Consider the following 57,367-nt stretch of genomic DNA (forward strand, 5'->3'; position numbering starts at 1 on the left):
TTGTCGACTGCCTTGAAGCCCGTCATTTGGGCGGCGATTTTCGCGACCTTCGAACCGACCGCCGGGTCGAGATGGCGCTTCAGCGAAAAGATGACGTCCTCTGCCGTCAGCGGCTTGCCGTCGTGGAAAGTAACGCCGCTCTTGAGCTTGACGGTCCAGGTTTTTGCATCCTTGGATTCGATTGCTTCCGCAAGCTCCATTTGTGGGACGCCGGCCTGGTCGAGGAAGGTGAGACGATTGTAAAAGGAGCAGCAACGGACATAGTCCGTCGAAAGCGATGCCTTGGCCGGGTCGAGCGTATCGGCGGTCGACGACGACCATCCCGCCGCCTTCAGCGCGCCGCCGGAAACCGGCGTGGCGGCGACCGCCCGCGAGGCGCGACCGAGGATGAGGCCGCCCGCCGACATCGCCACACCGCCGGCCAGCATCATGTGAAGCAATTCTCGACGCGTCGCGCCACGGCGGATGGCATTTTCGACCATCGTGTCGTCGGATGTGGTCCAGTTTGTGATCTTGTCGTTCATGGCATTCCCCTTTTCGTGGTTTGATTGGCAGGTCTTTTTCTTGGTGCGGAGTTCAGTCTCGCGTTCAAGATTCTCATTCACCCCGCGCAGCGGCCACTGCATTGGCGAGGCCGGCCATGGAGGTGAAGTGGTAGTCGGGCTCGGTGAATTTTGCCGGCTCAATGGTGCCGCCATATCCTTTCTGTCCGTGGCGTCTTTCGATCCAACAATTACTGATCCCTAGCTCCCGCGAAATCCCGATATCGTGGTACTGGCTTTGGGCAACATGCAGGATTTCGTGCTTTGAACTTCCTTCAGAGGCTACGAAGTCGAAAACCTTCTCGAAGAAGGCGGGGTCGGGCTTTTCAGTGCCAGTGTCATCGGCGGTAAAGGCGGCGTAAAACGGGCTTCCCAGTTCCTTGGCGAAGAAATCGAAGGCCCAACGACGTGCATTGGTCATGGCCACCAGGCGGTAGTCCTTGCCGAGCTGTGCCAGTGCTTCGGCGCTGTCGCTAAAGGCTTTCCAGCGTTTTGCGGAATCGCGCAGCCGCTCGCCGTATTTCCGCTCGACCGGCAGGCCGAGCTTTGGCGCGATCGCCAGATAGACGCGAACGAGATCATCCGGGAAGAGGTCGGCATCCCTGGAGTAGCGCGCTGCTCGGTAAAGGCTCAGCGCCTCTTCACCGTCGATGGCGACGCCCGCGTCAGCGGCGATGCCGGCGAGACACTCCGTAAGACCGCCCTCGAAATCAATCAGCGTGCCGACGACATCGAAGGTCAGATACTTGAAGTCTGGAAGGCTCTTGCGCATTTGCAAATCCCCAGTTCTCGGCCTTCCAAGGGAGGGCCGGCTACGTGAAGAAGGATATTCTGTTCCCTGGCGGGATGATGTTCCCGCTCTTGGTGAAAAAGGCACATGCTCCTGGGATCCGGCCTTTTTCTGGAATTGAGTTTGGCAGCTGTCCCGAACCAGAGTCTCCGAAATTACGCCGCTGCGCGGCACAAAATACCGAAGATGACGGTTCGGCGACATTTTACGGTCGGCATTCTCAGCCCATAAGGGCACGCCGGACGTCGGTGTCCGCGAGCGTCTCGTCGAGCGTCTGCCGTGTGCGTTCGACGATTGCGTCGATTTCCGCTTCCGTGCAGCAGAGCGGGGGGGCGTAGCCGAGCACGCCATGGGTGAAGGCGCGGATGACGAGACCGTTGTTCCAGGCACGGTCAAAGATGCGGCGTGCCGGCTCGGCGTCAGCCGGCAGGGGTGTCTTGCGCTCTTTGTCGACGACGAGCTCGACGGCAGCCAGCATCCCGCGGCCGCGGACATCGCCGACGAGGGGATGATCCTTCAGGCTCTCAAGCCCGGCCATCAGGCGCGCTCCTGCCTTCCGGCCGTTTTCGAGCAGGCCGCCCTCGTAGAGCCGCAGAACCTCAAGGCCGACGGCGGCGCTGACGGGATGGGCCGAATAGGTATAGCCATGCCCGACAGCAGACGTGCCGGCGCCGTCGGCGATCGTCTGGTAGACATGCTCGGACATGAAGAGGGCACCCATCGGCACGTATCCGGAGGTGAGGCCTTTGGCGACCGTCAGGAAGTCCGGCACGATCTCGTCCTCTGAGCAGGCAAACAGCGGGCCGGTACGGCCGAAGGCGGTGATGACTTCATCGGCGACAAAGAGGATATCGAGATCGCGGCAGAGGTCACGCATCGCCTTCATCCAGCCTCTGGGCGGCACGAGCACGCCGCCCGAGCCCTGGATCGGTTCGGCATAAAATGCCGCAACGCGATCGGCGCCGCCCAACTCTTCGATCTTCTGTTTCAATGCGGCAACAGAGGCAGCAATGATGGCCTCAGGGTTAGGGCCGGCGGGGTTTCGATAAGCATAGTGGGAGGGAATCTTGTGCTGCCAGTCGAAGGGCAGGCCGAAACCGGCATGAAAGGCTGGCAGGGCCGTCAGACCGGCTCCAACTGTCGAGGAGCCGTGATAGCCCTGTTCGACTGAGATGAACTGGTCTTTCCCGGGCCGTCCGCGCGCATTCCAATAGTAGCGGATGAAACGGATCGTGCTGTCGACGGCATCCGAACCGCCGAGCGTGAAATAGACATGGTTGAGGTCGCCTGGCGCACGCTCGGCGAGTTCGGCAGCGAGCCGGATTGCCGGCTCGGAGCCGAGGCCGAAATAGGCGGTCGCGTAAGGAAGCTCCCGCATCTGCCTTGCCGCGGCCTCGACGATGCTGTCATGGCCATAGCCCGCATTGACGCACCACAGGCCGGCAAAGCCGTCGATCAATTGCTTGCCGCTCGCATCGGTGATGGTTGCGCCGGAGGCGGATGCGAGAACCCGCACGCCCAGATTTTCGTGGCTGCGATAGGAGGCGACCGGATGAACGAGGTGCGCGCGGTCGAGTTCGATCAGGGAATTGCTAAACATGACGGTCTCCAGGTCAGCCTAGGGCTTGGTTGGCGAGGGCAAAAGTGGCGGCAGCACGATCTGCGAGGTGGTGGATCTGCGGCTTGGCCATGGCGATGCCGCCGCCGACGTGGGCGAGGCCTAGTTCCACGAGCCAGGGCGAAAGGTTGCTGTCATCCGTAGTGTCGACCCTGAGGAAGCGTCCCGGTCGCTTCGCAATGAAATGTCTGACGAGTGCTTTGGCATCGGTGAGACTGGCGGCGACGACGGGGCCAATCACTTCTCCGCGGCCGAAGGTGCGAAGTGCTGCGTAACCGGAAACGCGGCCGTCTCGACGGATGACGGCGAACTCGCCAACCCCGGCGACATAGCTGATGAGCCGTTCACGATCAGCGCCGAAAGCGACACGGTCCAGTTCGGCGATCGCAGGAAGGTCGGTGGCGGCCGCGTCCTGGGTTTCCGTTGGCACGGCGATCTCTCCGACAATGCCTTGGTGCTGCATGACGATGCCGATCTCACAAAAGCCAAGCTTTTTGTAGAGAGGCAGGCCTTCGGCCGTCGCCACGAGCCTCAGCGGCCTGTCTGCCGCGATCTGGAACGCAGCGTCCATGAGCCTGCGGCCAAGACCGCGGCCGCGCATCGCCTCGTTGACGATAACCATGTTGATTGTGGCACACTCCGCCCGATATGGCGTCATGAGCACGGTGCCGACGACCTGTCCGTTCTCGACCGCTACGAGCCCTTCGCTGAGCGCCAGTGCCATCTGCCAGTCTTCCGGCCGGTGCGGCCAGCCTGCCTGCCGAGAGAGGTTGACGGCAGCCCCAAGGTGTTCCGGGCCGAACGTCACAAGGTCGATCTGACTTGCTTGCATTGGAATGTCCTTCGTTTCTGCTCGCAAGTGTGAGGCAGTGCCGGCCGGAAGATCGTCTGAAGGACACGGCCCGGACGGTATCTTATGGCTTTGCAGCCGCATGCCGCCGCATCTTATGCTGGCTGGGACGCGCGCGAGAGATGCGTTGTCCCAGAAGAGAGCGCAAACCGCACCCAAGGCGCACAACCTTCTGCCAAAGCCGGCTTTGGATACGAAAGAATCTGCTTTGATCGTTCGGATTTCAGTCGAGCTGCAGGATCAAGCTGGGCCTATGATGGCTACAGATGAAACCGCCACAGTTTAGGATCAGGTCATGACTCACTTCCGCCCGAAATACATCACCTTCGACTGCTACGGCACGCTGACCAACTTCCAGATGGCGGAAGCGGCGCGCGATCTTTACGGCGAAGAGCTCGACGAGCCGCACATGGCTGAGTTCATCAAGAACTTTGCCGCCTACCGTCTCGACGAGATCCTCGGCGATTGGAAACCGTACAACGAGGTGGTTCACAATTCGCTTGAGCGGACCTGCAAGCGCAACGGCATAAAATTCCACGAGACAGCCGCGCAGATGGTCTACGAGCGCGTGCCGACCTGGGGGGCGCATCCGGATGTACCGGAAGGTCTTGCCAGGGTTGCCAAGGAAATTCCGCTGGTCATCCTTTCCAACGCGATGAATTCACAGATCATGTCGAATGTCGAAAAGCTCGGCGCACCATTTCATGCCGTCTATACCGCCGAGCAGGCGCAATCCTACAAGCCACGCTTCAAGGGCTTCGAATACATGCTTGATATGCTGGGCTGCGGGCCTGAGGACATTCTTCACTGCTCGTCCTCATTCCGCTACGACCTGATGTCGGCGCACGATCTCGGTATCAGGAACAAGGTTTGGGTCAATCGCGGCCACGAGCCGGCCAACCCCTATTACGGCTATGTCGAAATCCCGGATATCTCGGGCCTGCCTGGCGTCGTCGGGCTCTGACGGGGACATGGCGATGAAGTTCAAATCCTACTGGCACGACACGGCGCCCACCTTTCAAGGCGCCGTGCAAGGCCCTGTCGAGGGACATTATGACGTCGCCGTCATCGGCGCCGGCTTCACCGGGCTTGCCGCGGCGCGCCACCTTGCGAAAGCGGGCGCCAAGGTCGTGGTGCTGGAGGCGGAACGGATTGGCTGGGGGGCATCGGGACGCAATGGCGGACACCTCAACAACGGCCTTGCTCACAGTTTCCTGTCCGCCAAGGCTGCACTCGGCGTGGAGCGGGCCGTCGCCCTCTATAAGGCGTTCGACGATTCCATCGACACGATCGAGGCGATTGTCGCCGAGGAGGGGATCGACTGCAATTTCCGTCGCGCGGGAAAACTGAAGCTCGCGTCCAAGCCGCAGCATTTCGATGCCATTGCCCGCAATTTCGAGGCTGTCCACGCCGAGGTTGATCCGGACACGGCACTTCTGACTGCGGCTGATCTCAAGGGTGAAATCGGCTCGCCTTTTCATGGCGCCATGCTGTCGAAAAAGAGCGCGATGATGCATATGGGGCGCTATGTCGTGGGGCTTGCCGATGCCGCCGCTCGCCATGGCGCGATCACCTTCGAAAAGGCAGCGGTGACCGATCATCGGCAGGGTAACGGACGGCACAGCCTGACGACGGCTCGGGGGGCAGTGACGGCCGATCACGTTCTCGTGGCGACAGGTGCTTACTCGCCTCCGATCTTTGGCTACTTCCGCCGCAGGATCGTTTCGGTCGGCAGCTTCATTATCGCCACGCGCCCGCTGACCGATGCCGAAATTGCAGCGACGATGCCTGGAAACCGGACCTGCGTGACGTCGATGAATATCGGCAACTATTTCCGGCTGGCGCCCGATAAACGGCTGATCTTCGGCGGCCGCGCGCGGTTTTCGGCGACATCCGACCAGAGTTCGGATGCAAAGAGCGGAGAAATCCTCCGGGCGAACCTGCTTCAGATTTTTCCGCAACTTTCGGGCGTTGAGATCGACTATTGCTGGGGCGGGCTCGTCGATATGACCAAGGACCGTTATCCGCGTGCCGGTTACGTCGATGGTGTCTGGTACGCCATGGGCTATTCCGGCCACGGGGCACAGCTGTCCACGCATCTCGGCATGATCATGGCCGACGCCATCCTCGGCAAGGCTGATCGCAACCCGGTCAAGGGCCTCGACTGGCCGGCCGTACCTGGCCACTTCGGCAAACCCTGGTTCCTGCCGTTGGTCGGCCTGTACTACAAGACGCTGGACCGGTTTCAATAGCAAAGGTCAGCGAGAAACGAAAAGGTGCAATCTAAGTTAGCTGCGGATTCATAGCAATCCACGCAGTTTTCGTAGCATCCGCCGACCTTCTGTCGCTAGGACTTACTCGACGCGCAGCACCAGGCCGGTCGCATCGGTGACGAAGGTGCCTTTGGTTTGGTCAAGCATCACCAGGGCATTGCCAAACGGATCACGAACGACGGCGCAACGGCCGATCGGGATGTCGAACGGCTTCTTGATGATCGTGCCGCCCGCTTCGACGAAGCGCTCCAGCGCGGCGTCGACACTGTCCACAAGTAGGTCCACCTCGGGACCCAGATCGGTATGCAGGACAAGCTCCGTGTCCGTTCCTGGCATTCCCAACCCAGCTGCCTCTGGCGATCTCCAGAGAAGCGGATGCCCAAGGGCTTCGGAGTAGAACCCCAGAGCGGCGTCCAGGTCCGCCACCTTGAGCATCACGCAATCGATCTTGTGGAACAGTGGTCCGCTCATAGCACTTCCGGCGTATGTGGTGGGTTCGGCAGATAGGTATGGATGAGCGTGTCGAACAGCTCGCAGCCGAGGACTTCACCATCCTCGGTGAATCTGCTGCGGCATCGACAGCGCTGGCGGCCGTTCCCGTCGCGGCCGTGCTTCACGACATCGGTATGGCCGCAAAAGGAACACCTGCGGTTCTCGAGCACCATCTGGGTCCGGCGTTCGATGGAAATGTCACCGAGTCGAGCACGAGCCAAGCGCCGCAGCAGTTCGGAAAGGTCGAGGCTTTGCGCCGGATCAAGTTGCTCCGCCACGCTCGCCTTCAGCCTCTCGACCTCCAGATCGTCCATTTTGCCGCTCCAAAAGCGGCCGCAACACTACGCTCCAGCCCGTTCCGGAGCAACCGAATCGGCTGAATCCACAGCTACCCAAATTGCGTCAATGAGACAGGGCGCCAGGCTGAGTTCACCGGCGCCCGTCTCCATTCGCTCTCACCGGTTGGTCAGGCGAGCCCGCCGATGTGAAAGCTTTTCATTTCGAGATATTCCTCGATGCCGCATTGCGCGCCCTCCCGGCCAAGGCCGGACTGTTTGACGCCGCCGAAGGGAGCGACCTCGGTCGAAATGGCCCCTGTATTCAGGCCGATCATGCCGAATTCGAGTGCTTCGCCGACACGCCAGGAGCGTTTCAGGCTCTCTGTGTAGAAATAGGCCGCAAGGCCGAAAGGCGTGGCGTTGGCAATGACGATTGCCTCTTCCTCGCTGTCGAAACGGAAAAGCGGGGCAACAGGTCCGAAGGTCTCTTCGCTGGCAAGCTGCATGTCTGTCGTCGCACCGCCAAGCACCATAGGTGCGGCATATTGATCGCCTGCCGGCATGGAGCCCGCGGTGGTGAGGATCTTTGCTCCCTTTTTTACCGCATCGTCCACGTGACGATTGATCTTCTCGATCGCCGCCTTGTTGATCATCGGCCCGATATCCGTGCCGGCATCCGTGCCGGCCCCAACCTTCATGGCCGATACGCGCGCGCAAAGTTTGGCGGCAAAGGCCTCGTAGACACCCGACTGGACGAGAAGGCGGTTGGCGCAGACGCAGGTCTGCCCGCCATTGCGGAATTTCGATGCGATTGCGCCTTCCACGGCAAGATCGAGATCGGCATCGTCAAAGATGATGAAGGGCGCATTGCCGCCGAGTTCGAGGCTGAGCCGCTTGACGCTGTCGGCTGCGCCGCGCATCAGCAGCGAGCCGACGCGGGTCGAGCCGGTGAAAGAGATCTTGCGGACGGTCTGGTTCGCCATCAGTTCGTCGCCGATGGCGGCCGGCATGCCTGTGACGATATTGATCACGCCCTTGGGGATGCCGGCGCGCTCAGCCAGGACCCCAAGGGCTAGTGCCGAATAGGGGGTCAGGTCCGATGGCTTGACGACGACCGTGCAGCCTGCGGCGAGCGCCGGCCCCACCTTGCGGGTGATCATCGCATTGGGAAAATTCCACGGCGTGATGATCGCCGACACGCCGACAGGCTCCTTCAGAACGACGATCCGTCGGTCGGCCGTCGGGGAGGGAATGGTCGTTCCGCCGATGCGGCGCGCCTCCTCGGAGAACCATTTGATGAACGAGGCGCCGTAGCGGATTTCGCCGCGCGCCTCCGCGAGCGGCTTGCCCTGCTCCCGGGTGAGGATCAGCGCCAGATCCTCGATATTTTCGAGCATCAGATCGTGCCAGGCCTCCAGCAACGCGGCACGCTCGGCATTGGTCTTTGCGCGCCAGGGACCAAAGGCCTTTTCCGCCGCGGTGATTGCCGCCCTCGTATCGGCTCCGTCCATGTCGGGCACCGTGCCCAGCACATGCTGCGTCGCCGGGTCGATCACCTCGATCGTGCACCCGGCTGCCGCCCCGCGCCATTCACCGTCGATCAGCCCTTTTTGGCGAAGCAGGCTGCTATCTCTCAATCCGTTCATTCCATCCTCTTTCATCAGAGCATTCCGTTTCTACAATTCCGATCGCAAGGCCGCTGTGTACTTTTGCTGGAATTGCTCTAGTCGAGTGCCGAAAGCACCGATGCCGTGATCGCGTCCGTCTTGTCCTTGCCAGGAACTGCGCCGATGCCGCGTGCCGTCGTCGTCCCGATTGCGGCCATCACCTTTCCGGCGGCAGCCGTTTCTCCGAGATGCTCCAGCATCATCGCGCCTGACCAGATGGCGGCGATCGGATTGGCGATGCCGAGATGGGCAATGTCTGGCGCCGAGCCATGGACGGGTTCGAACATGGAGGGCGCCGAGCGGTCCGGATTGATATTGGCGGAGGCTGCAAAGCCGAGTCCGCCCTGGATGGCGGCGCCAAGGTCGGTGAGGATATCGCCGAACAGGTTGGAGGCGACTACGACGTCGAGGCTTTCCGGCGCCATGACCATGCGGGCGGCCATGGCGTCGATATGATAGCTGGTCACCTCGACATCGGGATATTCGGCGGAAAGCCTCTGGGTGATCTCGTCCCAGAACACCATTGAATATTTCTGCGCATTGGACTTGGTGACAGAAGCGAGCTTGCCGCGACGTGCGCGCGCCTGTTCGAAGCCGAAGCGAAGGATGCGCTCTACGCCCTTGCGGGTGAAGATCGAGGTCTCGACCGCCACTTCATTGTCAGCGCCCTGATGGACGCGGCCACCGGCGCCGGAATACTCACCCTCGGTGTTTTCGCGGATGCAGAGAATGTCGAAGGCGTCCGCCTTCAGCGGACCTTGAACGCCCGGCAGCAGCCGGTGCGGGCGGATGTTGGCATATTGGACGAAGGCCTTGCGGATGGGCAGGAGAAGCCCGTGTAGCGAGACCGAATCCGGCACTTTCGCCGGCCAGCCGACCGCGCCGAGCAGGATGGCATCGAAGGATCTGAGCGTTTCGATGCCGTCGGCGGGCATCATGCTGCCGTTCTCCAGATAGAAGTCGCAGGACCAGGGATAGCTGGTTGCATCAAGAGAAAATCCGTTCGGGCGCGCCGTCTTTTCGAGCACGGCCCAGGCTGCTTCCGTCACGTCGCGGCCGATTCCGTCTCCGGGCAGAAGGGCGATCTTGTAGGTTTTCATCGCAGGTCCTTACAGGCTGATGAGCACGCTTTTGCTCTTGCGGTTGGCAAGATAGGCTTCGCGGCCGAGATCTTTGCCGATGCCGGACTGCTTGTAGCCGCCGGTCGGCAGTATGTGGTCGCGTGAGCGACTGAAACGGTTAACCCAGATAGTGCCCGCCTGCAGGCGGCGGGTGAGCCGGATCGCTCGGGAAAGATCGCGAGTGAAGAGTCCGGCCGCAAGTCCATAGGTTGGGTGATCGGCCAGCGTCAACGCCTCCTCCTCGTCGGCAAAGGTCTGTAGGGTGAGGACGGGTCCGAAGATTTCTTCGCTGACTGCTGGTGAGAACGCGTCGCGAACGGCGATCAATGTCGGCTGGTAAAAATAGCCCGGCGCATCCATCGGTGCGCCGCCCAACAAGCATTCGCCCCCCGCCGAAACAGCTGACTCGACAATGCTGTGGATGCGGTCCAACTGGCGCTTGGATATGATCGGCGAATATTGGCTCGTCTCGTCCCAGGTCGGCGCCGCCTTCACCATCTTCATACGCGCGACGATCGCTTCGGCGAGAGGTGCAGCAATGGATTCCTCGACGATCAGCCGGGAGCCGGCGACACAGGCCTGCCCGGCATTGGAAAGTATGCCTTGGGAAATTACCAAGGCGGCCTTGTCGAGATCGGCATCTGCGAACACCAGTTGCGGGCTCTTTCCACCGAGTTCCAGTGTCATCGGCTTGACGCCCGTGCGGGCGATATTGGCCATGATGGCAGAACCGGCTGCGGTCGAGCCGGTGAAGCTAATCTTGGCGATCTCCGGGTGGCCGGTAATGGCATTGCCCGTGACCTGGCCGTCGCCAAGGACGATGTTGATGAGACCTGCCGGCAGGCCGGCCCGGATTGCCAGTTGGGCGAGATAAATGGTCGAAAACGGCGTCATTTCGGACGGCTTTAGAACCACCGCATTGCCGGCCGCAAGTGCCGGACCAAGCTTCCAGCCAGCCATGGAAACAGGAAAATTCCAGGGCGTGATGGCACCGACGACGCCGTAAGGTTCCGCCATGATCATGCCGAGATTGCTATCGTCCGTCGGCACGAGATCGCTTCCCTCCTTATCGGCGAATTCGGCGAAGAAACGGATCTGCTCTGCGGTGACGGCAATGTCGCCGGAGACAAGCTGGCCGACGGGGCGTGTTGAGGAAAGCGCTTCGAGTTTCGCAAGCGTTTCGGCCTCGCTCTCGATGAGGTCTGCCCAACGCTGCAGCGCGACAGTACGCTCGCGCGGGCGTACGCCGCCCCAGTTGCTCACCTTCAAGGTCTGTTTGGCGGTTTGGACAGCGCGATCAACCAGGTTCTCGTCAGCGACCGGGCAGCCGCCATAGGCCTTGGCATCGGATGGGCGATGCATGTCGATGACGCCTTCGGCCGCTACCAGCCGGTCGCCGATGAAGTGTCCGACCGGCAAGGGAAGTTTGTCCGGATCAAAGCTTAGTGTCATTGCGCGTCCTCTGCGTGGCTTAAAGGCGAGGATAGGGCGATAACAGAAGCAGCATGCATCGACTGGCGATGCCGGGACGGCGGAAAATTACGTTTTGCGTGACGCCGCAGTCGAATCTTCGGCGGTGGCGCCGATGCTAGATTGCGAAGCGCCGTGAAAAGCTTGCCTGAGGCAATCGGAAAACGATGCTACGAACCGTGACTGCGGCCGGGCCTGGTTGATCGTGAGCGACACGGGCGTCGGGACCGTCGGACGAAAAGGGCGGGAGACAATCCCCTCGATTGGGCTCCATAGCGCAAGTTCATCGACAAGCGCGATGCCAAGTCCCTGACGGACCAGCGGCAGGGCGCCGACCGAGGACGCGATCTGGATCGAGACGTCGCGCCTCTGGCCTTCCGATGCGAACGCTTCATCGAGAGCCGCGCCGAATTCCGCATGCGAGCCATAAGAGATGAGCCGGCGGCCGGCGAGCATGGACGGCGTAAGCGTCGCTTCGGCAGCAAGTGGATCGGTCGCGGGCAGGACCGCCACAACCTTTGCAGAAAACAGCTTCTCCACCCGCATGGTCGGGGCCAGGATCGGTGACAGAGTGACGCCGATGTCAACGTCACCGAGCGATAACGCCTCGGCGATCTCGCGCTTCGGCAGCGTATGAAGATGGATTTTCACCTCGGGATGGTGGTTGCCGAAAGCGGCGAGTGTCACCGGCAGGACCGAATAGGCGAGCGGCAGGCTCGCACCGATGCGGATGAGCCCGATCTTGCTGGCGCCGACATCGCGGGCAAGGGATGAAAGCGCCTCCAGTTGCCGAAAGACGTGGTCGGCATCGCCATAAAGGATATGCGCCTCGGTCGTCGGCGCGAGCCGGCCGCCGATCCTTTCGAAAAGGGGATAGCCAAGCTGATCTTCGAGATAGGCGAGCAGCTTGCTGACTGCCGGCTGCGAAATGCCGAGCGAATTGGCGGCCGCAGTGATGGTGCCGTCGCGCATGATCGCCCGGAAGACTTCGAGCTGGCGGATGTTCATGGCACGGCGCCTCCGGCGGTTTCTTCCTCAGGTAAGAGCGTAGCGGATTCGCATTGTTTCAAACAGCATCCGCATTTCGTCCGCAACAGGGGGGCGATCGCCCGCGACCTTCTCGACCGCCTCGAAGATCCGATGCTTCAGGAAATAACGCCAGCCGACTGGCTGAGAGGCGAGGAAGGCGGTCAGGAGGTCGTAGCGCTCGCGGTTCCAGATCGCTTCGAAGGCGCGCCGTTCGAGGCCATGGGTGATGACCGCTGGCACTGCGGGCCTGCGGCCTGAACGGATTTCCGCGGTCGCTTCCTCGTCGATGCTGCCGGCGCGAATGACGAGCCCGTAATCCCGCTCGGCGCTTGCAACGCTGACGGCGCCGCGGCGCACGTCTTGCAGAACTGCACCCGCCGGCCGCGACAGGGGATCTCCGTAGCCACCGGCGCCGGGACCGACGATGCGGATCACGTCGCCGGGACCGCAATGGACGACATCAGTATTGCCGAGCGAGACCTCGTCGGACCGGCCCGGATTGCGAAGGAACCGGGAAATGCTGCCGGCATGTGCCCCGTTCACGCCCCAGGCCGGCATGATCGAGCGATTGCGGTTGCGGGCGGTGACGATGGTTTCCGGCGCCGAGATCTCAAACTCCATGATGGCCGACAGACCGCCGCGATGTCGCCCGGGCGCGCCCGTATCGCGCTCCAGGCCGTAGCGCAGGAAGCGGATCGGCACCTCTGCCTCGCTGATCTCGATCGGCGTATTGCGTAGAAACCCCGTGGCGCCACCTGCACCATCGCTGCCGTCACCGACAGGCGTGCCTCCGCCGCCTCCGCCGACCGGCCCGATCGAGGCCATGATCGAGCGCCCGGCCCGACTTGTCGTCTTGATGTTCATGATGGCGTTGCCGCCCGGCGAGGCGGCGGGCATCAGGTTGGGCAGCGCCTGGACGAAGGCGCCGACGGTGACAATCTGGGTCATGGCGCATGTGAGCGAGCGCATGCCGACGGCTGCTGGCCGGCTGCAGTTGACGACCGAGCCCTCGGGCAGGATCGCACGTGCAGGCCTCAGTGTGCCGGCGTTGAGGAGCAGGCTGGTGTCCAGCGTGTAAAGCACATAGGTCAACCCGACCATGACCAGCGGATGGCGGTCGCGTCCGCCGGTCGGCATGTTGAGCGAGGAGCCGAGTTGTGGGTCGGAGCCGGTATAGTCGAGCACGACCTCATCGCCGCGGATCTTGAGGGTGAGCGCGATCCTGCAGGGCTTGCCGCCGACGGAATCCTCGTCAGCATAATCGGCGAAGAAATAATCGCCGTCTGGCACGCGCGCGAGGATACTGCGCGTTTGCGCCTCGGCATAGTCGAGGATCTGCGCGACACCCTCGAGGAAGGTACGGCAACCGAAGCGGCGTATGACCTCCCGGATCTTGCGCTCGCCGACATTGACAGAAGCGATCTGCGCATGGAGATCGCCGAGATTTTGTTCGGGCAGGCGGACATTGGCGCGGATCACGTCGAGGACGAAGCGGTTCATTTCGCCCTTCGAGACAAGTTTCGTTGGCGGGATGCGCAGCCCCTCCTGCTCGACCTCGCTCAAGGACCGCGAGAGCGAGGCCGGAACGGCGCCGCCAACATCGGTGTTATGGATGTGGCCGACGACGAAGCAGGCGATCTCTCCCTCGAAGAAAACCGGTTTCCAGATGTGAATGTCGGGCGAATGGGTGGCAACGAAGCCTGAATAGGGATCGTTGGTGATGCAGATGTCACCCTCCTCATAGTCCTTGAGGGCCTCGAGCAGCGGGCCATAGTCGATGCCGCTGTACCAGGGCGCACCGAACTGGCGCGGATTGGCGAAGGCGAGCCCCTCGCGCGTGACGATCTGGCAGGAGAAATCTTCCGTCTCCTTGACGAAGGCGGAGTGGGCGGTGCGCATGAGCGTGAAGGCCATCGCGTCGGCGGCGGCCGAGCAGAAGTTTGCGAGCACCTTCAGATTGCGGCGGTCGATGGCCATGATCAGAGCTCCGTCTTGGTTATAACGAGATTGCCGAAGCAGTCGACGAGGACCTCGAAGGCAGGCGGCACGACGGTGGTCGTGTCGTCCTGGGCGACGATTGCCGGGCCGCGGAAGCGATGGCCTGCGGCTAGGTCGGCGCGGTGATAGAAGCCGGTCATCCAACTGCGGCCCGAAAACCAGCCCTCGACGTGAAAGCGCGGCTCGGCGGGAGCCTGCGCGACGGCAATGGGATTGAGCGGCGGCTTCTGCGTGGCGCCCGCAATGACGAGACGCAGGCTGACCATCTGGACGTCGGCGTTCTCGTCACGGTGGCCGTAGAGACGATCGTGCTCCTGGTGGAAGGCGGCCCTTATCGCAGCGGCATCGCCCTGGCGTAGCCAGGCAGGCTGGATCGGCGTTTCGATCTCGAAGGATTGACCAAGGTAACGCATGTCCGCGGAGAGACGAATGCTGCCGCGGCCGCTGTAGCCCTGCGTCTCGAGCCAGGCGCGCGCCTCCACTTCAAGCGCCTCGAATGTTGCACAAAGTCCGGCGAGCGCCTCGGCCGTCACCTCGCAATAGACCGTGCGGATGAAGTCATTCTTGAGATCGGCGACGAGCCCGCCATAAGCAGAAACGACACCAGCGGTCGGCGGCACCACGACGCCCCGCATGTCGAGCTCCTTGGCGAGAAAGCAGGCGAGCATCGCGCCGGCACCGCCGAAGGCAAAAAGGTGGAACTCGCGCGGGTCGATGGCAAACCGCGAGACGAGCGCGCTCACCTCCGCATACATGCCGGACACCGAGATATCGACGATATTTCCGGCAAGTTCCTCGACGCTGGTGCCGAGCCTTTCGGCAAGCGGGGCAAGAGCCGCTTGCGATGCGGCGTGATCGACATTCACGGCGCCATAGCCGAGCGGCATATGGCCGATGAGATTGGCGGCCGCCATTGCGTCAGTGATCGTCGGCCTCGTACCGCCGCGCCCGTAGCACGCGGGACCGGGAGTAGATCCGGCACTCTCGGGCCCGACATGGAGAAGCCCAAGCCGATCAATCCAGGCGACTGAACCGCCTCCCTGGCCGACGGAGCTTACCGATACTGACGGTACGTGGATCTGGAAATCGCCAATCAGTTCGCCTGTGCCGTATTGCGCCTCGCCATCGATGATGACGGCGACGTCGGCGCTGGTGCCGCCGATATCGAGGCTCATGATGCGGTCGAAGCCGCTCGCCTTGGCGAGATAGCCGGCACCGATGACGCCCGAGGCGGTGCCCGACAGGATCATCTGGACGCATTCTGAACGAGCCTGGTCGATACCCATGACGCCGCCATTGGTCTTGGTGATCAACAGCGGGCAGGTGACGCCGCGCTCGCGCAGGACCTTTTCGAAGCGGTCGAGATAATTGGCGACACGCGGCTGAACGTAGCCGCTGATCACGGCCGTGATGGTGCGTTCGTACTCGCGCATGATCGGCCAGGTGGCAGCCGAGGATATGACCGGCAGCCCCGGTGCAAGCCGCTCGATGATCGACGTGACGGCATCCTCGTTGGCAAGATTGCGGTAGGAATGCAGAAAGGCGAGCACGATCCCCTTGCAACCGGCTTCGATCGCCGCCTGGACGGCGCACGCAACGTCCGTCTCATCAGGCGTCTTCAGAACCTCGCCGGTCGCCAGGATGCGCTCATCGATACCGAAAACCCGGTCGCGGCTGACCAACGGTTCCGGCCGCACGGAATAGAGATTGTGAATCTCGGGGATCTTGAGACGCGCGACCTGCAGCACGTCTTCGAAATTTTTGGTGGTGAAAAGAGCGATTTCATGGCCGTTGCGCTCAATGACAGTATTTACGCCGACGGTCGTTCCATGCGTGAAATACGAAACCTCGCTCGGCTCAATTCCGTCGCGCTCGGAGAGGATGTCGAGAGCAGAGAGAATCTCCTCGCCAGGCGCATCCGGCCGCGAGAAGACCTTCAGTGTGGCGAGTTTTCCCGTGCCCGTGTCGAACACGGCGAAGTCCGTAAAGGACCCGCCGACGTCGACGCCAATGCGATAGGTCATAGCGCACCCCCTTGTGTGATCAATGAGAGGATGCGCGGAGGCAGCCGTTGAGACCACGAAAGACATGAAAGGAATCCATAACCTGCGGTTATGGCTCGCGCGGCTCTGTCTCGTCCGGCTTCGGAACGGTCATGTAATATTCGGGATGCGGAGCCGGACGGTAGCCGGCCTTCTCGTAGACGGCGTGCGCGTCACGGGTCGCCAGCATCCAACTGGTGACGCCGGCGAGCTCCGGATGGTTGCGGATCTCTTTGGCGAGCCAGCAGGCGAGCCCTCTGCCACGGTGGGTCGGCAGCGTGAAGACATCGCGCAGATAGGCGAAGACGGCATAGTCGGTGACGACGCGGCCGAAGGCGGCGAGGGTGCCGTCTTCGGCGTAGACGCCAATCGGCAGCGAATGTTCCAGCGCTCGCTGCAACTGGTCCAGTGTCATGCCGCGCGCCCAGTAGGAATCGGCTGCCAGGAAGCGGTGGACCGTTGCCGGATCGAGGCGGGCGCGATCCGTGCTGAGGAGGTAGCCGTACCGGGAAGACTCGAAGACGATCGGGTCGCGCGGCATCGGCGTCACATCACGGTCACATAAATCTTGCGCACGGTCTCGATCGTCTTCCAGACCCCGACAAAGCCTGGCTTCATGACGAAACTGTCGCCGGTCTTATAGATGACCGGCTCGCCGCCTTCCTGGGTGAGCTCGACGACGCCTGAAAGGATATGGCAGAATTCGAAGGTCTCGCCCTTGATCGAGCGAGTCTCGCCGGGCGTCGCTTCCCAGACACCGGTATGGACCATCTCTCCGCGGGCGACGTCCTGCGCCCAGGTCTTGAAGGAGGGATTGCCGGAGATCAGCCGTTCGGGAAGAGGGTCGGACTCGCGCGGCGCAAAGGTCGGGTTGGTTTCGATAGTCTTCAACAGGGACATGGCTTTTCTTTCCTGTGGGTTGATAATTTAGTAGCCGCGCTGGCGATCGACCAGCCCGATGGGGTCGAGGCCGGCTTGGAAGCGCTTGATGTTTTCGATCACCGCCATCGCGGCGGTTTCGGGTTGGGTGACGCTGGCGATATGCGGCGTCAGCAGGATTTTCGGATGGATCCAGAAGGGATGGTCTGCGGGGAGCGGCTCTGGATCGGTGACGTCGATCACGGCGCCTGCGAGATGCCCACTGTCGAGGGCGTCGAGCAGTGCCTGATGGTCGAGCTGCGGGCCGCGGCCGACATGGACGAGCGTGGCACCGGCCGGGAGCAGCGCAAAGAGCTCTGCGCTGAGAAAGCCGCGCGTTTCGTCCGTCAGCGGCAGCAGGCAGACAAGAATGTCGGTGGAGCGCAGCAGTGTATCGAGGCCGTCCCGGCCGCTCAGGCACCTGATTCCGTCGATTTCGCGCGGGCTGCGGCTCCAGCCGGACATCGGGAAACCGAACGGCCTCAGACGTTCGAGCACTGCGGTGCCGAGCATGCCGAGGCCAAGCACGCCGACACGGCGTTCTTGAGCCTGAACCGGAGCAATCGCCTGCCAGAATTTTCGTCTCTGTTGCTCGAAATAGGCTGGTAGGTTGCGATGCAGCGCGAGCACGGCGAGCGCCACGTATTCCTGCATCATTCGGACGATGCCGTCCTCGACCATGCGTACCACCTTCACATGCGCCGGGACGGCATCGATGCGGAATTGGTCGACGCCGGCGCCGATGGAAAAGAGTATCTCGAGATTGCGATAGCGCGCGAGATTTTCCGGCACCGTCCAGGTGATCAGGTAGCGCACCGCGTCCGGATCGACTGTCTCCGGGTCCAGTGAAAAGGGAATGTCGGGCAGTCCGTGCGCAAACGCTTCGGCGAAAATTGCGCCGCGCTTGGCGTCGGAGTTAAAGAGGAAGGTCATCGTGGTTCCTTCGTGATCGTCAGGCGCTGCAGCGGGCGCCGAGCGCCTCGATCACCGCCTGGCAGGCGAAGAGTTCGTCTGCGCAGATGAATTCGTCCGGCTTGTGGGCACGACCGATGTCGCCAGGCCCGCAAATGATCGCATCGATGCCCGCCCGCTGGAAAAGCCCGGCTTCCGTACCATAGCTGACGGCGGCGAGCGGCGCGCACCCGGTCAGGTCCGCAAATAGCGTTGCAAGCGGCGCATCGGCGGCAAGCGAAAGCGCCGGATAGGCACTGAGTTCCTGCCATTCAACCTTGAAGCCGTGTTCCGTCAGCGCTTCGGCCGCGGCACGGACGGGTGCGAGCAGCACGATGGGATCAACGCCGGAAATTGCGCGCGCCTCGAACTCGGCTTCGCACGAATCCGGAATGATGTTGACCGCCTGTCCGCCCCTCAGCGTGCCAATCTGGAGAGAGGAATAGGGTGGCTCGAAAACGTGCTCGAACGGGCCTCGTGCCAGCCGGTCGGCTTCCGTCACCGTTTGGGCGAGCACGCCGGCGATGGCGTGAATGGCATTCAACCCCTGGTCCGGCCGAGAGGAATGACCGGAACGACCGTTGACCGTCAGCCGGGCGGAAGCCTTGCCTTTGTGCGCACGGATCGCGCGCATGCCGCTCGGCTCGCCGATGACGGCGCCGAGCGGGGTTTTACAGAGCTCAGGCAGGCGCGCGATCATATGCGGTACCCCTCGGCAGCCCGCCTCTTCGTCGTAGGAGAAAGCGAAGTGGATCGGACGCCGGAGCGGCGCCTGCGCGAGGCCCGGAGCGGCAGCAAGACAGGCGGCAAGGAAACCCTTCATGTCGGTTGCGCCGCGACCATATAGGCGGCCCGCTTCGGCGCGTAGCCGGAAGGGGTCGCTCGTCCAGCCGCTCTCGGCAGCCGGGACCACGTCCATATGGCCCGAAAGGATGTAGCCCGGCACGTCCCTCGGGCCGATGGTGGCGAAGAGGTTCGATCGGTCACCCTCCGGGCCGGGAAGGATCGTGACGTCGATGCCGTGGCTTTGCAAATAGTCGCGGATCCAGGCTACGATCCCGGCATTGGGCGTGCCGACAACGGAGGGGAAGCCAACGAGCGCTTCAAGGATTTCCATTGCCTGCATTATTGTGGTCCTCAAAGCATACCCGGCTTGCCGAAATCGGTGCCGTCGATCATGCGTTCGTAACGATAGGGTGTCGGATCGACGCAGGGCGCGTCATCCCGGATGAGGTCGGCCGCGAGGCGCCCGGCCGCCGGACCGATGCCGAAGCCGTGACCGCTGAAGCCGGAGGCGATGAAAAGGCCCGGCTGCGCCTTGACCGGAGCAATAACCGGGATCGCGTCCGGGGTCGAATCTACCATGCCGCCCCAGGCCTGCGCGACCTTGAGGCCGGCAAGCTGCGGATAGATGTTGCGCAGTCTTTCGAGCCCCTTGTCGATCAGGCGCCGGTCGGGCGCCGGATCCAGCACGCGGACGCGTTCGAAGGGCGAGACACTGTCAGCCCGCCAGCGCGAAAACGCTTCCGGTCCTTCGAAAAACTGACGTCCGATCGCGAAGGTGAGCCCCTTGCGGCGCGCCTGGAAGGTCGGCCAGAAGGCCTTCGCCTGCATCAAGCCCCAGGGCGCGATCTGCAACTGACCTTGACCACTCAAGCCCACCGTGTAGCCGCCGTCGAGGCGGCGGCGCAGCGCGACGTTCTGCATTGAAATTCCGCCTTCGGTCACCGCTGCGGCGGGTTCCGTGTAGAAGCACGTCGATTTCACCGAGGCCTGCAGGAAGCGGACGCCGTGATGACGCAGCAACATGCCGCTCCAGGCGCCTCCAGCGACGAGCACGGCCGAGCAGCGGATCGGGCCCTGTTCCGTCACCACGCCGGATAGGCGGCCGGCCTCGGTCTCGAATGCGCGTACGGCGCAGTTCTGCACGATGACGGCGCCGGCGCGCTGGGCGGCGCGGGCAAGAGCGGGAACCGCAAGCTGCGGCTCGGCGCGGCCGTCCGTAGGGGAATGCACGCCGCCGACCCAGTTGCGGCTGTTTCCAGGCAAGAGGGCGGCCGTCTCGGCAGTGGTTAGCATGCGCGTATCGACATCGAAAGCACGAGCGATTTGGCTCCATTTCTCCCAACTTGCGATATCTGCTGGATTGCCGGAAGCGTAAACAAGGCCCGTGCGGCGAAAGCCAGTTTCTTCGCCGAGGTCAGCATTCAGACCAGCCCAGATACGCATCGCAAGCTGGGCGAGCGGCAGTTCGCGCGGATCACGGTTCTGCTGGCGACACCATCCCCAATTGCGGCTCGACTGCTCGCCCGAAACCAGGCCTTTCTCGACGATGGCGACAGAGGTTCCTCGGCGCGCGAGTTCATAGCCTGCAGCCACGCCAGCCATGCCGCCACCAATGACGACGACATCGATACGGGACGGGATCGTGGAGGCACTGGAAACGCGGCTAACCGGAGGCGACATCTCTAATCTCTTAACTTTCACGGCGGTGCCGCCGGTTCGAGCCAGTTTCGTTGAGTCTAGACATCAACCCAGACGTTACATGCCGAAATCGCGGAAGATTTGGTCGATTGTTGTGTTTCCAGTAGCCTCACAAGCAATTTCTGTCGGTTGCCTTGGCATACCATTAAGTCGCCCTGCCGATGCGTGATCGCGCTCGGCGTGAAGATCGGTGTTCAGGAGAAACGCACGTGGTTCCAAGGGAATCGAGAGTGGTCGACAGTTTCGATATGCGTATTGCCGATCTCAGCACCACAGATCTCGATCGGCTGCATGCGCTATCGATTTCTGTCGGATGGCCGCATCGCGCCGAAGACTGGCAGTTGCTGCGGGAAATCGGCGAGGGCATCGTTGCGATGGACGAAATCGGCCGCATAATGGGCTCTGCGATGTGGTTTCCCTATGGTGTGCATTTTGCCACGATCGGCATGGTGATTACCTCTCCCCGTCTGCAATCGAACGGTGCCGGGCAATGGCTGATGGGCCATGTGCTGGATCGGCTTGAAGGGCGTGACCTTGGGCTCAATGCCACGCGAGCCGCGCGGCGTCTGTACCAATCCCTGAATTTCACTCGAGAGGGGACTGTCTACCAGTGCAATGGCGAAGCGATCGCTCCGCCGGAACTTGATCCACCGGTCGGCAGCGTGCTGCGGGCGTTGGAGCCCGGGGATCTTGATGCCATCGCCGAGTTAGACAAGGCTGCCTTCGGTGCAGATCGCAGGATATTGCTGGCCCGACTGCTGACATGCTCCAAGGGCATCGGACTGATGCGCGGCGGCAAGATCGAGGCTTTTTCGCTTTGTCGGCCGTTCGGGCGTGGCCACGTCATCGGGCCTGTTGTGGCCGCCAGAGACGAGGATGCAATCGCGGTGGTTCATCCGCACGCCACCCGACATGCCGCCTCCTTCCTACGGCTCGACACCCGCGAAAAGGACGGGAGGTTTTCCGAGTTTCTGTCCCGCTGCGGTCTTCCGGTCTACGACACGGTGACAACCATGTCGCTCGGGCGACGTTGGCTCGCTGTACGTCGAGGTGATGCGCCACGCGAGCCCAGAACCTACGCGCTCGCCAGCCACACACTCGGCTGATCGAACTCAATCTGTCCTGCCTGGGGAGGTAAGCATCCATGGCGGCCATCCCGCTCTGCGAGCCGATCGAAAAACCCGTCGTGCGTATCGAGCACGATCTACTCGGAGACTTCGCGTTGCCTGCTGACCGCTATTACGGCGTACAGACGGCGCGTGCTTTGGAGAATTTCCGCATCACGGGCATTAAGCTGTCGGATTTCCCGCATCTCGTAGCCGCGTTGGCGATGGTGAAAAAGGCTGCGGCGCGCGCCAATCGCAAGTTTGGTATTTTGAGCGATGCGCACGAGGAGGCGATTTCCGAAGCCTGCGACGAGATCATTGCAGGAAGTCTGCATGATCAGTTCGTGGTCGACATGATCCAGGGAGGCGCCGGCACATCGACCAACATGAATGCCAACGAGGTTATTGCCAACCGTGCCCTTGAACTTCTGGGCCACGGCAAGGGTGAATACTCTGCGCTCCATCCAAACAATCACGTGAATCTGTCCCAGTCGACCAATGACGTCTACCCGACGGCAGTTCGGCTTTGCATTCTTCGTAGCTATGGTGATCTGCGCGGTCGCATGGACGAGCTCAGGCTCGCTATGCAAGCCAAGGGCGAAGAGTTCCAGCACATCGTAAAAATGGGCCGCACCCAGCTTCAAGACGCCGTGCCGATGACGCTCGGTCAGGAATTTTCGAGCTTTGCGACCACGATTGGGGAGGATATCGCCCGCCTTGATGAGGCCGCCCGCCTCTTCCGCGAGGTGAACATGGGCGCGACGGCGATCGGGACGGGCATCAACAGTCCGATCGGCTATTCCGAGACAGTGATTGAAGTGTTGTCGGAGTTGAGCGGCGAAGAGCTCGTCCCTTGCCCCGACCTCGTCGAAGCAACATCCGATACCGGCGCGTTCGTGAGCTTCTCGAGCGTCCTCAAGCGCATTGCTGTCAAGCTGTCGAAGATCTGCAACGACTTGCGTCTGCTTTCGAGTGGCCCCCGAACAGGATTGGGCGAAATCCGGCTGCTAGCGGTGCAGCCTGGCTCGTCCATCATGCCGGGCAAGGTCAATCCAGTTATTCCCGAGGTGGTCAACCAGGTGGCCTATCAGGTTATTGGGCACGATCTGACCGTGACATTTGCCGCCGAGGCCGGGCAGCTACAGCTGAACGCTTTCGAGCCGGTGATCGCTTTCGACATATTGCAGTCTATTCGGATGCTCACGCGCGCGATTGAAGCGCTCACAGAACGATGCGTTAAGGGCATCACTGCGGAGGAGCAACATTGCCACGAGCTGGTGAAAAACAGTCTGGCCATCGTCACGGCCCTCAATCCGCGCATTGGTTATGAAAACGCAACGCGCATCGCGACGCTTGCCCAGAGATCGGGGCGGCCGATCGCCGACGTGGCCTTGGCGGAAGGTTTGTTGAGTGCCGGTGAACTTGGCGAATTGCTTGATCCGCAAAGCATGATCGGGCCAACGCGCGGCGAGACCCTAAGCAAAGCGTAATGGAGTAGCGCTGCGATTGCAGCGCGAAGCCAACTCAGACAATCCGAGGAGTATTTCGTGGCATCCCATCGTTACCCTGTCCTGGAGTCCGTAAAGACACGAACGCTTATCGACAATGAGACTTATCTCGAATGGTATAAGGAAAGCGTCGAAAATCCCGATGCCTTCTGGGCCGAACATGGCAAGCGCATCGACTGGTTCAAGCCCTATACGAAGGTCAAGAACACGTCCTTTACCGGGAAGGTCTCGATCAAGTGGTTCGAAGACGGCGAAACCAATGCCTCACATAACTGCATCGATAGACACCTGAAGGACCACGGCAACCAGGTCGCGATAATCTGGGAGGGGGACGATCCCTCGCTCCACAAGAAGATCACCTACAACGAGCTCTACGAGCATGTCTGCCGCATGGCGAACGTGTTGAAGAAGCATGGCGTCAAGAAGGGTGACCGCGTCACCATCTATATGCCGATGATACCCGAAGCGGCCTATGCCATGCTCGCCTGTGCTCGCATCGGCGCCGTGCATTCTGTCGTCTTCGGCGGGTTCTCGCCGGAAGCGCTTGCCGGACGTCTCGTCGACTGTGGTTCGACGTTCATCATCACCTGCGACGAGGGCGTTCGCGGCGGCAAGCCGGTGCCGCTGAAGGACAATGCCGATACCGCGATCCACATCGCGGCCCGCCAGCATGTGACGGTCGGCAAGGTCCTCGTCGTGCGCCGGACCGGCGGCAAGACGGGCTGGGCTCCCGGCCGCGACCTTTGGTACCACCAGGAAGCGGCGACGGTGAAAGCCGAGTGCCCGCCTGTGAAGATGAAAGCGGAGGATCCCCTGTTCATCCTCTATACCTCTGGCTCCACCGGCAAGCCGAAGGGCGTCTTGCACACGACGGGCGGATATCTTGTCTATGCGTCGATGACGCATGAATACGTCTTCGACTATCACCATGGCGATATCTACTGGTGCACGGCCGATGTCGGCTGGGTGACCGGCCATTCCTACATCGTCTACGGTCCGCTTGCGAATTGCGCGACGACGCTGATGTTCGAAGGCGTGCCGAACTTTCCCGACCAGGGCCGCTTCTGGGAGATCATCGACAAGCACAAGGTCAACATCTTCTATACCGCTCCGACAGCGATCCGTTCGTTGATGGGCGCCGGCGACCATTTTGTCACCCGCTCGTCCCGCTCGTCCTTGCGCCTGCTCGGGACGGTCGGCGAGCCGATCAACCCGGAAGCATGGGAGTGGTACTACAATGTCGTCGGCGATGGCCGTTGCCCGATCGTCGATACCTGGTGGCAAACAGAGACCGGCGGCATCCTGATCACGCCGCTGCCTGGTGCGATCGACCTGAAGCCGGGTTCAGCGACCGTCCCGTTCTTCGGTGTGAAGCCGCAGCTGGTCGACAATGACGGCAAGGTGCTGGAAGGCACTGCCGACGGCAACCTGTGCATTACCGACAGCTGGCCCGGGCAGATGCGTACGGTCTATGGCGACCATGAGCGCTTCATCCAGACCTACTTTTCCACCTACAAGGGCAAGTATTTTACCGGCGACGGCTGCCGCCGCGATGAAGACGGCTACTACTGGATCACCGGTCGTGTCGACGATGTGCTGAACGTCTCCGGCCACCGCCTCGGCACGGCCGAGGTGGAGTCCGCGCTCGTCTCGCATAATCTGGTTTCGGAAGCCGCCGTCGTTGGCTACCCGCATTCGATCAAGGGACAGGGCATCTATTGCTACGTCACGCTGATGGCCGGCAACGAAGGATCCGATGAGTTGCGCCAACAGTTGGTGAAGCATGTTCGCACGGAAATCGGCCCGATCGCCTCGCCGGACAAGATCCAGTTTGCGCCCGGCTTGCCGAAGACCCGTTCCGGCAAGATCATGCGCCGTATCCTGCGCAAGATTGCCGAGGACGATTTCGGCGCGCTCGGAGATACGTCCACGCTTGCCGATCCGGCGGTCGTCGATGACCTCATCGCCAATCGAGTGTAGACATTCTCTGTGTTGAACCTCTCTCTCGCAGCCCGGCATCCGCCCTACCGCAGAGGGTTTATTGTGGCTATCGCAGGGCGACCACCAAACCCCAGCCACTTACCGATCCCCACCCCCGCAGCATTCCCCGTCGCCACGCACGCCGTCAGCAAATACCCGCCGGTCGGGGCTTCCCAGTCGAGCATTTCTCCGGCGGCGAAAAGGCCGGGAATGGCACTCAGCATGTAGCCATCGTCAAGCGCGCTCCATTCGATGCCGCCGGCGGAGGATATGGCCTCAGTGATGGGGCGGGGGCGGGTCAGAGGGATCGGCAGGGATTTGACGTGGCTTGCGAGCTTCGATGGGTCCTGAAGGTCGGTTTCCTTTGCGAGTTCGCGCAGCAGGCCGGTTTTGACGCCGTCGAGGCCGGCGCCTTTGCGGAGGCGGTTGGAGAAGCTGCCTTTCCTGTCCTGCCGGGCGAGGTCCTTTGAAAGGCGCTCAGTGCTTCGGCCGGGTGCGAGGTCGACAAGCAGGGATGCGGGCTTGCCGGTTTCGAGCGCGTCGCGCAGTGCTGCGGAATGGGCGTAGACAAGACTGCCCTCGATGCCGTGGCGGGTGATGACGAATTCGCCGGGGAAGGTGCCGGCGGGCGAGGTGGCGGTGACGGATTTGAGCGGCTCGCCCGCGAAACGGCCGCGAAAGGTCTCGCTCCAATCGACGTCGAAGCCACAATTGGCGGGGCGGAACGGCGCGATGCTCACGCCCTTTTCGTGGAGCCACGGTACCCAGGCGGCATTCGAGCCGAGGCGCGGCCAACTGGCGCCGCCAAGTGCCAGCAAGGCGGCATCAGGGTGGATGACACGATGGCCTTGCGGCGTTTCGAACGCGTAGCCGCCGTCCTCGAAGCCGGTCCAGCGGTGGCGTGTTAGGATCGAAACGCCGTGGGCTTCCAGACGCGCGATCCAGGCGCGCAACAGCGGCGAGGCCTTCATGACTTTCGGGAAGACGCGGCCGGAGGAGCCAGTGAAGGTCTCGGTGCCAAGCCCTTCCGCCCAGGCCCGGACATCGTCGGGCTTGAAGCCGTCCAAGGCGGGGCGCAGCCGGTCGGACGCTTTGCCGAAGCGGGCAACGAAGCGCGCATAATCTTCCGAATGGGTGATATTGAGGCCGGACTTTCCGGCGAGCAGGAATTTGCGCGCCACCGTGGGCATCGCTTCGTAGATGGTGACGGCGTGCCCGGCTGCTGAGAGTACCTCGGCCGCCATCAAGCCCGCCGGTCCGCCGCCGATGATCGAGATCTGTTTTTTCTTCATGGCTCGCCTGATACAGGATTCATATCCGCGCGTCTCCGGATTTGCGGAAAAGCGCGAATTGCGGGCGACCGGCAAACCCATTACTTGAGAAGTATATCAACGGAGTGTCCCGGCATGGCCGACCTCAAGGCAAGACCAAGACCCACAGGCGCCACCGCCGTTCTCGGGCGCACCGGCTTTGCGCATGTCACCTCGGCGACGAAGGGTGAGCTCGACATCGTCACCAGCCCGTCGCAGCCGGGTTTCAATCCGCTGGACCTGCTTTATTCCTCGCTGTCGGCCTGCCTGGTGTTGAGCGCGCGCATCGCCGCAAGCCAGATGGGCGTCCTCGACAGGATCACTGAATTGACTGCTGACGTGACCGGCGAGAAGGCGACGGAAGGGCCCTCGCGCGTTGAGAGGTTCAATATCGTCTTCGGCATCAAGGGCGACATCGACGAGAGGACGCGGCAGAAGATCGCGCATGCGGCGGAGGAAATCTGCACCGTAAGCAATACGATCCGCGGCAAACCGGAATTCGCTACCGAAATTTTTGGTTGAGGCCCGCCGACTGTCGAATACTTTTGCCTGCCTTTGTCGTTCCTGCGCTATCGTCGGTGGCCTTCATCTGGTAATTCGCTGCCGATCGCCGCTTTCACTGCTCGCGGCGCAGAAAGCATCGAGATCATGTCGCAGGCCGCTTCCGCAACCGTCGAAACCGTACCTTCCAATCGCCTTGCGCTCGCGGCACTGATCCTTGGCGGGGCGGCGATCGGCGGCTCGCCGATCTTCGTGCGGCTGTCGGAAGTCGGACCGATGGCGACGGCGTTCTGGCGCGTCGCGCTCGCCCTGATACCGCTCTTCATCTTTTCGCTGATTAAGGGTAAGGATGCCGGGTCAAAGCCGGAAAAGCTTTCGGACTATGCGCTTCTGGTCCTGCCAGGTGTGATCCTCGCCATGGATCTTGCTGCATGGCATCTTTCGATCACGATGACATCGGTTGCCAATGCGACGCTGCTGGCGAATCTTGCGCCCGTCTTCGTCACGGTCATCGGCTTCCTGTTCTTCCAAGCGGCGGTGACACGGCTCTTCGTTCTTGGCCTTGCACTGGCATTGGCCGGCGTCATCATCCTGAAGGGCGGGCCTTCGGCCTTTGGGAACGGGGATCTGCTGGGCGATGGCATCGCGATCGTCGCGGCGTTGTTCTATGCCGGATACATCCTTGCGATCGGCAGGCTCAGAAGCCGGTTCGATACCATCCGCATCATGCTCTGGAGTACGGCGTCTGCGGCGGTTTTCGCATTTCCGCTGGCTTTCGCCTTCGAGGATCAGATCTGGCCAGCCACGGTCTACGGCTGGGCGACGGTTTTCGGCCTCGCCTTCGTCAGCCATGCAGGCGGGCAAGTGGCGATCACTTATGCGCTCGCCTATTTGCCAGCCGCCTTCTCCTCGCTGACGCTGCTGCTCCAGCCCGTCGTCGCGGCAATTCTCGCCTGGATACTGCTCAACGAAGCGATCGGCCCGATGCAGGCGATCGGCGGGGCAGTCGTGCTCGCCGGGATCATGATCGCCCGGCGAGGCTGACGGGATCAGGCGACTGCGGCAGGCCGCACGCGGCGGGCGTCAAGGATGGCGAGTGCCTCGTCGACGGTCGCGGCAAGGGCTGCCTTTTCGGTGTTGCAGGTGCCCCAGGCCTCGATGAAGCTGCTCGTCTTGCCGTAGCTGTTGTCCAGCACGCAGTGATCGGCGCCGATCAATACGCACATGATGTGGCCGTGCATGCGGTCGGTGATGACCTGGCGCGCCGAGCCGAGCAAGGCCACGCCGCGATCGAAACGCTGCTGTGCGCGCTCGCGATAGGCAAGCTCCGTCATGCGGGCGCGTCCGCCGATCTTCCCCGACATCAGGCCCTTCAGGATCGCGGTATGCTTGGTTTGCCGCTGGAAATCGGCGGGCTCGTCCGGCCAGTCGGATTTGACGGTGCCGGGACGTCCCGTGGCAGCGGTGAGATCCTGCGGAGTTCCGACTTCCTGATCTTCGCGGAGGTTGAGCAGCAACTCGTGCTGCGGGCCCGGGCGCGCGACCGGGCCGATGCAGAAGGCCATGTCCGGGCAAAGGCGCGTTTCGCACTGGAACCAGCGGCGCGCGAATTCCAGGCTCTTCTTGTCGCGCACCAGGAGCGTGAAGTTGCCGTGCTGCTCGATGGCGCGGGCCGTGCTGTCGATATTGGCCTGCTCCTTGAAATGGATCGTTTGCGGCATCTGGACGATCGGGCGGCCCTTGAATTTTGTCAGCATGCCTTCGCGGAACTGGCGATAGCCGGCCCATATGTCGCCGAAATTGCCGCCGCCGTGCAGGAAGATGCGGCCGTTGCCAATTGTCGCGAGCATCCGCTCCTCATCGTAGGTCGGAATCTCGGTCACATAGGCCGGCCGCGTCTTGCGGCGGTCGAAATAGGCGAGCTCCCCGAGCCAGATGGCGCTGTCGCCGATATTGTAGTGGTTGGGGAAATCGAGCAGCGCGAAGCGCTCCGCCGGATCGACAAGATCGGAGAGGTTGTTTGCGATCAGACCCTGGAGGCGGTTGATGATCGTAATGTTGGTTTCCTGCATAAAAGCTCCTGTTTGCTGGCCAGGCGGCGAAGCTAGGCCTCAGCCCGTTTGCCGAACGGCAGCAGCGACTTGCCGAGTGCGATGTAGGGACGGATGGCCTTTCTGCCGAAGATCGGCAGAAAGGCCAGATAGATGACGGCACCAAGGCCGATGCTGAGGCCGAGTGACAGCCAGCGGCTTTGAAGATACCCGGCGATGTAGGGATGGGCGAACCAGACGCAGAGAGCCATGACGGCGCCGCCGCAGAAGGGAAGGGCGACCGCCTTGAATGTGCCGGCTGCATCGATCCCGGCATATCTGCTCAGCACATATTGCTGGTAAGGCATCGTCAGCCAGGCCCGCAGCACATAGCCCGCCGCCACCGCGAAGATGCCGTAGGGAACCAGCAGCCAGGTGAGGATCAGCGTCACCGCAAGCTGGAGCGCGGCGACCGAGAGGATCGATTCCGCGCGGTTAACGGCCGAGAGCGCCGAGGATGCGAAGAAGTTCGTGACGAAAGGCACGGACATCAGCACCAGCACGGTGGCGATATCGCCGGCATTGCCCCATTTGTCTCCGAAGAGCAGGGCGATCATGTCATTCGACAGCGCGCCGAAGCCGAAGAGCAACGGGATCGTGCCGAGTGCCGCGGCACCGACGATCTTGTTGTAGGCGTTGCGGAAGGCGGTGCGATCGTTCTGCAGGCGCGACAGCGTGACCAGCGAAACACTGCCGATGGGCGCCAGCACGGCCTGGCCGATCAGTTCGATCAGCCGCCAGGCGATGCGATAACGGCCGACTTCGACGGCGCCGTACCAGCGGGAAATGAAGATATCCTGCACGCGGGCAAGCAGCATCCACATGAGCTGCGTCACCACGAGGCTAACGCTGAAAAGGAAGACCGAACGGAATTTTTCGAGATTGAAGCGCAGGCGCGGCATCCACGGGTAAGACACCCAGCCGAGGACGACGGTGACGGCCGCATTGACGGCAGTCTGCGCCACCAGCGCCCAGATGCCCCAGCCGAGATAGGCGCAGATGACAGCCGTGGTGCCGGAAAGCAGGCTTGCAGTGATGCTCTGCGCTGCAAGGCTCTTGTGACCGAAGTCGCGCGCAAGCCGCGCATTGTGGATGACCGCAAGCGACGAAAGGGGCAGCAGCGGCGCGAGCCACCGCAGGATACCGGCCACCGAAGGATCGCGGACGAATTGGCCGTAAGAGGGAGCGAAGACGAAGACGAGCAACGCGACGATGGCGCTGAAGGCGACCGTTGCCCAGAAGCAGGTATCGGCAAGTTCCTCGTCGAGATCGAGCTGCCGGGTGATCGCATCACCGAGGCCGGCATAGGCAAGCACACGGCCGATCTCGACGAAAAGGCTGGCGAGCGCGAAGGTTCCGAAATCGGCGGGCCCAAGGATGCGGGCAAGGATGACGAAGATGACGAAGGTTGCGACGGTGCTCCACGCAACGCGGATCACCGACCAGAGGACGGAGAGCGCGGTCTTCTTCTTCAGGTCGGCATGCGCAACTGCATTATCTGCCATTCAGATTCCAATCGAACGTGGCACTGCCGGCGGTGAGGATCAGCGGCGGATCGCCATTGGCGTCGCGGTGCGTTTGGCGCTCCGCCAATAGGCGAGCATGCCGGTAATATTGTCGCGAAGCTGGCGGCGGTAGGTAAGCCCCATTTCCTCGCTCATTTTCCGGCCACCGATCAATTCCTTCAACGCCTGGCGGATATCCCAGCGCAGCATGCCGCGCATGTTGGAGCGCCGGTCGAACATGTATTTCGCATAGAGCGCGCCGTTGCCGAAGGCATAGCCCGCGTGCAGGTGGTGGATGTCCTCGATCTTGCGGCGGCCATGGAAATGCTTGACGACGAGATCGGGAAAATATTCGACGCGGATGCCGGCGTTGGAGGCGCGGTGAATATAATCCGTATCCTCGCCGGAGCGGAACTGCGAGCCGGCGCCGAAGAGCGGATCGAAGAGGCCGATCGTTTCGCAAAGCGCCTTCGGGAAGGCCATGTTGCAGCCGTGGATGAAGCCGCCCGCGTGAAGCTCGCTGGTCAACACGGCGGGCTCGCGTTCGGTCTTGATGGTGACGGGAAGATCGCGCGCATCGCCAAGCTCGACGCGCCCTCCGCGCATGACGATCTCGGTATCATCGGCGAAGACCGCGTCGATGGCCGTGAAGTAATCTGGGAACACTTCGCAATCGTCGTCCGTAAAGGCAAGGATACGGCCGGTGGCGGCGGCAATCCCTGTATTGCGAGCATTGGCAAGGCCGGGTAGCGTTTCGTAGATGAGATTGGTATCGATCGGCGCGGAGGCCGCCCATTTGCTGAAGATATCCGAGGTGTCGTCGCTCGACCCATTGTCCACGAAGACAAGTTCAAGGCGCAAATGGCTTGCCTGCCGCGCGGCGGTGGCGATGGCATCCAGGCAGTTCAATAGGCCATAGGCCCGATTTCTCGAAGAGATGATCAGGCTGATGTCAACAGGCCGAGGAGGCATACGTTTCCCCTTCTGTGATCAATGTCCGGGCGAAGATAGGCCGCACATCGAGGTTCGGCAAGGATTTTTTTGCAGTGCAGCAAAATAGAACAGATGCTGAAAAAATAGAAGAAATGAGGTAATTTGTTGACGAAGACCTTTTGTTTGGAGATGGATAGAAAATCCAATGAAGAAACATGTAATAATAATTTATAGTTATTGTATTTAATGACTTAATGAATAGCCATCGGCAAACTTATCTGTGTTTTGTTGTTTTTATTATGTGAATAAATTGTAATTTTATCTGAAATAAGTTCAAATAATATTTGAGTTTAAAGGGATGGAATGGTTCCGTTTTCATTGAAGCAAATGCAGAGATCAGAGAATTGAGAGATGCCGACAAGAGTTGAGCAAAAAAGCTCTACCGACAAAGATGCCAGTTGGAAACACATCTGGACTAAACTCGCTGGAGGAAGTCCGTTCGGAGAAATAATCACACTTCGGAAGTCATTCTGGAGTGCTATTGCGGGACGCTAGCTTGGCGGTCTTTCTGCAGAAGCCACTTCTGGATGATCGGCACATCGGCATCGCCGAGGTCATGGCCGCCAAAGATGACGTCCGAATCGACGGTCGCGCCGGAGGTTTTCAGCCGTGTGCGAAGCTCATTCGCATATCGGCCATAAGCGTCTGTCTTGCCGCTGATGACGAGCAGATCCGTGCCCGTAAGGTCGGCATGCGGATAGTCCGTCAGAACCGGCATGGAGCGGAGCAGCACCGCGCGGTGTATCAGGCTCGGATGCAGGTAGAGCAGCGAGTTCAGCAGATTGGCGCCGTTGGAATAGCCGACATAGACGATTTTCTTCGGGTCGAGGCCGTAGGATTTGACGGCGCTGTCGATAAAGGCGGCGAAGGCTTCCGCCTCGTTCTTGATGTCGTCCTGATCGAAGGAGAACGGCGTTATGCGCTTGTACCAGCGCGGGAAACCCTCTTCCGTCGCGCGGCCGCGCACGCCCAGCAGTGTAGCGCGCGGCGCCACTTTATGCAGCAGCGGCATCAGCGTCGTCTCGTTGCCGCCCGATCCGTGCAGCAGCACGAACACGCTGCCATCCGGATCCGGTGGCGTATAGAAACGGTGGACGAAAGGCAGATCGCGATAGTTCACGCGAGGTTCACCGGGCATGGAAAACTGCGGCAGGACGACCTTCAGGTCCTCAAGATTGGTGATCGCATCCTTTGGCGGCAGGAAGAGCTTGGAGCCGAGGGTTTCGGCCGGTTCGTCGACGGTCATGCCGGGCTTGTCCGTTGCAAGCTCGGCCAGCGTGCCACCGGGCTCGCGGGCATAGAGAGAGCGGAAATATTTGCGGTCATGCGTGCTGGTTGCCGAGGAGTTCGTCTTCTCGAGCGCTTCGTGAACCGTAGACAACTGCGCATCGTCGGTGGCGCGGAAAGCCACGTGATCGACCGTGCCTGTTCCCGGTGCACCCGACCAGAAGCCGCGGGCATTGCGGACATCGATGACGTCGCCCGACTGCGAGACGAGACGATCGATCGCGCCCTTGCTCACCTGGAAGCGATAGCCGAAGTGACTTTCGAGGAAGCTGCGGCTTTCCTCAGGCACTTCCGTCAGCATGGTCGCGCCGCGGATGCGCTGCACGGCGTGCTCCACCGGCACCGGACCGCCATGCCAGGGGGCGGCACTCTTCAGTTCCCTGTTCCCGGTAAGTTTCAGAATGATGTTGTCGGGATCCTTGAGGCGCAGCACCGTCTCGCCGAACTCGTCTCCTGGCCCCTCCATGCGCAGACCGAAACTCATTGCCCGCGTCAGCCAATAGCCGATGCTCGTAGGATCGATGGCAAGCGCGATCTCGCTGATTTGCCCGAAGCCAGCGCGTCCGGGCGAACCATCTTCCCAGGCGAGGAAGGTGACGAGCGAACCGGGCGTGCCGGTAGCGTCGCCATAGAAGAGATGTAGCTGCGTCGCGTCCTCGAATCCGGCCGTCTGCTTGACGAGCCGCAAGCCCAGGAAGCCTGCGTAGAAATCGACGTTCGCCTGCACTTTGCGGGTAATCGCCGTGACGTGATGTATTCCAGAAACCATCGATAGCAGTCCGGATTGGATAGGAGTGGCGAGCAATGCCAGAACGAGAGCTGATGCGAAAGTCATGCTAGTGCCGTGGAAGATTGCCTTGATCGTTCTACACATAAAACGAACGAATCGCCGCGCGGTTGCAATTCCAGCGTATCAACTTTCTCCAATGCCTCTTCCAGTTGCTGCAGGTTTGGCGGCTTCACCATATAAGCGAGCGCGCCAAGCTCCTTCGCTCTTTGAATATCGCCTTCGTCGCTTGACGTACTGAGGATGCAGACCGGAATCCCGCTGAGCCGCCGATCGGCTGCAAGCGCATTAAGGACCTCGAAACCGTCCATGAGCGGCATGTTGATGTCGAGCAGCATCAGGTCCATCGGCGGCTGATCCGCTATTGCGGCACGCTGCTCGAGCAGCAGCATCGCTTCACGACCGTTGTTTGCGACATGGAGATTGAAGCTGACTTTCTCGCGGCGCATGAGCTTCAGTTTCAGAAGTTGTATGTCGGCGGGGCTGTCTTCGACAAGCAGCACCTCGGCAAGCCTGCCCGCCCCCTCCGTCGCCTGATCGGAATGCCGGACGCTCTGGGCAGCAGGCATGGTTGCGGGCGCCGAGACGGCTGCCTGTGCAAGGGGTATTTCGAGGATGAAAATCGCGCCGCCGTCGCGTGCCTCGCACCAGATCGCACCGCCGTGCAATTGCGCGATGCGGCGGCAGATGGCCAGACCGAGGCCGGTTCCCTCGATGCCGCGGCCGACGAGCCGTTTGAACGGCTGGAAAATCAGCTCGCGATGGGCGGGATCGATGCCCGGGCCGTTGTCGCAGACGGAAAGCCGGCAAACGCCGCTATTTGCCGTCGCAGCGATCCTAATTTCCGGTGTGCGGTTTTCGCAATAGCGGATGGAATTCGAAACGAGGTTTTGCAGAAGCTGGATCAGCAGCGTCGCGTCGCCCATCACTTCGGGCAGGTCTGCCCGGCTGATCACCGCGTGACGGCTTTCGATCTGCCGATGGAGATTATCCTCCACCTGATCGAGCACCGAGACGAGTGAGACAGGCTTCAGCTCCAGCTCGCCAGAGGCATCGAGCTTGGTGAAGTCCGAAACCTTGACGATCAGATCCTCCATGTGATCGGCAGCGCTCAGCACATAGTCGAAAAGCTCGCGATCCTCAGGCAGCAGCGATGGCGAACCGTGCAGGATCTTGGTGAACGACTTGATTGTCCTCAGCGGTTCCTTGAGGTCATGCGCCATTGCTCGGGTGAAAATTTCAAGGGATTGGCGTTTCTGCTCCAGTTTGGTCTCCAGTGCGCCGTGCATGATGGCGTTCTGAATGCAGCGGTGCAGCCCTTCTGGTGAAAGCGCATCCTTGGTCAGGTAATCGCGTGCGCCGCTCTTCATCACCTCGACGGCAACCGCCTCGTTGCCCTGGCCTGTCAGCATGACGACATTGGCGGAGGCATCGAGTTCGAGGATTTGCGCAAGCACTCCGAGGCCGTTGCGGCCGGGCAGAGAGTAGTCGAGCAGGATGCAGTTCGGCCGTTTGCGGGCGATCATCGCGAGGCCCTGATCGCCGGTCTCGGCCTCTGCCAGCGTGTAGGTCGTACCCGCTATACGGCCCAGCATGCGACGGTAGAAGTCGCGGTCGTCCATATTGTCGTCGATGATCACTACCGAGCAGACTTCTGCCAATCGTCACTCCTCCAGGGGCAGTATGGCAATCTCGAACCAATATTCCTTCAGCCTTTGTATGGCTGCAAAAAGGCCGTCCAGATCGACGGGCTTTTGCACATAGGTATTGGCGCCGAGGGCATAGCACCCCTCGATGTCACGCTCGTCGTCGGAGGTGGTCAGGATAACGACCGGTATCTTGTGCCAGTGCGTATTGGATTTGATCGCCTCCAGCGTCTTGCGGCCGTCGAGCCCCGGCATGTTGAGATCGAGCAGGATCAGACCCGGCCGCGGACGGATGGTCGCCAGCATATCGAGAGCCTCTTGTCCCGAAGCCGCCCAGTGGATCGGGTTGCGCAGATTCGTGCGCTTGAAAGCACGCATCGTCGCTTCGAAGTCGTCCTCGCTGTCCTCAACGATGAGGATCGGTTGCGTATCACGCTGCTGCATTCTGCTCCTCGCGCTTCCTGCCCAAAGTGAAATAGAACGTCGTGCCTGCGCCAACTTCCGATTCCAGCCATATCTCGCCGTTGTGGCGAGCGATGATCTTGCGGACGAAGGTCAAGCCGGCGCCCGTTCCGTCATCCGAATCCTGCGATTTTTCCAGGCGTTTGAAAATGCGGAAAATATCCTCATGGAATTCCTTGGGTATGCCTTTGCCGTTATCTTTAACGAAGAAGACGTTGCGCGCCGTCGTGCCGTCCCTGGCGACGAAGCGTTCGAGATAGCCGATACTGACGAGCGGATGAGGCTTGTCGTTGTACTTGATCGCATTGGTAATAAGGTTCCGGAAGACTTCCGTGAGCCGCAGCGCATCACAGACCACTTCCGGCAATTGGCCATCGATGACGACCTTGGCATGGCGCTCCTCCAGAAGCAGCTCCATGGTGGCGATTACATCCTTGATGACAAGATTGATGTCGGTCCGCTTCACCGCAAGCTGCTGCCGACCGATCCGCGAAAAATAGAGCAGGTCGTTGACCAGCTTCTCCATACGCTGGCTGAGCCGCACCAGGCGATTGAGGCGCCGTACGCCATCCTCGTCGAGGAGGCCTTCGTAGTCCTCCAACAGGAAGCGCGAGTGGTTGTGGAGCCCACGCAGCGGCTCCTTCAAATCATGCGATGCAATATAGGCGAACTCGTCGAGGTCGTGATTGCTACGTTCCAGATCGGCGGTATAATCCTCAAGTTGCGCCAGCGTCGTCTTCAGCCGCTCCTCCTGGGTCACGCGCTCGCTGATATCGCGCACAATGCCGACGAAGGCCTTCGTTCCGCCGCTCTTTACCTCGCTGACGGAAACATCGAGCGGAAAGGCGACGCCATTCTTGCGCTGTCCGGAAACCTTGCGCGTGGTGCCGATGACGCGCTGCTCGCCGGTTTCGGCATAGTGGCGCAGATAGCCGTCGTGCTCTGAATGATACGGTTCGGGCATCAACATCTTGACGTTCCTGCCGATCACTTCCTGCGGCGTGTAACCGAACATCTGCTCGGCCGCCGGATTGAAACTTAAGATCGTTCCCTTTTCGTCGATCGTGAGCACCGCGTCCGGCGTGCTGCGCACCAAGGCGCTGAAGCGGATGCGTTCGGTCTCGAGGTTCAACCTGTTCCGCACGTAATAAAATACGAGCAAAGCAATCAGCCAGAGCATGACGAGGGTGATCGCCCGGTTCGTAACCTCCTGCCAGAAGCCTACGTTGTCGTGGCGCACGGCGAAGAAGCCGAGCAGGACGAGGATGGTGCACACGAGGGCGAAGAGAAGCGACGCCTTCCGGTTTCTGAACCAGAGAGCGGTCAGCACCAGTGGCACGTAAAGAATGCCGTTCGCCACACCAAGCGGCGTATAGAGGTCTGCGGTAAGCCCAGTGAAGCACACGAGTGCGGGAACCCAGAGCGGTATTCGGCCACGGCTTTCGGGCTGCCGCCACCAGGCACTTGCGAGCAATCCGCCGCCGAAGAGCACCATGCCGATCGCCGTTGGCAAAGCCATCGTTGCATAAGGCCCCCAGCGATAGCCTTGTTCCGCATTCGTGATGTAGCTGGTAAGGGCGATCATGCCGAGCGTGATGACCACATAGCTCACCAATTCCTGGACGAGCGGCGCTCGCGCGACCCGCCAATTCTGAGCGGCGATCAGCGACAGATTGCCCATCAGGAAAATCACGGCCGTATTCGGTCCCATGCCGCCGCCGATCTGAGCGGCAAAATCGGGCGATATAAGAATATCGGTCAACAGCCGGTCGATGTGATGAACGGCGCGGCCGAAGATGGTGATCTCGATCAGCCGGGCAAGCGCGATGACAACGACGATCGCCGAAAGTGCAGTTGAAGGCACGGATACCAGCCGCCGGCGTGTAACGGACGTGGCAAGGGCGCCGCCAGACAGAACAAAGCAGAGTGCCGTGTTGAACGCCATCGACGGAAAATCGGGGACGACCGCAATGATGACTTCGAGCTGCAGCAGCCAGCCGGCCAGCGCGGTGAGGCCGAGAAGGGCAAGCAGAGAGCCGATAGCGGTGACGGCGGAGCGATAGCGCTTCCGCTTTTTCTGCGGATCGTCCTCCAGTCCTGCCGCCGCTGCATTCCACACGTCGTCACACCTCCCCAGTCGCGTGCCAATTTTTTCCGAAAACCCGCAAGACACAATAGGAAAACGCATGGTTGCGCGACTGATTCATCGGTTGGCGGCCTGCCGCTGCTATCGATTGGAGGAAAATGCGGCTAGTGTTGCGAAAGCGCACAATCGAGGAGCGTTCCGAGACCGCCGGATGCGAGCACCGATGCCAGTCATATTTTATATCGATGACAGCAGGGATGATCTTTTCTACCTCGACTATATCCGCAAGAAGGAGCGGATCTCTGTTGATCTTTTCTGTTTTGCAACGGCGGAGGCGGGTCTTGCCGCCCTGGAGCACCGATCTGCCGAGCGCGCCCAGCTTCCGGACATGCTCATCGCCGATCTCTATATGCCCCTCGATAGCGGCCTTGCGCTCATTGCGCGGCTTCGAGCGGAAGCCCGGTTCAAAACGATGCGGCTTTGTGTCTGTAGCGGATCGGATGCCGAGGAAGATCGGCAGCGCGCTCTGGTTGCGGGTGCTGATTCCTATCTTCAAAAACCCCTCGACTTTGCGGCGATTCTGCGTCCCCAAAGGTCGCGCTAAAGGGAAGACGGCGCGACAAAGCTGCAGATCCGGCCTTTGACGCTGCTGGAAACTGCGATTGACAAGGTCGTTTCAGAATTTCAAAATACACAACCATGGGGAAGAGGAGTGATTGAGCACTGAGAGAGCCGACCGACCCACATTCGCCGCCACGAATTTCAGCCAACCCCTTAGCTGGGTGGATCTATCAGCTCTCTCGCGCTTACTCCGGCACTTCTTCCGCTCTTCATGGATGGTGAACAACGGAATTGCGATACCTAGGTAAGAACTACGACTATCCTGTGTATCACTTGCGGTTGAGAGAATTGATGTCGTTTCCGCTTTCAGGATATTGGGGTCCCCATCCCTTTATCCTCCATCAATTGTCTCGAGATTCTTCTAACTTCTCGCATGCACGACGTATATCCCAAGATTTCGGGATGAAGATGACTTCCGGAGGTTCGACATAAGGATTTTGCGGGAATGACCAACGCTGCGGCGGTTCCATTTCACACAGGGCCCGAGCTCAGCCGGGCGATCAATCGCACCGACTTTTTCCGCCTCTTCAAGGCGGCGGCACAGCACTATCACTTCGATAACTTTGCGCTTGCTCGGATTTCCGAGGCGAACGCGCCCTTCGGCGAGCGCGAAATCGTCATCACCAATATTGCCGAACGCAGGGTCCCGCTTTTCGTCCGGATGCTCAAGGAGGCGCTGGGCGCGCTGAAAGCAAAGACCGCGCAGTTCCTGACGACGCCGGTCTACGGCAAGAGCGGATCGATCGGGGCCGACCTCGTATTCAACGAATTCAATGGCAATACCTTTCTGCTCATTCCTCTCTTCACGCCGGAGGGGCGGCGCTACTGCCTCGTGCTCAGCGGCATACGGTCTGAGCCCGATCAGGGAGAAATTGCCGACGTTCTGCTCGATACCATGCGTATTTTCGACAAACTTTACGAGGAAATCTTGACGCAGGAGATGTCAGGGCGCCTGACGCAACGGGAGGCGGAAATCGTCAAATGGACCAGCGAGGGCAAGACTTCAGCCGAGATCGCGATCATTCTTGGATTGTCCGAGCACACCGTCAATTCTCATATTACGGCCGCCGCCAGGAAGCTTGATGCAGTGAACCGCGTTCATATGGTGGCGATTGCCCTCAGGAATGGTTTGGTTTCGTGACCGGGGAAAACAGCATGAGCGCCGAAGCGGTTCCGGGAGATGCCGTCAAGGTCCTGTTCGTGGATGACGAATTCGTCGAGTTCAGGTCGCTGAAGAAGAAGATTGGCAGCCTTTCCGAGCCTGCCGTCGACGTCGAATATTCGCAGTCCATCAGCGACGCGCTGGAGAAGGTCAAGGGCGGCCGGTTCGATCTCATTCTGCTCGACAACCGACTGCTGCCGAATGCCGATTTCCGCGAGACGGTGCCCGAGCTTCGCGGCATCGGCTACACAGGACCAATCGGCGTTGTTTCAACGGACATTTCGGATGGCTATTTCCAAGAGTTTCCGGACTATGGCGTCGATTTTCGTATCGGCAAGGATGAGATCGACGCGCGGACGCTGCAATATATCATCCGCGAATTCGTGAAGTACGACCTGCCCGACTTCTGGAAGGACGACTATACGATTTGATAGAGTTCAGGCGGGCAGCCGGATAGTGAAGCGGCTCCCCGTGTGGTCCGAATGGCTGAGCATCAGTTCGCCGCCAAGCGCGCTTAAGAGTTCGCGCGAAGCCGTCAGTCCCAGGCCGGGGCCGGTCATGGCGTCTGGCTGGGGCAGTTTCCAGAAAGGTTCGAATATCCGCTCCTGATGGACCGGCTCGATGCCCCGCCCGTTGTCGGAAATATGGATCAGCCAATCGCTGCCGCTCCTTTCTGCCGCCAGGTCGACACGGGGATCCGCCGCACCCCGGTAAAGCAGCGCATTGCCGAGAACGTTCTTCAGCACGGTCGAGAGAAGGGCCGCATCACTGTTGAGGGTTGGAAGCGTGCCATGGCCGATACTCGCGTCATGGGCACCCATCTCGGTCTTCAATTCCGTCCAGAGACCGTCGACGAGCGGGCCGAGTTCCACCGGAGCTGGCGAAACCTGCGGCGTGCCGGCAGCAAAGCTCATCAGCGCCTTGGTGAGGCGTTGCGCAGTCTGGGCTTTCTGAAGGATCGCCGTAAGGCTTTCGAGCTGTTCGCTATCGAGCTTCTCGCCGAGCTCATCCAGGAGGATTTCCGCATACATCGCGATGTGCCGGAGCGGCGATTGAAGGTCGTGTGAAGCCGTCGCCAGAAAACGCCTTATGCGCTCCTCGCTGGTGCTCGAAACAGCAGTTGGCGTTGGACCGGATGACATTGAGACGCAACCTCCCGCTTCTTTGAAGTGAAAATAGAAAGAGGGCGCCGGTTCGGCAACCGGCGCCCTCTCGGAATGTCTGTGTCGACGATTTATTAGCCGATCGACTTGCGCGGCTCGGTGGCTTCCGGCGGAATGATTTCCGGCTCGGCGCCAGCGGATGCCGCCACTGCCTTGGCGTGGCGGCGGCGCCAGTCGCCGAGGAAGAGCAAGATCGGCGCTGCGATGAAGACCGACGAGAGCGCGGCGACGGCAATGCCGAACACCATCGGGATCGCAAAGCTCTCGACCGCGCTGCCACCCCAGATCGCCATCGGAAGCATGGCGAGGAAGGCGGTGGCGGAGGTATAGAGGCTTCGGCCGAGCGTTTCGTTGATCGACTTGTCGATGAGTTCGCGAAGCGGCATCGACTTGTAGAGGCGCATGTTTTCACGCATGCGGTCGTAGACCACGACCTTGTCGTTCACCGAATAACCGACCAGCGTCAGAAGGGCCGCGATGGCCGTCAGGTTGAAGTCAAGCCCGGTAAGCGCGAAGAAGCCGATGGTCTTCGTCACATCGAGGATGAGGGTCGCGATGGCGCCGACCGCAAATGGCCATTCGAAGCGCGCCCAGATATAGACGAGCATCGCCAGGCTTGCGAGAACTACCGAGAGAAAACCGGCGACCGCGAGCTCGCCGCTGACCTTCGGGCCAACGACTTCCGTCCGTTCGATCGTTGCCGACGGATCGACCTTGACGATCTCTGCCTTCAGCTGATTGACGGCGGTCGTCTGCGCTTCTTCGCCCCCCGGCTGGCGCTCGGCCCGGATAAGCACGTGGTTGCTGTCGCCGAAGGACTGCAGCGCCACTTCGCCGAGGCCTAGTGCATCGAGGCCTTCACGGAAGGAGGCGAGATCGGCTGGCTGTGCCGTCTTCACTTCCAACTGGATGCCGCCGCGGAAGTCGACGCCGTAGTTGAGGCCCGGCGTGACGAACAGCACGACGGAAATGATGGAAAGGGCGGCCGAAAGCGCAAGGCCGAAGAAGCGCGCTTTCATGAAGTGGATTTGCGTACCGTCCGGAACGAGGCTGATCGGAAGCAGCGGCTTGATGTTGATGACCTTCATCTTCGTGCGGCGGACGATTGCCATCATCGCGACACGGACGATGGAAACGGCGGTGAACATTGAGATCATGATGCCGAGGCCCATGGTGACGGCGAAGCCGCGAACCGGGCCGGAGCCGAACCAGAACAGCAACACGGTCGCGATCAGCGCCGTCATGTTACTGTCGACGATGGTCGAGTAGGCGCGGCTGAAGCCGGCGTCGATCGCGGCGAATGCGCCGCGGCCCTTGCGGGTTTCTTCACGGATACGCTCGTTGATGAGAACGTTCGCATCCACCGCCAGACCGATGCCGAGGACGACACCGGCAATGCCGGGCAGGGTCAGCGTCGAGCCGATCAGTGTCAGGCCGGCGAAGGTCAAAATCACGTTCAGGAACAGCGCGACGTTTGCGAGCAGACCCCAGCCGCCATAGAGGAAGAACATGAAGCCGACGACCAGTGCGAAGCCGATGAGGCCGGAGGTCAGGCCCTTCTTGATGGCGTCACCGCCGAGATCGGCGCCGACGGTGCGTTCCTCGATGACGGTGAGCTTGGCGGGAAGGGCGCCGGCACGCAGCATTGCCGCAAGCGTGGTGGCGCTTTCAGCCGTGAAGCTGCCGGAGATCTGGCCGGAGCCGCCGGTGATCGGTTCGCGAATGACGGGCGCGCTCAGCACCTTGCCGTCGAGGACGATGGCGAATGGATTGCCGACATTCTGGCGGGTAATATCCGCAAAGCGGGTTGCGCCGGCGCTATCGAAGCGGAAGCTGACGATCGGCTCGCGGGTGTTCTGGTCGAAGCCGACGCGGGCGTCCGAAAGGCGGTCGCCGGAGATTTCGACGCGGTCTTCCACCGGATAGGTGTTGCCCTGCTCGTCTTTCATCATGGTCACGCCCGGTGCCGGGGCGTTGTTCGGGGCAAGCATGTGGAACGTCATCTTGGCCGTGGAGCCGAGCAGCTGGCGCAGCCGGGTCGGATCCTGCGTGCCGGGAAGCTGAACGAGGATACGGTTTGCGCCAACGCGCTGGATCGTCGGTTCGGCAACGCCGACCTGGTCGACGCGCTGGCGGATGACCTCGAGGCTCTGCTCGACGGCCGAGTTCACGTTCTGTGTGATACCGGCTTTGGAGAAGGTCATCGTGACGTTGTTCGCGCCGCTGGCAGCGATATCGAGGTCGGACTGACCGGCGGTAAGGCCGACGCCCACAGGGTTCGCCAGCGTCTGCAGATCAGTGATGGCGGCATCGCGCTGCGTCGGGTCCGTCAGCGTCACGACGATCTGGTTCTGGTTGCGGGCGACCGAGCTGGTCGCAACACCCTTTTCGCGCAGCACGCGGCGGGTATCCTGCAGGAGCGATTGCAGGCGTTCCTTCGTCAGTTCCGATTCATCGACTTCGAGAACCAGGTGGGAGCCGCCGCGGAGGTCGAGACCAAGGGAGACCTGCTCGTGAGGCAGCCAGGAAGGTACGCGGTCGAGGACGTTTTGCGGCAGGACGTTCGGCAACGCCGTGAAAATGCCGAAGAGGATGATCACCGTGTAGGTGAGCACCAGCCATGGTGAAGTGCGCATGTCGTTGTATTCCTTGAATATGCATATACCGGCGCGGTGCGCTGGCGGTGTGTCATGTGATTTTGCAAAGGCGCGATGGTCGCGATATCAAGCGGCGGGCGGGGCTCGCGGCTGATTGCCCGGCAGTGCGGCCGGACGAAGAGCAGTATCGATCGGCGGCAGAGCCGCAGGCGGGCTCCACTTTGCGAATTCGAGATGCGGCGGTACCGGCAGCGGGACCGGACCCAAATCGTGAAGCGTTTGTTTCGGCGCAACCTTACGATCGGCGGCGAGAATGCCGCGAACCGCCTCGCGCGCCGTCAGCTGGAGCGGCTGCGTTTCCTTGCCGGGCAAGATCAGCGCATTATTGACTGAGGCTGCGGGACCGAGAATGAGATTGCCGCCGATGAGAAGGCCGATATAGGCGGTAATCGCAAGGACGAGCGAAACCGCGATGCGGGCGCTCAACCGGCGTGCATCGAATCCTTCCCCGTCATTCTTTGCGATCTCGCTCTCAAATCGGCTCAAAAGCGTAAAAACCCGTCATTCACTCTCGGACGGCACTGCGGCCGCGCTCGGAATTGTATCAGTCCCATGCCCATCTTCATAGGCCGGACTGTCATGATGCACTTGGGCGAGCCGGTCAACCATTCCCATGGCGATTTCTCGCTCGCCCATGATGACGGTATCGGCGCCGTACTGTTTCAACTCGTCGACTTCAGCGTCCGAATGGGCGCGGGCGACGATCAGGATCGACGGGTTCACGCTGCGACCGTATTCGGCAACACGGCACGCTTCGAAGGCATTCGGGATGGCAATCACCAGGCTGCGCGCGCCGGGAAGATTGGCGAGATCGAGCACTTCGCGGGCGCCGGCATTGCCGAGAACCGTCTCAACGCCCTGCCCAGCAAGCTCTTCGATCCGCTTTTCGGAATCCTCGATGACCAAGAAAGGCGTGCCCGAAGACTTAAGGTTCCGACCGACGATGCTGCCGACGCGGCCGTAGCCGACGAGGATGGCGTGGCCGGAAAGCGACGTCGGCTGGATTTCGTCTTCGGGTTCGGCGGGCTCGATGGTTTCCTCGGCGGCAGCGGTTGTATCGACTGGAGCCTCCTCCCGCCTCGGACGGTGGAAAAGCGGGCGCATGCGGTCGCAGGCGAAGAAGAGCAGCGGGTTGAGGATGATCGAAATGAGTGCGCCTGCGAGGATGAGATCGCGGCCTTCTTCCGGCAGGAGGCCGAGATCGACGCCGAGGGCGGCAAGGATGAAGGAGAATTCGCCGATCTGTCCCAGGCTCGCGGAGATCGTCAGTGCCGTACCGGCCGGCTTTCGAAAGACCAGCACGATGAGAAAGGCGGCGACGGACTTACCGATGACGATGATGAAGACGGTTGCCAGGATGGGCAGCGGTCTTTCGATCAGGATGTTCGGATCGAAGAGCATGCCGACGGAGACGAAGAAGAGCACAGCGAACGCGTCGCGAAGCGGCAGGCTTTCCTGGGCGGCGCGATGGCTGAGTTCGCTTTCTGCAAGCACCATGCCCGCAAAGAAGGCGCCAAGTGCAAGCGACACGCCGAAGAGCTTCGCGGCGCCGAAAGCGACGCCGAGCGCGATGGCGAGCACGCCGAGGCGGAAGAGTTCACGCGAGCCGGTATGGGCGATCCTGTGCATCGTCCAGGGAATGAGCTTGCGGCCGAAGACAAGCATGAGGGCGACGAAGAGCGCCACCTTCACCAGCGTCATGCCGATGATGGCGGAAATGCCGAGATCGAGCCCGAACAGACGGTTGAGGCCGGCCGAAAGCGGCTCGACCGGCGCATGTTCACCACCGCCGATGCTGGCGGCTGCGGGTATCAGCACGAGCGCGAGGACCATGGCCAAGTCCTCCACGATCAGCCAGCCGACGGCGATCTTGCCGCGTTCCGTTTCCACGAGGCGGCGTTCCTGCAGCGCCTTTAGGAGAACGACGGTCGAGGCGACGGAGAGCGCAAGACCAAAGACGAGACTGCCGCCGGTCGACCAGCCCATCAGCGCGCCGAGACCCCAGCCGAGGAGGGTCGCGAAGGCGATCTGGGCGATGGCTCCCGGCACGGCTATGCCGCGAACCGAAAGCAGGTCCTTGAGCGAGAAGTGCAGGCCGACACCGAACATCAATAGGATGACGCCGATTTCGGCAAGTTCGGGCGCGAGATCCTGGTCCGCCACATAGCCCGGGGTGTGTGGGCCAACGAGAATGCCGGCAACGAGATAGCCGACAAGCGGCGGCAATCTCAGGCGGTTGGCGATGGCGCCAAGGATAAACGCCAGCACGAGACCCCCGACGATCGTCGAAATCAAAGGCGTGTCGTGCGGCATCGCTCTCTCCCGGTCTGGAATTCCTGCTCAAAAAGTGACATATATGGCTTATATTGACCAATATGGGTGGATTGAGATCATGGGTCAAGGCGCAAAGGAGACGATTCTCACGCCTGCTTTATGCCGGGCGGCACGCGGTTTGCTCGATTGGACGCAGGCCGAACTCGCCGCGCGGGCATCGGTTTCGCGCAGTACAATACGCGACTACGAAGGGCAGAACCATGAAATCCACCGCGCCACCGAGGCGCAGTTGCGCCTGGCCTTCGAGGACGGCGGTGTTCGCTTCGTTGAAATCGAAGGAGCGGGGACAGGGCTTTGCCTGCCTCCCGCGGCCAGTCTTTAGCTCTGCGGTCTAAGGCAGCTGGCAGGTGCTTTGTAAGCATTGATCGTCCTGCCGCGGTAGTAGCCGTCGGCCGGCTGCCAGCTTTTGACCAGTTCCGGTGCCGCGGCTGCGCAGGTCAGTTCGATGCGGGTGACGAAGAGAACCTGATCCTGCACATCCGCCGGCAATGCGAAGTTCTGTTCGTAGTAATTGTCCGGGAAGCCGGCGGGCGGACGCGAATAGATCTTGAGCGGTTCGTTCCTGAGCGTATGGAACATGTCGGCAACGAAATCGCGATTGTCGGTGACGACGATGCCAAGTCCGGCCTGCTTGGCTAGCACACCGGCTTCGCGGCTGATTTCGCTGCGGCCGAGATAGCGCTTCATCGCTTCATCGCCGCCCGGAAGTATCAATTGATGCGCAAAGATCGTCGCAAGCGGAAAAAGGAAGCTCGCAACGCCGCCGACGATGAGCGAAATGCGCAGGCCCCTCGGCCATAGCTGCGTGAGCACCCAGACGGCAAGGACCGTACCTGCGACATAGGCCGACACGCCCCAATTCGCCTCGGCTTTGGCGACGAAGGCCTGCAGGGTGATGAGCAGGACGACGGGCATGGAAAGCCAGATGAGGAGTTTTTCTTTCTCGCCGCTCTTGCCATTGATCATGCGCCAAGTCGCCCAAAGCATCGCGAAGAAGACGATCGGCCCGACGACCCCGAACTGTGCGGCGAAGAATTCAAGCGCGCCGCCAAAGTTCAGCTGCATCTGGTCCCACTTCGCGATGTCTTCGGTGTGGCGCACTGTGGTCGCGTCATGGGTGACGTTCCACCACAGGTTTGGCGAAGCGACGGCGAGGGCGGCGGCGACCGAAATGAAGAAGTCGCGCCAGGCAATCCGCGCAGCCGGAACCAGAAGCAGCGCGATCAGCCCGCCGGGAACGATAAAAAGGACCGCGTATTTCGACAGGAAGGCGCAACCGAAGGCGACACCCATGACGAGCGCAAGTGCGCCCGAGCGCTTCTCGGTCAGTCTGAAATAGGCCCAGAGGCCGATCGTCATGAAAAACAGGAGAACGACATCGGTGGAGAAGAAGACGGAGGAGAGCGCGACGGCAGGCATCGTGATGTAGATGACACCGGTCCAGCCTTCAATTTCGGGACCGGCAACGCGCTTTGCGAACTGCATCAGCAGCAATGCCGTGGCCATATGCACGAGAGGCCCGCAGAGCCGCACCCAGAAGATGTCGGTTGAGCCGGCAATTTCCGTCATCGACCGGATGAACCAGGCGATCATCGGTGGCTTCGAATAATAGCCGAAGTCGAGATTCTGCGACCAGAACCAGTATTGCGCCTCGTCGACGAAGAAATCCGTCGTATCGAAATGCAGCATGACAATACGCCACAGGGTGACGGCGAGAATGATGAAAAAGCCGGTTCTGGCAGTCATGAACAACTTCCGCTGAGCTTGAGGCGCCTGCGATACATCAGAGGAAGAGGGCTGCCAACGGGGCGGCGCAAGAAAGCCGCACTATGCCGCAGGCGGCAACGGCATTCAGAGCACGCGGAGGGTGAGGCTGCCGCGATTGGCCTCGATCCGGTCGAGCAGGGCGATGGCGGCCAGCGTAGCGATCGCGATGAGGCAGGAACCCAGTCCAAGAACAATCATTGCTCTATCCTTAACGACATCATGTCATGTCTGAGGTGCCGGATATAGCATAGAGCTTGCGCGGGACTTGTAGCGCGCCTGCAACTGCGCCGGACTATTTCGTTGAACGTGCTCGAAATGCTTGGAAAGGGCGGTTTGTTAAAACGCCTATTAACCTTCAAGCAAGGAATTAACCATAAACATTGCGAGACACGTCGGAATGGGAAGATGTTTGCTCGTTCCCACCAGGCATGAAGCCGTCCCGCCGTACCGGCTCGATCCGGTATCCATCTCTTTTCCGAAACAGATTTGCTGATCGGGATACTTCCGCCGTCCGGTTTGCGCCGGTGGCGACAAAGGTCGTTTCCCTGCATTGCGCTCGTCGGATGGAGCACAACGGTTTTTCACCGGACCTTGTCCGGAATGTGGTTGGGGATAGGCATTGGGGCAGGACATGCCATCAGATCAGGCCAAGGGGGCGCAGGCAGGCAGCCTTCGCGATCGCCTGCGCTTTGCCGGTCTCGATGCCGCGCAATGCGAGGCGGTGCGCCGTCACCGGCCGATGCTCGAAGCCCGGCTGAAGAGCGGTCTTCGCGACCTGTTCCAGCGCTTCCAATCTTTCCCGGACGCGGCCTGCAATTTCCAGAACGAGCGCCAGCTCGATCGCCTGCACGATCTTCAGTCCACCCACTGGGACGTGCTGACCGATGCGCGCTTCGACAGCCTCTATGCAGAGCGCGTCAAGGTTCTTTCCGATAGCGAAAGTAAGATGGGGCTCGATCCGCGCTGGCACGTGGCCGGCCATGGCGTCATGCTGGAGCATATCATTTCCGGTCTTGCGGGCGAGCTGGCAGGCAAGCCGCTGCTGCCGGGCGCCAAGCGCCGCGCGAAAGAAATCTCCGAGATGATGACGGCCATCATCCGCCTCGTCATGGTCGATGTCGAAATCGCCGTTTCGCTGCGCTTCAATTCACTGCGTGCATCCCAGCAGGGCGCGCTTGCCGAGCAGCGTGAAAACGACAAGGCGGAGATCGCCCGGATTTTCGGTGACGTGGTCGACGGCCTGGCGGCCCGCGACCTGACCGTGCGCGCAGCCACCCATGGCGATGCCTACGCCGATATCGCCGTTGCGCTCAATGCGGCACTCGACGGCGTTCAGGCTGAATTTGCGGCAATCAGCGAGCGCACGGCAAAAGCCGAACTCTCCACGCGTTCGCTCGCGGCTGCCTCGCAGGGCCTTTCGAGCAATGCAGCCGGTCATTCGCAGCAACTCATGACATCGGCAGCAGCGCTCGAAGCAATCGCCGGAAGCGTCCGCAACGGCGCATCGGAAAGCCGCGCTGCGGAAAAGGCCGCGGCCTCCACCCGCGCGGCGGCAGAAGAGAGTGGCCAGGTCGTCGGCCACGCCATCAGCGCGATGGCGGATATCGAGCAGTCCGCCGAAAAGATCGGCCAGATCATCGGCGCAATCGACGAGATCGCCTTCCAGACGAACCTGCTGGCGCTGAACGCGGGTATCGAAGCCGCGCGTGCCGGCGAATCCGGCCGCGGCTTTGCGGTCGTGGCGCAGGAGGTGCGGGCGCTTGCCCAGCGTTCTGCCGAAGCCGCTCGCGAAATCAAGACGCTTGTCACGACGACCAAGGCGCAGGTCGATGCCGGCGTTCAGATGGTCGGCCGCACGCAGGATTCGATCGGCAACATCGTGCGGCAGGTAACCGGCATCAATGCGGCAATCGCGACGATTGCGAGCCAGACGGGCGAGCACGCGGCAAGCCTCGACACAGTGACAGCTGACGTCAAGGCGCTTGGCGGGCAGGTTGCCGACAGCGCGGCATCCGCCAACCGCGCAGCCGAAGGCGCCGATCATCTGCACACGGTGATCCTCGAACTGGGGCAGACGATCCGCGCGTTCCGCATCGCCCGCGAAAACGCCCGTGTCGAGGCCGCGCCGCTCAGCGCTTCCCGCCAACGCAGTATCGAGATCCCGGCCCGTCCCGCCACGCTGGACGAGCAATACGACAACGAGGATTTCGGGTTTTCCCGTCCGGCTGTGAGTTTCGGAGGCGGCCGGAATGTTTACTAACCTATCGGAATATGACCTCGCCTTATTTTTGCGGGCACGGGACAAGGGGACAAGGAAAAGCTGATGGCAGCAAAGAAGAGTGGGAAGACGCTGAATTTGGCAGCAGTGCTTGACCTCAACGAGGCTTCGGCCTTGCGCGACAAGCTTATCTCAGTGCGTGGCAGCGATCTTTCGATCGATGCGTCCGCCGTTGAGCGTCTCGGTGGCCTGTGCGCTCAGGTCCTGATGGCTGCGGCGAAGACGTGGAACGAGGACAAGCATTCGTTCACCTTCACGAAAGTGTCCGATGCATTTCACAAAACCATGCAGCTGGTTGGAGTCGACATCGACCACCTGCTTGCCAAGGAGATCCGGCAATGAAGAAAAAAGTGCTTACCGTGGATGATTCACGGACCATCCGAAACATGCTTCTCGTGACGCTCAACAATGCGGGCTTCGAGACGATCCAGGCCGAAGACGGGGTTGAAGGCCTTGAAGTCCTGGAAGAATCCAACCCGGACGTCATCGTGACCGACATCAACATGCCGCGCCTCGACGGTTTCGGCTTCATCGAAGGTGTTCGCCGCAACGAGAAGTATCGGGCGATCCCGATCCTGGTGCTGACGACCGAAAGCGACGCTGAAAAGAAGAACCGCGCACGCCAGGCCGGCGCCACCGGCTGGATCGTCAAGCCGTTCGACCCTGCCAAGCTGATCGATGCCATTGAGCGCGTAACCGCTTAAACCCAGGATTCTCTCCTATGGATATGAACGAAATCAAAGAGATCTTTTTCCAGGAATGCGAGGAACAGCTCGCCGAACTGGAATCCGGTCTCATGAAAATGAATGATGGCGATCGCGATCCGGAAACCGTCAATGCGGTGTTCCGTGCCGTCCATTCGATCAAGGGCGGTGCCGGCGCCTTCGGTCTGGACGATCTCGTCGCCTTCGCCCATGTGTTCGAGACCACACTTGATTGCGTTCGTTCCAACAGGCTTGAGCCGACACAGGATGTCCTGAAGGTCATGCTGAAATCGGCCGACGTGCTTGCGGACCTCACCAATGCCGCCCGCGACGGCGGCAGCGTCGACGAGAGCCGCAGCCGCGGTCTGGTGAAGGAACTGGAAGCGCTGGCGAACGGAGAGCTGCCGTCTCCTTCCACAGCCGTTGAAGCGCCGACACCGAAACCTGTGCCAAAGGCGGCGCTTGCGCCTACCCCCGTGGCGGAGGCCCCGAAGGCGGCCGATGACAGCGGTTTCCAGCCGATACCCTTCTCCTTCGACGATTTCGGCGCCGAGGAAGAGGCCGGCTCCGGTCTTCCGGTCTATGAAATCACCTTCAAGCCGCGCTCCGACCTCTATTCGAAGGGCAACGACGCCACGCTGCTGCTACGCGACCTCTCCCGCCTCGGCGAGATGAGTAGCTACTGCAACATGGACGATCTGCCGGGCCTCGACGATCTCGATGCCGAAGCCGCCTATTTCAGCTGGAATATCACGCTGAAGACGGACAAGGGCGAGGATGCCATCCACGCCGTGTTCGAATTCGCTGAATGGGATTGCGACCTGGCCGTCAAGGCAGTCGAAGCCGCAACCTCTGTATCGTCCAACGACGAACTGCCGATGATCCCCGTTCCCTTCGACCTTTCGATCCTGGATGAGGGTGCCGCCGAGGCACCGGCGGAGCCGAAGTCGGATGCTGCAGCTGCCGCCGTGGCCGCCGCCGAGACGGCCTCAAACGTCACCCAGATGGCGGCCGCCGCGGCTCGCGTCGAAAAGAAGGAATCCGCCGCTTCGGCTGCCGCAAGTGCTGCCGCCGCTGCCCAGAACAATGCCGCAGCCGGTCAGACGATCCGTGTCGATCTCGATCGCGTCGACCGCCTGATCAACCTCGTCGGCGAGCTGGTCATCAACCAGGCGATGCTCTCCCAGAGCGTCATCGAGAATGACACGACGGGCACATCGTCCATCAACATGGGTCTCGAAGAGCTGCAACAGCTCACCCGCGAGATCCAGGACTCGGTCATGGCGATCCGCGCGCAGCCGGTTAAGCCGGTCTTCCAGCGCATGTCGCGCATCGTTCGCGAAATCGCCGACATGACGGGCAAGACCATCCGCCTGATTACCGAAGGTGAAAACACCGAAGTCGACAAGACGGTCATCGACAAGCTGGCCGAACCACTGACGCACATGATCCGCAATGCGGTCGACCACGGCATCGAAACGCCGGAGAAGCGTGCAGCAGCCGGCAAGAATACCGAAGGCACGGTTCGTCTGACGGCAAAGCACCGTTCCGGCCGCATCCTGATCGAGCTTGCCGACGACGGCGCCGGCATCAATCGCGAGAAGGTTCGCCAGAAGGCAATCGACAACGATCTGATCCCCGCCGACGCTAACCTTTCGGACGAGGAAATCGACAACCTGATCTTCCTGCCCGGCTTCTCGACGGCCGATAAGATCTCCGACATTTCGGGCCGCGGCGTCGGCATGGACGTCGTCAAGCGCTCGATCCAGGCCCTTGGCGGCCGCATCAACATCACCTCGCGTCCGGGCCATGGCTCCGTCTTCACGATGAGCCTGCCGCTGACCCTCGCCGTCCTCGACGGCATGGTGGTCACGGTCGCCGGCCAGACGCTTGTGGTACCGCTGACCGCCATTGTCGAAACACTGCAGCCGGAAGCTGCTGCGATCCATTCATTCGGTGCGAACCACCGTCTGATCTCGATCCGTAACAGCTTCTGCCCGCTGGTCGATGTCGGCCGCATCCTGAACTTCCGCGCAACGCAAGCAAACCCGGTCGAAGGCGTCGCACTGCTGGTGGAATCCGAAGGCGGCGGTCAGCGCGCGCTCATGGTCGATGCGATCCAGGGCCAGCGTCAGGTGGTCATCAAGAGCCTCGAGGCGAACTATACGCATGTGCCGGGCATCGCTGCGGCAACGATCCTCGGCGACGGGCGCGTGGCGCTCATCCTCGATGTCGATGCCGTCGTCGGCGCCTCGCGCGGCCAGGCACTGAAACCCGAAATGTCGTTGGCAGCAGCTGGATAGGGTCATGTCGTACACCGTGAAAAATCTGAGCCAGGGGGATCGCGAGCTCATCGCGTTCCGCATCGGCGACCAGGAATTTTGCGTAAACATCATGTCGGTTCGCGAAATCCGCGGCTGGACGCCGGCAACGGCCATGCCGCATTCGCCGGCTCACATGAAGGGCGTCATCAACCTGCGCGGCGCGGTGCTGCCGATCATCGATCTTTCGGCGCGGCTCGGCATGAAACCCGCCGAGCCGTCGGTACGCCACGTCATCATTGTCGCGCAGGTCCGGCGGAAGGTTGTCGGCCTGCTCGTCGACGCGGTCTCGGACATCCTCACTGTCACCAACGACAATATTCAACCGACGCCGGAAATCTCTTCCGACCTAGAGCGCCAGTTTGCCCGGGGCATTCTTGCGATCGAAAAGCGGATGATCTGCCTGGTCGAATTGGAAGCCCTGTTCCCCGATACCGAAAGCGAAGCTGCATGAATGCGTTGAGTGCAAAAGATCTCAGGCAGGGGAACCCGGACGAGGTCCTGGCGAGCGGCGAATATCCGCTGACGCGCCGTGACCTCATGGAAATCGCCGCGATGATCTACTCGGATGCAGGGATTTTCCTGAACGAGACCAAGGCTTCGCTGGTCTATTCGCGTCTTTCCAAGCATATCCGCAATCTCGGCCTGTCAGGTTTCCGCGAATACTGCTCGCTGGTTTCTTCGCCTGCGGGCGCCGCGCCGCGCCGCGAAATGCTTTCGCACCTGACCACCAACTTCACGCGCTTTTTCCGCGAGAACCATCACTTCGAGCACCTGCGCGACCACGTGCTGCCGGAGCTTCTCAATCGTGCCAAGGCGGGCGGGCGTGTCCGTATCTGGTCGGCCGCATCTTCCGACGGGCAGGAGCCATATTCGATTGCGCTGACCGTGCTTTCGATGATGCCCAACGTCGCGGACTACGATTTCAAGATCCTTGCGACCGATATCGACCCAAAGATACTCAATCTCGCTCGCGCCGGATGCTACGACGAGACGGCTCTCGAAACCGTATCGACGGCCATGCGCAAGCAGTGGTTCACGGAAGTCAACGTGGATGGGCGCCGCAAATTCCAGGTCGATGACCGTGTCAAGCGCCTGATCACCTACAACGAGCTGAACCTGATGGCGCAGTGGCCCTTCAAGGGCAAGTTCGACGTCATCTTCTGCCGAAACGTCGTGATCTATTTCGACGAACCGACGCAGATGAAGATCTGGTCGCGCTTTGCCGAACTGCTGCCGGAAGGCGGACATCTTTACATCGGCCACTCCGAGCGCGTTTCCGGCGAAGCAAAGCACGTCTTCGACAATATCGGCGTTACCACCTATCGCCACACCACAAAAGCATTGGGGAGAAAGGGATGAGCGCACCGGCAAGAGTTCTCGTCGTTGACGACTCCCCGACGATGCGCGGGCTGATCAGCGCCGTCCTGAGTTCCGATCCGGACGTCAACGTCATCGGCCAGGCGGGCGATGCGCTGGAAGCGCGCGAGGCGATCAAAAAGCTCAATCCCGATGTCGTCACGCTCGACATCGAGATGCCGAACATGAACGGCCTGGAATTTCTCGAAAAGATCATGCGGCTTCGCCCCATGCCGGTCATCATGGTCTCCACCATGACGCATCGCGGCGCGGAGGCGACGCTCGCCGCGCTCGAGATCGGGGCCTTCGATTGCGTCGGAAAGCCTGCCCCCGGCGAGCCGCGTCCCTTCGGCGATCTGGCCGAGAAGGTCAAGGCTGCCGCGCGCACGCAGCGCCAGTTCGTGCAGCCGCCAGCAGCTCCGGTTCCGCCGGTATCGGTCGCCGATTTCCGGGTCGGACGCAAGATCGTCGCGATCGGTTCGTCGACGGGCGGCGTCGAAGCGCTGATCGCGGTGCTGCAGAAGTTTCCGGCAAACTGCCCGCCGACGGTCATCACCCAGCATATGCCGCCGACCTTCACGAAAAGCTTTGCCGACCGCCTCAATCGCCTCTGTGCTCCGGTCGTTGAAGAAGCGACGGATGGCGCACGTTTGAAGATTGGTAAGATTTATCTGGCACCAGGCGGGGAACGTCATTTGCAGGTCGCGAATGCGTCCGCACCCAGTTGCCGTCTCGTCGAGCGCGATCCGGTAAACGGCCATCGCCCCTCGGTCGACGTTCTCTTCGATTCCGTTGCCGAACTTGCCGGACGCAATGCGGTCGGCGTGATCCTGACAGGCATGGGCCGCGATGGCGCGGCTGGCCTCTTGAAGATGCGCCATGCCGGCGCGCGCACTCTCGGACAGAACGAAAAGACCTGCGTGGTCTATGGAATGCCGCGAGTGGCCTATGAACTCGGTGCCGTTGAGCAGCAGCTGCCACTGAATGCCATCGGCGAAGAAATACTGAAAATGACAGCCGCCCGAAAGGAAGGGACAGAATAATGTCGATTGCGGAGAAAATCAAAGTTCTGATCGTCGACGATCAGGTCACGAGCCGGTTGTTGCTCAGCGATGCGCTGACCCAGCTCGGCTTCAAGCAGATCACGGCTGCCGGCGACGGCGAGCAGGGCATGAAGATCATGGCCCAACAGCCGCATCATCTGGTGATCTCGGACTTCAACATGCCGAAGATGGATGGTCTCGGTCTGCTGCAGGCCGTACGCACCAATCCGGCAACCAAGAAGGCTGCCTTCATCATCCTGACTGCACAGGGCGATCGTGCTCTCGTGCAGAAGGCCGCACAGCTCGGCGCCAACAACGTGCTTGCCAAGCCCTTCACCATCGAAAAGATGAAGGCGGCGATCGAAGCCGTGTTTGGAGCGCTGAAATGAATGTCGAGGCAGCAGCCCGCCGCGTTCATATCATTCAAGGCGAATGGAAGGTCCTGAATGATCCGACCGCGGTTTTGACGACCATCCTTGGTTCGTGTGTGGCTGCCTGTCTGCGCGATCCCGTGGCCGGTGTCGGCGGTATGAACCACTTTCTGCTCCCAGGCACGGGTAACACGCCGATGAGTGGCGGGGACGCGACGCGCTATGGCGTTCACCTGATGGAATTGCTGATCAACGGCCTTCTGAAGCAGGGCGCGCGCCGCGACCGCCTGGAGGCCAAGATTTTCGGCGGGGCGAAGACGATCTCGACTTTCTCCAATGTCGGCGAACAGAACGCCGCCTTCGCCATGCAGTTCCTGAGGGATGAAGGCATCCCGGTCGTCAGCTCCAGTACCGGCGGCGAACACGGCCGCAAGCTGGAATACTGGCCGGTTTCGGGCCGCGCGCGCCAGTACCCGCTGACCGGCGCTGAAACGCAGAAGACGGTGGCTCTCGAACAGCGCCCTGTCGCACCCCACAAGCCGGTCGAAACAAGTATCGAATTTTTCTGATGACAAGGATCTTTCTATGACTTTCAGTGGAACGATAGAGCTGCCTTCGCCGGTCGAAGCGCTTCCGGATATCCTTATGCGTATCGTTTCCGAACTGCACGATGTCGCCTATCTCATCGAACGCATCGAGCCGCAGCTTCTCGAAATCGGCGGCGCCGATGTCCTGCACTCGCCCGATAGCATGAAGATCATGCAGGGCATCGATCTTGCCGTTCAGAAAACCCGCGGCCTCGCTGAATTCATTGACACGATCACCGGCGAGATTCCCCAGAGCTGGGCTGTTGACGTTGCGACCGCGCTCAGCCTGGTCAAACTTGCCGAAATGCAAAAAGCGCTCGGCGGTGCCACGCGCCACGGCCATTCCCAGCCGCTCAGCAAGGCGGCCGGCGACTTCGATTTCTTCTGATTTGAAAGCTCCCGACCTGCCCTGACGAAACGCTCGCACAAGTTTCGCCGTCTATCAACAAATGAGGCAATAAGCCTGTTTTGTCTTTGACGGATCGTGCGAGAACAGAATGAATCTGTTAAATCAATTAGTTCAGCTCATTAAGAACTTAGGTTCGCTGGGGCGAACACGCTTGTTGGCGCTCGCTGGCGTTGGCGTTTTTTCAATTGCAATTATCTTGGCTGCTGCCTTTTTCGTCAACAAGCCGGCGCAGGAAACGCTCTATGTCGGCCTTGACACCCCTGACCTCAACCAGATCAGCATGGCTCTTGCGGAAGCCAATATCGGCTTCCAGGTCGGTTCCGACGGCTCAAGTATTACTGTGCCTGCCGGCATGACGGGCAAGGCCCGCCTGCTGCTTGCCGAGCGGGGTCTACCGAACAGCGCGAATGCAGGCTATGAACTCTTCGACAATGTCGGCTCACTCGGCCTCACCTCCTTCATGCAGGAAGTCACACGCGTGCGTGCGCTCGAAGGCGAGATAGGCCGCACCATCCAGTCCATTTCAGGCATCACCGCTGCTCGCGTCCATATCGTTATGCCGGAAGTCGGAAACTTCCGTAAGGCGGAGCAGAAGCCGACAGCCTCCGTCATGATCCGCGCAAGCGCTGCGGCTGGCCGCAGTGCCGCCACCTCGATTCGCCACCTCGTCGCCTCGGCTGTGCCGGGGCTTGATGTCGATGATGTGACGATTCTTGATTCCGCCGGCCAGCTGCTCGCATCTGGCGACGAGGCAAGCAACAGCTCGCTGAACCGCTCGCTGAACATCGTCCAGAACGTCCAGCAGGA

The 57,367-nt window shown here is 61.2% G+C and carries 52 protein-coding genes (2 of these 52 cut by a window edge); 22 read left to right on the forward strand and 30 right to left on the reverse strand.

The window, feature by feature from the left end; genetic code table 11:
• The 4 genes from QA644_RS01435 to QA644_RS01450 form a co-directional block, all read right to left on the reverse strand.
• Positions 1–524, reverse strand: partial view of an ABC transporter substrate-binding protein gene (locus QA644_RS01435; protein ID WP_239595597.1) — the start only. The gene continues 1,087 nt to the left of window position 1, outside the view; the window shows 524 of its 1,611 coding nt (coding positions 1–524); it begins with the start codon at positions 522–524; its stop codon lies off the left edge, out of view.
• A gap of 73 nt (positions 525–597) precedes the next feature.
• Positions 598–1,314, reverse strand: a complete 717-nt coding sequence (locus tag QA644_RS01440; RefSeq protein ID WP_239599620.1) for an HAD-IA family hydrolase — start codon at positions 1,312–1,314, stop codon at positions 598–600.
• A 238-nt stretch (positions 1,315–1,552) separates the two neighbouring features.
• Positions 1,553–2,932: an aspartate aminotransferase family protein gene (locus QA644_RS01445; RefSeq protein ID WP_283070744.1), complete on the reverse strand. Its 1,380-nt coding sequence runs from the start codon at positions 2,930–2,932 to the stop codon at positions 1,553–1,555.
• Between the two features lie 13 nt (positions 2,933–2,945).
• On the reverse strand, positions 2,946–3,782 hold the full coding sequence (locus tag QA644_RS01450) for a GNAT family N-acetyltransferase (protein ID WP_194728932.1): 837 nt from the start codon (positions 3,780–3,782) through the stop codon (positions 2,946–2,948).
• A gap of 313 nt (positions 3,783–4,095) precedes the next feature.
• Here QA644_RS01450 and QA644_RS01455 point away from each other — a divergent pair, with 313 nt between their 5' ends.
• Both QA644_RS01455 and QA644_RS01460 read left to right on the forward strand, forming a co-directional pair.
• A complete protein-coding gene (locus tag QA644_RS01455; RefSeq protein ID WP_283070746.1) occupies positions 4,096–4,764 on the forward strand; it encodes a haloacid dehalogenase type II in 669 nt (222 codons plus the stop codon).
• A 13-nt stretch (positions 4,765–4,777) separates the two neighbouring features.
• On the forward strand, positions 4,778–6,052 hold the full coding sequence (locus QA644_RS01460; RefSeq protein WP_283070748.1) for an FAD-binding oxidoreductase: 1,275 nt from the start codon (positions 4,778–4,780) through the stop codon (positions 6,050–6,052).
• A 102-nt stretch (positions 6,053–6,154) separates the two neighbouring features.
• On the opposite strand, the gene QA644_RS01465 is transcribed toward QA644_RS01460, so the two are convergent.
• The 13 genes from QA644_RS01465 to QA644_RS01525 form a co-directional block, all read right to left on the reverse strand.
• The gene (locus QA644_RS01465; RefSeq protein ID WP_194728935.1) at positions 6,155–6,544 is read right to left on the reverse strand and encodes a VOC family protein; all 390 of its coding nucleotides are present in this window, start codon (positions 6,542–6,544) and stop codon (positions 6,155–6,157) included.
• A complete protein-coding gene (locus QA644_RS01470; RefSeq protein WP_194728936.1) occupies positions 6,541–6,879 on the reverse strand; it encodes a hypothetical protein in 339 nt (112 codons plus the stop codon). Before QA644_RS01470 ends, QA644_RS01465 begins: the two co-directional genes overlap by 4 nt.
• A gap of 152 nt (positions 6,880–7,031) precedes the next feature.
• Positions 7,032–8,489: an NAD-dependent succinate-semialdehyde dehydrogenase gene (locus QA644_RS01475; RefSeq protein WP_283070751.1), complete on the reverse strand. Its 1,458-nt coding sequence runs from the start codon at positions 8,487–8,489 to the stop codon at positions 7,032–7,034.
• Positions 8,490–8,566: 77 nt separating this feature from the next.
• Positions 8,567–9,610, reverse strand: coding sequence for a tartrate dehydrogenase (locus QA644_RS01480; RefSeq protein WP_239595584.1), 1,044 nt, complete (start codon positions 9,608–9,610; stop codon positions 8,567–8,569).
• 9 nt (positions 9,611–9,619) lie between these two features.
• Positions 9,620–11,083 carry an aldehyde dehydrogenase family protein gene (locus QA644_RS01485; RefSeq protein ID WP_239595580.1) on the reverse strand — a complete coding sequence of 488 codons (1,464 nt, stop codon included), beginning with the start codon at positions 11,081–11,083 and terminating at the stop codon, positions 9,620–9,622.
• Between the two features lie 87 nt (positions 11,084–11,170).
• A complete protein-coding gene (locus QA644_RS01490) occupies positions 11,171–12,109 on the reverse strand; it encodes a LysR family transcriptional regulator (RefSeq protein ID WP_283070752.1) in 939 nt (312 codons plus the stop codon).
• A 27-nt stretch (positions 12,110–12,136) separates the two neighbouring features.
• A complete protein-coding gene (locus QA644_RS01495; RefSeq protein WP_283070753.1) occupies positions 12,137–14,107 on the reverse strand; it encodes a hydantoinase B/oxoprolinase family protein in 1,971 nt (656 codons plus the stop codon).
• A 2-nt stretch (positions 14,108–14,109) separates the two neighbouring features.
• Positions 14,110–16,152: a hydantoinase/oxoprolinase family protein gene (locus QA644_RS01500; RefSeq protein WP_283070755.1), complete on the reverse strand. Its 2,043-nt coding sequence runs from the start codon at positions 16,150–16,152 to the stop codon at positions 14,110–14,112.
• Positions 16,153–16,240: 88 nt separating this feature from the next.
• Positions 16,241–16,711 (reverse strand): GNAT family N-acetyltransferase, encoded by a 471-nt coding sequence (locus tag QA644_RS01505; RefSeq protein ID WP_239595573.1) that lies wholly within the window; start codon positions 16,709–16,711, stop codon positions 16,241–16,243.
• A 5-nt stretch (positions 16,712–16,716) separates the two neighbouring features.
• Positions 16,717–17,070, reverse strand: a complete 354-nt coding sequence (locus QA644_RS01510) for a cupin domain-containing protein (protein ID WP_022718222.1) — start codon at positions 17,068–17,070, stop codon at positions 16,717–16,719.
• 27 nt (positions 17,071–17,097) lie between these two features.
• Positions 17,098–18,021 carry a glyoxylate/hydroxypyruvate reductase A gene (locus QA644_RS01515; protein ID WP_283070757.1) on the reverse strand — a complete coding sequence of 308 codons (924 nt, stop codon included), beginning with the start codon at positions 18,019–18,021 and terminating at the stop codon, positions 17,098–17,100.
• Positions 18,022–18,040: 19 nt separating this feature from the next.
• Positions 18,041–19,165, reverse strand: a complete 1,125-nt coding sequence (gene argE / locus QA644_RS01520) for an acetylornithine deacetylase (protein ID WP_239595567.1) — start codon at positions 19,163–19,165, stop codon at positions 18,041–18,043.
• An 11-nt stretch (positions 19,166–19,176) separates the two neighbouring features.
• Positions 19,177–20,505, reverse strand: a complete 1,329-nt coding sequence (locus tag QA644_RS01525; protein WP_283070758.1) for an FAD-binding oxidoreductase — start codon at positions 20,503–20,505, stop codon at positions 19,177–19,179.
• A 179-nt stretch (positions 20,506–20,684) separates the two neighbouring features.
• Between QA644_RS01525 and QA644_RS01530 the strand changes: the two genes are divergently transcribed.
• From QA644_RS01530 to acs, 3 genes are read left to right on the forward strand one after another with little or no spacing between them, the layout of a single operon-like run.
• Positions 20,685–21,629 (forward strand): GNAT family N-acetyltransferase, encoded by a 945-nt coding sequence (locus QA644_RS01530; RefSeq protein WP_283070759.1) that lies wholly within the window; start codon positions 20,685–20,687, stop codon positions 21,627–21,629.
• A 38-nt stretch (positions 21,630–21,667) separates the two neighbouring features.
• Positions 21,668–23,119, forward strand: coding sequence for an aspartate ammonia-lyase (locus tag QA644_RS01535; protein ID WP_283070761.1), 1,452 nt, complete (start codon positions 21,668–21,670; stop codon positions 23,117–23,119).
• 57 nt (positions 23,120–23,176) lie between these two features.
• Positions 23,177–25,117, forward strand: a complete 1,941-nt coding sequence (gene acs, locus QA644_RS01540; protein WP_283070763.1) for an acetate--CoA ligase — start codon at positions 23,177–23,179, stop codon at positions 25,115–25,117.
• A 44-nt stretch (positions 25,118–25,161) separates the two neighbouring features.
• Here acs and QA644_RS01545 read toward each other — a convergent pair whose 3' ends face one another.
• Positions 25,162–26,409, reverse strand: a complete 1,248-nt coding sequence (locus QA644_RS01545) for a TIGR03862 family flavoprotein (protein WP_283070765.1) — start codon at positions 26,407–26,409, stop codon at positions 25,162–25,164.
• 114 nt (positions 26,410–26,523) lie between these two features.
• Here QA644_RS01545 and QA644_RS01550 point away from each other — a divergent pair, with 114 nt between their 5' ends.
• Positions 26,524–26,949 carry an OsmC family protein gene (locus tag QA644_RS01550; protein WP_239595556.1) on the forward strand — a complete coding sequence of 142 codons (426 nt, stop codon included), beginning with the start codon at positions 26,524–26,526 and terminating at the stop codon, positions 26,947–26,949.
• Between the two features lie 126 nt (positions 26,950–27,075).
• Entirely contained in the window at positions 27,076–27,972 is an 897-nt protein-coding gene (locus tag QA644_RS01555) for a DMT family transporter (protein ID WP_283070767.1), read from the forward strand.
• Between the two features lie 5 nt (positions 27,973–27,977).
• Here the strand turns inward: QA644_RS01555 and QA644_RS01560 are convergent, their stop codons facing one another.
• From QA644_RS01560 to QA644_RS01590, 7 genes are all read right to left on the reverse strand, one after another.
• On the reverse strand, positions 27,978–29,000 hold the full coding sequence (locus QA644_RS01560) for a polysaccharide pyruvyl transferase family protein (RefSeq protein ID WP_074066650.1): 1,023 nt from the start codon (positions 28,998–29,000) through the stop codon (positions 27,978–27,980).
• A 32-nt stretch (positions 29,001–29,032) separates the two neighbouring features.
• The gene (locus tag QA644_RS01565) at positions 29,033–30,523 is read right to left on the reverse strand and encodes a lipopolysaccharide biosynthesis protein (protein ID WP_283070768.1); all 1,491 of its coding nucleotides are present in this window, start codon (positions 30,521–30,523) and stop codon (positions 29,033–29,035) included.
• A gap of 39 nt (positions 30,524–30,562) precedes the next feature.
• Positions 30,563–31,495, reverse strand: coding sequence for a glycosyltransferase (locus QA644_RS01570; protein WP_074066651.1), 933 nt, complete (start codon positions 31,493–31,495; stop codon positions 30,563–30,565).
• 499 nt (positions 31,496–31,994) lie between these two features.
• Entirely contained in the window at positions 31,995–33,638 is a 1,644-nt protein-coding gene (locus QA644_RS01575; protein ID WP_283070771.1) for a VOC family protein, read from the reverse strand.
• Positions 33,635–35,251 carry a response regulator gene (locus QA644_RS01580; protein ID WP_283070773.1) on the reverse strand — a complete coding sequence of 539 codons (1,617 nt, stop codon included), beginning with the start codon at positions 35,249–35,251 and terminating at the stop codon, positions 33,635–33,637. The genes QA644_RS01575 and QA644_RS01580 overlap by 4 nt, the downstream gene beginning before the upstream one ends.
• Positions 35,252–35,254: 3 nt before the next feature.
• Complete coding sequence (locus tag QA644_RS01585) at positions 35,255–35,680, reverse strand: response regulator (RefSeq protein ID WP_194728955.1); 426 nt, start codon at positions 35,678–35,680, stop codon at positions 35,255–35,257.
• Positions 35,667–37,817 (reverse strand): PAS domain-containing sensor histidine kinase, encoded by a 2,151-nt coding sequence (locus QA644_RS01590; RefSeq protein WP_239595547.1) that lies wholly within the window; start codon positions 37,815–37,817, stop codon positions 35,667–35,669. Before QA644_RS01590 ends, QA644_RS01585 begins: the two co-directional genes overlap by 14 nt.
• Before the next feature lie 190 nt (positions 37,818–38,007).
• Between QA644_RS01590 and QA644_RS01595 the strand changes: the two genes are divergently transcribed.
• The 3 genes from QA644_RS01595 to QA644_RS01605 all read left to right on the forward strand — a co-directional run bounded on the left by QA644_RS01595 (position 38,008) and on the right by QA644_RS01605 (position 39,998).
• A complete protein-coding gene (locus QA644_RS01595; RefSeq protein ID WP_194728957.1) occupies positions 38,008–38,388 on the forward strand; it encodes a response regulator in 381 nt (126 codons plus the stop codon).
• Positions 38,389–38,850: 462 nt separating this feature from the next.
• Positions 38,851–39,546 carry a helix-turn-helix transcriptional regulator gene (locus QA644_RS01600; protein WP_239595545.1) on the forward strand — a complete coding sequence of 232 codons (696 nt, stop codon included), beginning with the start codon at positions 38,851–38,853 and terminating at the stop codon, positions 39,544–39,546.
• Between the two features lie 14 nt (positions 39,547–39,560).
• Positions 39,561–39,998, forward strand: a complete 438-nt coding sequence (locus tag QA644_RS01605) for a response regulator (RefSeq protein ID WP_022718658.1) — start codon at positions 39,561–39,563, stop codon at positions 39,996–39,998.
• A 6-nt stretch (positions 39,999–40,004) separates the two neighbouring features.
• Here QA644_RS01605 and QA644_RS01610 read toward each other — a convergent pair whose 3' ends face one another.
• From QA644_RS01610 to ybaL, 4 genes are all read right to left on the reverse strand, one after another.
• Positions 40,005–40,709 carry an ATP-binding protein gene (locus tag QA644_RS01610; protein WP_283070778.1) on the reverse strand — a complete coding sequence of 235 codons (705 nt, stop codon included), beginning with the start codon at positions 40,707–40,709 and terminating at the stop codon, positions 40,005–40,007.
• Between the two features lie 95 nt (positions 40,710–40,804).
• The gene (gene secD, locus QA644_RS01615; protein ID WP_283070780.1) at positions 40,805–43,366 is read right to left on the reverse strand and encodes a protein translocase subunit SecD; all 2,562 of its coding nucleotides are present in this window, start codon (positions 43,364–43,366) and stop codon (positions 40,805–40,807) included.
• Positions 43,367–43,453: 87 nt separating this feature from the next.
• Positions 43,454–43,813 (reverse strand): hypothetical protein, encoded by a 360-nt coding sequence (locus QA644_RS01620; RefSeq protein ID WP_283070782.1) that lies wholly within the window; start codon positions 43,811–43,813, stop codon positions 43,454–43,456.
• Positions 43,814–43,888: 75 nt separating this feature from the next.
• Positions 43,889–45,700 carry a YbaL family putative K(+) efflux transporter gene (gene ybaL, locus QA644_RS01625; RefSeq protein WP_283070783.1) on the reverse strand — a complete coding sequence of 604 codons (1,812 nt, stop codon included), beginning with the start codon at positions 45,698–45,700 and terminating at the stop codon, positions 43,889–43,891.
• Positions 45,701–45,734: 34 nt separating this feature from the next.
• Between ybaL and QA644_RS01630 the strand changes: the two genes are divergently transcribed.
• Positions 45,735–46,043, forward strand: coding sequence for a helix-turn-helix transcriptional regulator (locus QA644_RS01630; protein ID WP_208645016.1), 309 nt, complete (start codon positions 45,735–45,737; stop codon positions 46,041–46,043).
• On the opposite strand, the gene QA644_RS01635 is transcribed toward QA644_RS01630, so the two are convergent.
• Positions 46,040–47,467 carry a glycosyltransferase family 39 protein gene (locus QA644_RS01635; protein WP_283070784.1) on the reverse strand — a complete coding sequence of 476 codons (1,428 nt, stop codon included), beginning with the start codon at positions 47,465–47,467 and terminating at the stop codon, positions 46,040–46,042. The two genes, QA644_RS01630 and QA644_RS01635, sit on opposite strands and share 4 nt — an antisense overlap.
• A gap of 652 nt (positions 47,468–48,119) precedes the next feature.
• Here QA644_RS01635 and QA644_RS01640 point away from each other — a divergent pair.
• The 11 genes from QA644_RS01640 to fliF all read left to right on the forward strand — a co-directional run.
• Positions 48,120–49,748 (forward strand): globin-coupled sensor protein, encoded by a 1,629-nt coding sequence (locus QA644_RS01640; protein ID WP_283070786.1) that lies wholly within the window; start codon positions 48,120–48,122, stop codon positions 49,746–49,748.
• A 63-nt stretch (positions 49,749–49,811) separates the two neighbouring features.
• The gene (locus tag QA644_RS01645; RefSeq protein WP_022718667.1) at positions 49,812–50,108 is read left to right on the forward strand and encodes an STAS domain-containing protein; all 297 of its coding nucleotides are present in this window, start codon (positions 49,812–49,814) and stop codon (positions 50,106–50,108) included.
• Entirely contained in the window at positions 50,105–50,470 is a 366-nt protein-coding gene (gene cheY1 / locus QA644_RS01650; protein WP_003570362.1) for a chemotaxis response regulator CheY1, read from the forward strand. The genes QA644_RS01645 and cheY1 overlap by 4 nt, the downstream gene beginning before the upstream one ends.
• Positions 50,471–50,487: 17 nt before the next feature.
• Positions 50,488–52,773: a chemotaxis protein CheA gene (locus tag QA644_RS01655; protein WP_239595538.1), complete on the forward strand. Its 2,286-nt coding sequence runs from the start codon at positions 50,488–50,490 to the stop codon at positions 52,771–52,773.
• A 4-nt stretch (positions 52,774–52,777) separates the two neighbouring features.
• Positions 52,778–53,245 (forward strand): chemotaxis protein CheW, encoded by a 468-nt coding sequence (locus tag QA644_RS01660; protein WP_239595536.1) that lies wholly within the window; start codon positions 52,778–52,780, stop codon positions 53,243–53,245.
• Positions 53,242–54,153, forward strand: a complete 912-nt coding sequence (cheR, locus tag QA644_RS01665; protein ID WP_283070792.1) for a protein-glutamate O-methyltransferase CheR — start codon at positions 53,242–53,244, stop codon at positions 54,151–54,153. The genes QA644_RS01660 and cheR overlap by 4 nt, the downstream gene beginning before the upstream one ends.
• A complete protein-coding gene (gene cheB, locus QA644_RS01670; RefSeq protein WP_283070793.1) occupies positions 54,150–55,193 on the forward strand; it encodes a protein-glutamate O-methylesterase CheB in 1,044 nt (347 codons plus the stop codon). Before cheR ends, cheB begins: the two co-directional genes overlap by 4 nt.
• Positions 55,193–55,582 (forward strand): response regulator, encoded by a 390-nt coding sequence (locus QA644_RS01675; protein ID WP_022718672.1) that lies wholly within the window; start codon positions 55,193–55,195, stop codon positions 55,580–55,582. Before cheB ends, QA644_RS01675 begins: the two co-directional genes overlap by 1 nt.
• Positions 55,579–56,133, forward strand: a complete 555-nt coding sequence (gene cheD / locus QA644_RS01680) for a chemoreceptor glutamine deamidase CheD (RefSeq protein ID WP_074066666.1) — start codon at positions 55,579–55,581, stop codon at positions 56,131–56,133. The genes QA644_RS01675 and cheD overlap by 4 nt, the downstream gene beginning before the upstream one ends.
• A 16-nt stretch (positions 56,134–56,149) precedes the next feature.
• Complete coding sequence (locus tag QA644_RS01685) at positions 56,150–56,539, forward strand: hypothetical protein (protein ID WP_039843953.1); 390 nt, start codon at positions 56,150–56,152, stop codon at positions 56,537–56,539.
• A gap of 109 nt (positions 56,540–56,648) precedes the next feature.
• Positions 56,649–57,367 carry the 5' end (the start) of a flagellar basal-body MS-ring/collar protein FliF gene (gene fliF / locus QA644_RS01690; protein WP_283070795.1) on the forward strand. The gene runs 973 nt beyond the window's last position, so only the first 719 of its 1,692 coding nucleotides appear in the window; it begins with the start codon at positions 56,649–56,651; its stop codon lies off the right edge, out of view.

The sequence above is a fragment of the Rhizobium sp. CC1099 genome (assembly GCF_029714385.1).
GTDB lineage: Bacteria > Pseudomonadota > Alphaproteobacteria > Rhizobiales > Rhizobiaceae > Rhizobium.

Bases quoted from the DNA above. Each gene is read 5' to 3' on its own strand.
- QA644_RS01440 (WP_239599620.1), bottom strand. From the start codon at position 1,314: ATGCGCAAGAGCCTTCCAGACTTCAAGTATCTGACCTTCGATGTCGTC.
- QA644_RS01445 (WP_283070744.1), bottom strand. From the start codon at position 2,932: ATGTTTAGCAATTCCCTGATCGAACTCGACCGCGCGCACCTCGTTCAT.
- QA644_RS01450 (WP_194728932.1), bottom strand. From the start codon at position 3,782: ATGCAAGCAAGTCAGATCGACCTTGTGACGTTCGGCCCGGAACACCTT.
- QA644_RS01455 (WP_283070746.1), top strand. From the start codon at position 4,096: ATGACTCACTTCCGCCCGAAATACATCACCTTCGACTGCTACGGCACG.
- QA644_RS01460 (WP_283070748.1), top strand. From the start codon at position 4,778: ATGAAGTTCAAATCCTACTGGCACGACACGGCGCCCACCTTTCAAGGC.
- QA644_RS01465 (WP_194728935.1), bottom strand. From the start codon at position 6,544: ATGAGCGGACCACTGTTCCACAAGATCGATTGCGTGATGCTCAAGGTG.
- QA644_RS01470 (WP_194728936.1), bottom strand. From the start codon at position 6,879: ATGGACGATCTGGAGGTCGAGAGGCTGAAGGCGAGCGTGGCGGAGCAA.
- QA644_RS01475 (WP_283070751.1), bottom strand. From the start codon at position 8,489: ATGAACGGATTGAGAGATAGCAGCCTGCTTCGCCAAAAAGGGCTGATC.
- QA644_RS01480 (WP_239595584.1), bottom strand. From the start codon at position 9,610: ATGAAAACCTACAAGATCGCCCTTCTGCCCGGAGACGGAATCGGCCGC.
- QA644_RS01485 (WP_239595580.1), bottom strand. From the start codon at position 11,083: ATGACACTAAGCTTTGATCCGGACAAACTTCCCTTGCCGGTCGGACAC.
- QA644_RS01490 (WP_283070752.1), bottom strand. From the start codon at position 12,109: ATGAACATCCGCCAGCTCGAAGTCTTCCGGGCGATCATGCGCGACGGC.
- QA644_RS01495 (WP_283070753.1), bottom strand. From the start codon at position 14,107: ATGGCCATCGACCGCCGCAATCTGAAGGTGCTCGCAAACTTCTGCTCG.
- QA644_RS01500 (WP_283070755.1), bottom strand. From the start codon at position 16,152: ATGACCTATCGCATTGGCGTCGACGTCGGCGGGTCCTTTACGGACTTC.
- QA644_RS01505 (WP_239595573.1), bottom strand. From the start codon at position 16,711: ATGCCGCGCGACCCGATCGTCTTCGAGTCTTCCCGGTACGGCTACCTC.
- QA644_RS01510 (WP_022718222.1), bottom strand. From the start codon at position 17,070: ATGTCCCTGTTGAAGACTATCGAAACCAACCCGACCTTTGCGCCGCGC.
- QA644_RS01515 (WP_283070757.1), bottom strand. From the start codon at position 18,021: ATGACCTTCCTCTTTAACTCCGACGCCAAGCGCGGCGCAATTTTCGCC.
- argE (WP_239595567.1), bottom strand. From the start codon at position 19,165: ATGCAGGCAATGGAAATCCTTGAAGCGCTCGTTGGCTTCCCCTCCGTT.
- QA644_RS01525 (WP_283070758.1), bottom strand. From the start codon at position 20,505: ATGTCGCCTCCGGTTAGCCGCGTTTCCAGTGCCTCCACGATCCCGTCC.
- QA644_RS01530 (WP_283070759.1), top strand. From the start codon at position 20,685: ATGCGTGATCGCGCTCGGCGTGAAGATCGGTGTTCAGGAGAAACGCAC.
- QA644_RS01535 (WP_283070761.1), top strand. From the start codon at position 21,668: ATGGCGGCCATCCCGCTCTGCGAGCCGATCGAAAAACCCGTCGTGCGT.
- QA644_RS01545 (WP_283070765.1), bottom strand. From the start codon at position 26,409: ATGAAGAAAAAACAGATCTCGATCATCGGCGGCGGACCGGCGGGCTTG.
- QA644_RS01550 (WP_239595556.1), top strand. From the start codon at position 26,524: ATGGCCGACCTCAAGGCAAGACCAAGACCCACAGGCGCCACCGCCGTT.
- QA644_RS01555 (WP_283070767.1), top strand. From the start codon at position 27,076: ATGTCGCAGGCCGCTTCCGCAACCGTCGAAACCGTACCTTCCAATCGC.
- QA644_RS01560 (WP_074066650.1), bottom strand. From the start codon at position 29,000: ATGCAGGAAACCAACATTACGATCATCAACCGCCTCCAGGGTCTGATC.
- QA644_RS01565 (WP_283070768.1), bottom strand. From the start codon at position 30,523: ATGGCAGATAATGCAGTTGCGCATGCCGACCTGAAGAAGAAGACCGCG.
- QA644_RS01570 (WP_074066651.1), bottom strand. From the start codon at position 31,495: ATGCCTCCTCGGCCTGTTGACATCAGCCTGATCATCTCTTCGAGAAAT.
- QA644_RS01575 (WP_283070771.1), bottom strand. From the start codon at position 33,638: ATGACTTTCGCATCAGCTCTCGTTCTGGCATTGCTCGCCACTCCTATC.
- QA644_RS01585 (WP_194728955.1), bottom strand. From the start codon at position 35,680: ATGCAGCAGCGTGATACGCAACCGATCCTCATCGTTGAGGACAGCGAG.
- QA644_RS01595 (WP_194728957.1), top strand. From the start codon at position 38,008: ATGCCAGTCATATTTTATATCGATGACAGCAGGGATGATCTTTTCTAC.
- QA644_RS01600 (WP_239595545.1), top strand. From the start codon at position 38,851: ATGACCAACGCTGCGGCGGTTCCATTTCACACAGGGCCCGAGCTCAGC.
- QA644_RS01605 (WP_022718658.1), top strand. From the start codon at position 39,561: ATGAGCGCCGAAGCGGTTCCGGGAGATGCCGTCAAGGTCCTGTTCGTG.
- QA644_RS01610 (WP_283070778.1), bottom strand. From the start codon at position 40,709: ATGTCATCCGGTCCAACGCCAACTGCTGTTTCGAGCACCAGCGAGGAG.
- secD (WP_283070780.1), bottom strand. From the start codon at position 43,366: ATGCGCACTTCACCATGGCTGGTGCTCACCTACACGGTGATCATCCTC.
- ybaL (WP_283070783.1), bottom strand. From the start codon at position 45,700: ATGCCGCACGACACGCCTTTGATTTCGACGATCGTCGGGGGTCTCGTG.
- QA644_RS01635 (WP_283070784.1), bottom strand. From the start codon at position 47,467: ATGACTGCCAGAACCGGCTTTTTCATCATTCTCGCCGTCACCCTGTGG.
- QA644_RS01640 (WP_283070786.1), top strand. From the start codon at position 48,120: ATGCCATCAGATCAGGCCAAGGGGGCGCAGGCAGGCAGCCTTCGCGAT.
- QA644_RS01645 (WP_022718667.1), top strand. From the start codon at position 49,812: ATGGCAGCAAAGAAGAGTGGGAAGACGCTGAATTTGGCAGCAGTGCTT.
- cheY1 (WP_003570362.1), top strand. From the start codon at position 50,105: ATGAAGAAAAAAGTGCTTACCGTGGATGATTCACGGACCATCCGAAAC.
- QA644_RS01655 (WP_239595538.1), top strand. From the start codon at position 50,488: ATGGATATGAACGAAATCAAAGAGATCTTTTTCCAGGAATGCGAGGAA.
- QA644_RS01660 (WP_239595536.1), top strand. From the start codon at position 52,778: ATGTCGTACACCGTGAAAAATCTGAGCCAGGGGGATCGCGAGCTCATC.
- cheR (WP_283070792.1), top strand. From the start codon at position 53,242: ATGAATGCGTTGAGTGCAAAAGATCTCAGGCAGGGGAACCCGGACGAG.
- cheB (WP_283070793.1), top strand. From the start codon at position 54,150: ATGAGCGCACCGGCAAGAGTTCTCGTCGTTGACGACTCCCCGACGATG.
- QA644_RS01675 (WP_022718672.1), top strand. From the start codon at position 55,193: ATGTCGATTGCGGAGAAAATCAAAGTTCTGATCGTCGACGATCAGGTC.
- cheD (WP_074066666.1), top strand. From the start codon at position 55,579: ATGAATGTCGAGGCAGCAGCCCGCCGCGTTCATATCATTCAAGGCGAA.
- QA644_RS01685 (WP_039843953.1), top strand. From the start codon at position 56,150: ATGACTTTCAGTGGAACGATAGAGCTGCCTTCGCCGGTCGAAGCGCTT.